Here is a 57,671-nt window from a genome sequence, read left to right as displayed (position 1 = left end):
GGTATTGACCCAGCAGCCGTAAGTATCGCCGGTTCATCCCCAGAAGGGAGGTACGGCACCGTCGTACTTCCCTTTTCCTTCGTCAAGGCCCTGTATGAAACGCCACTTCACTGCACTCTCCATCTCCCTGACCTGGGCGCTGGCCGATGCCGTATCGGCCGCGTCCACCGATCTGCCCCAGGTGCCGGCCGGTTTCGAGGCGCTGGTTGAAGGTCAGGTGGAACAACTCGAACTTCAATTGCTCAATCGCAACCTCGGCCTGCACCCGGTAATGGTGCGACCCGGCCGTATCGAATTCCAACAGCCCGAGCGAATCGCGGCGCTGCTGGTCGAGGCCGGTGCCTCGGCCTCCGCCCAGGAACTGCAACCCTTGCTGTCCGAACCGTTGCCCAGCAACAGCCAGTTGGCCTGCTCCTATGGCCTGGCCAGCGAAGCGAGCTGCGGCTACCTGGAAACCGACGCGGTGGCGGTGATTCTCGACGAGGCCGGCGCACGCCTGCAAATCCTCATGCGCAAGGACTGGCTGCCGGCCAACGATGCGGCGGCGCTGCGCTTGCATACGCCCACCGAGGCCCAGAACGCCCTGGTCCATCGGCAGAACATCAACATCGCCCAGGCCGACAGCTACCGCGCCCTGGGTGCCAGCGGCCTCGGTGCCCTTGGCCTGGGCGAAACCAGCCACCTGGGCTTCACCTGGAACTACCAGGCCTACCAGAACAAGCGCGGCAGCGAGAGCAACCTGGAGTTCAACAACGCCTATTACCGGCAGGACTTCGATCGCGAACACTACGCCCAGGCCGGGCGCATGGACATGAGCAACCTGTCCAGCGCCGAAGGCGGCAACTTCAGCTTCAGCCTGTTGCCCCTGGGCCGGATCGACGGCGCCCGCGTCGGCACCACCCTGGCCTACCTCAACCGCGAAGTCGTTGGGCAAGGTACGCCGATTTCCCTGATCCTGACCCAACGCTCGCGGGTCGATGCGTTCCGTGGCGAAGAACTGCTGTCCACGTCCTACCTCGACGCCGGGGTGCAGAACGTCGACACCCGGACCTTTCCCAACGGCAGCTATCCGGTGACCCTGCGGGTGATCGAAAACGGCCAGGTGACCCGTACTGAAACCGTGCCTTTCAGCCGCACCGACGGCAACGGCCTGGGGGACGACACCGTGCAATGGTTCCTGCAAGGCGGGCGCACGGCGGAACATTCGCTGTACGAACAGGATCCCTCCGCCGTGGCCCAGACTGGCCTGCGCATTCCGTTGCGCGATGACCTGGCGCTCACCAGCGCGGTGACGTGGCTGGACTCGGCGTTCTACAACGAAAGCCGCCTGGATTGGGCCGGCACGCTGGGGGCCAGCAGTTGGTCGGTATCCGGCGCCGTCCTGGCCGGCAACGATGGCGCGACCGGCAACAGCCAGCAATTGACCTTTGCCCACGGGATCTCCTGGAACCTGTATCGCTATTCGTTGCGCAGCCCGTCCTGCGAACACAACACCCGCGCCTACCAGCAAAGCGGCTGCAATGAATCGTTGATGGCCAGCGCCTCCCTGCCGCTGGCCGGTGGCACCTTCAGCGCCGGCTATACGTACAATCGCTATGCCCAGGTGAACCCCTATTCCTATTGGAACGATTTTCTCGACGAAGACGACCCGACCCGCGACCTGACCACCTCCACCTGGGCCCGGACCCTGCAAGTGGGCTTCTCCCGCAGCCATGTCCTGGGGCCGTTCCATCTCATCAATCGGGTGGGCGCCTTCCGCAATGCCAGCGGCAACCGCGACACCGACCACGGCGTGTACCTGAGCCTGAGCCTGTCCCACAACGAGCGCTCGAACACCGGCGGCTACCGCCAAAGCAATATCGGCGTGGACATGCGCCGCGAACAGCAGGCCCGTGACAGCCTGCGCACCGGCCTGGGCCATACCCGCGCCTGGGACAACGAACAGGGCCGGAACGAAGTGAACACCGGCGTCGGCTACGATGACCTGGGCCGCTGGGACGCGGAACTCGCCGGGCGGATCGAACGCAACTGGGGCGAAACCAGCCTGGCCGTGGCCCAACGCGGCGGCGACCAGCAGGACTCGCGGCCCAGCTTCAGCGGCAACCATGCGTCTTCCCTGGCGCTGGGACGCGAAGGCTTTTTCTGGGGCCAGGGCCAGGGTGGCACGGGCCCAGGTGCGGCGGTGGGCATCGTCGCCGCGCCGCTGGAAAACGCCAGCGGTGCGGCCGCCAAGATCAGCGGCGGCTACGGCGCCCAGACCAGCATCGGCTTCGGCGAAAAGCGCCTGATTCCGGTCAATGGCTTCGAAGCCACCCAGACCCGCATTAGCGACGCCGATGCCTCGCGCCAGAACCTCAGCTCGGTGAACGTCGGCAACGGCAGCCGCGAGTGGTTCCTGCCACCGGGCAAACTGGCGGTGCAACGGATCGAGTCCAGCGTCAGCTACACCTACGTCGGACGCTTGGTGAATCCGCAAGGTGAACCGCTGGCACAGGCAGCCATTCTCAATGCGGCGATGCTCGAAACCGGCGAGGACGGCAGCTTCGTCGTCGACCTCAACCATCACCCCGAGCCCTTGTTCGCCCTGGACCTCAACGGTGTGCACGCCTGCGCGATCCAAACCCGCGCGGCCCGCAGCAGCCTGCGCCGGGTCGGCACACTGACCTGCGAAAGCACCACTCTGGACGCTTTGCCCAAGGACCTCAACGACCCGGATCGCCTGGGACGCTGGACCGCACGGCGCAGTGCCGCGTTATCGTCGGACAAGAGGAATCAGCCATGAGCAGAACCTTGAACCATTGGGCCCTTCACCTGGTTGTACTCGTTTACTCGGGCGCCGTGCTGCCGGCGCTAGCGGATGTCCATCCCGTCGACCACTACCAGATGGTGACGCTCAATTACGACCGGGCGGCGCCACCTGGGGATCATTACCTCTGGAATAAGATGCTGCATGGCTGGCACGAAGCCCCACAAACGCAAACCGGCTATAGAACCATGCATTTTGTTTGCCTTTCCAATACCGATCCCGCGACCGGCCAGTGCCGCACATCCAGCTATGGGGAAACCGGTATCACCAACGTAGCGCTGCGTTTCACCGAGAGACGCAGCCGCCTGTCCGTGGTACTGCAGGTCAGAGGCTATCTGTCGCGCAAACGCCATCTTGGCAACGGTTGCGGAACCTGGGTGCCGCTTGACTTCTTGCTGAGTTCAACGGCAAGGCTCAGTACCTGCGGGGAGGAGGAGCCCACGGGCACGGCCTCTACCCTTTGGATTCCTCAATCGGAGCTCGCCAAGCTACCCTCCGGTGGCGTCTGGACCGCGCAACTGATCATGAAACTCAAAACGTATCACTCGCAACCCATTGGAAACGCCAAGACCTTCACCGTGGATTTCAAGCTGGACGTCACCGACCACAACAGCATGCAAATCTACCTCCCCGACTACGGCATCAGCACTCCACAGGTAGACCTCAACCTGCGAACCCGCCCGTTGAGCACCGCACCCGGTGGCATCGTCTCCGGCCAGGCGGTGGTGGATGCCTGCCTCTACGACGGCTACAACGCCAACAGCCAGCGCTACGAGATTCGCGTGACCGGCATGAACTCCGTGCCGGGCATGGACGGACGCTTCTTCGTCCACCATGTCTCCGGCGGCACCGGCGAGCGTAACCGCATCGAATACAAGGTGCGCACCCGCACCGCCAATCTAGGGGAGACGCAACATCAGTCCGGGCAACCGGTGAGTTTCAGCGGCATCAACAACGCCGAGATCCGCGCCGTGAAACTGCCCAATGTGCCTTTCCCGGTGGTATGCACACCGTGGCCGATCACCTTGGACACGCCGGCGTTCAACCAGATCGACAAGAACACTGGGCAGTATCGGGGCGAGTTGAAGCTGGAGTTCACGCCTTCGACGTCTTCGCCCTGAGTTTTTTGGCGCCCAGGGTGGCGCCATCGCGAGCAGGCTCGCTCCCACAAGGATTATGTGTACACAGGTCCAAATGTGGGAGCGAGCCTGCTCGCGATGAGGCCAGCAGCGCCGTCAAATTTCCCCTTCCAAAAATGCAGTCATAAGAACCCGCAATGAACAGACTCTTTCCCCGATGGGCTCGCCGATTAGGCGCGCTCATCGCTGCAGCCACCGCATTACCCGCCTTCGCAGGCGTCGTACCCAGCGACCACTACCAATCCGTGGTCCTCAATTTCGACCGCTCGGCCCCACCCGCCGATCATTACCTTTGGACCCGGATGACGCATGGCTGGAGCGAACAACACATACCGGGCGCCGGATATACGAACCTGCACTTTGTCTGCCTGTCCAGCACGGATCCGGCCACGGGCCAATGTTCCACGACGACTGCCGGACGGTTGGGCACCACCAACATCCCGCTGCGCTTCACCGAGCGGCGCAGCGGTCTGAGCTATGTACTCGTCCTCAAGGGCCAACTCCACCGCAGGTTTCCGCTCAATCTTTGCAACGGGTCTTGGGACGGCAAGATATTTGTCTTGACCACCAACGCACCGGCTTATTGCGGCCAGGAAGATGAGGAAGTTTCCCTGCGATCGGAGGGGACAGGCTCAACCGTCTGGCTCCCCCAATCAGAACTCGCCAAACTGCCCACCGGCGGCATCTGGACGGCGAAGATGATCTTGAAACTCAAGCGGTATTACTCGCAACCGATCAGCGCGGCCAACACCTACACCGTAGACTTCAAGCTCGACGTCACCGACCACAACAACATGCAAATCTACCTGCCCGCCTACGGCATCAGCACTCCACAGGTAGACCTCAACCTGCGCACCCGCCCGTTGAGCACCGCCCCTGGCGGCGTCGTCTCCGGCCAGGCGGTGGTGGATGCCTGCCTCTACGACGGCTACAACGCCAACAGCCAGCGCTACGAGATTCGCGTGACCGGCATGAATCCCGTGCCGGGCATGGACGGGCGCTTCTTTGCCCATCATGTCTCAGGCGGCACGGGTGAGCACAACCGCATCGAGTACAAGGTACGCACCCGCACCGCCAATCTAGGGGAGACGCAACATCAGTCCGGGCAACCGGTGAGTTTCACCGGCATCAACAACGCCGAGATCCGCGCCGTGAAACTGCCCAATGTGCCGTTCCCGGTGGTATGCACACCGTGGCCGATCACCTTGGACACGCCGGCGTTCAACCAGATCGACAAGAACACCGGGCAGTATCGGGGCGAGTTGAAGCTGGAGTTCACGCCTTCGACGTCTTCGCCCTGAGGTTTTTGGGCGCCTGGAGTGGCCTCATCGCGAGCAGGCTCGCTCCCACAAGGATTATGTGTCCACAGGTCCAAATGTGGGAGCGAGCCTGCTCGCGATGAGGGCACTAGAGCCACCGAATTCTCCCATTTAGCCGTGGGGGCCAAGTTGACATCGCGGCGATGAAAAACAGATCGGCCATGTATGAAAAATCTGTCATTCAACTGCGATTAATCCCGCGTTAATGCCCGTGCCCCACCCTGGGTTCACTGAATCGATGTCCTGCGCAAGGTTCGCTGCGAATGCCAAAGCGAGTGAATGCGCCCGCCTTAACATCGATTTAATAGATTGTTATTAGCATTTATTTGCGCTTTTCAATCAATTTTATTGGCGTAGCATTCAACCCATGCAAGACACATCGCCAACGAACCAGGAGTAATCACCATGAAAACCAAACTGATCATCGCCCTGACCCTGTCTGTACTGGCCGCCAACACCTTCGCCGCCGATGGCTTCGACCGCACCGTCGCCGCTGACGGTTACGACCGCACTGGCGCCGCCACTGTTGCTGCCGATGGTTTCGACCGCACCAATGGCGCCATCGCTGAAGACGGCTTCGACCGCACCAACGGCGCCCTCGCTGAAGACGGCTTCGACCGCACCAGCGGCGCTCTCGCTGAAGACGGCTTCGACCGCACCAGCGGCGCTCTCGCTGAAGATGGCTTCGACCGCACCAACGGCGCTGCCATCAGCTAATCCGATAACCCTCCCTCACAGCCCGGCTTCGGCCGGGCTTAGTTGTTTTTGGGGTCAGTGAAACCCGCACAGCGATAACAGCAGCGCACAGGTGTCGGATTTCAAAGATCCGATGTGTGGGCGCCCGCTCGCGAAAGGGCCGGCTCGCACCGCCACATAAGCGGATTCCCGCCCACACCCCCAGCTTCAATAAGCGGATTTCCGCTCACCGAATCACCACACCCCCTCTAGACCGGCCTTCTCCCACCTGGCACAGCTCCTGCTATAGCCCTGTCAGGCTGCGTTCCCACGCGCTCCACAAAAACAATTAAACGAAGGATCCTTCAATGGATAACTCAAACACCCTGCCCATCGGGTCGGCTGCCGTGCCCGCCCGTGAAAGAACCACCGCCAGCCGGATCAAGTCGATCTTCAGTGGCTCGGTCGGCAACATGGTCGAGTGGTACGACTGGTACGTCTACGCCGCGTTCTCCTTGTACTTCGCCAAAGCCTTCTTCCCCAAGGGCGACACCACCGCCCAATTGCTCAACACCGCCGCGATCTTCGCCGTCGGCTTCCTGATGCGTCCGATCGGTGGCTGGCTGATGGGCCTGTACGCTGACCGCGCCGGGCGCAAACGCGCATTGATGGCCTCGGTGTACCTGATGTGCTTTGGCTCGCTGATCATCGCCCTGAGCCCCGGCTACGAAACCATCGGCGTCGGTGCGCCGATCCTGCTGGTGTTCGCCCGCTTGCTCCAAGGCCTGTCGGTGGGTGGCGAATACGGCACCTCGGCGACTTACCTGAGCGAAATGGCGACCAAGGAACGTCGCGGCTTCTTCTCCAGCTTCCAGTATGTGACGCTGATCTCTGGCCAGCTCATCGCCCTCGGCGTACTGATCGTGCTGCAACAATTGCTGACCACCGAGCAGCTGTACGCCTGGGGCTGGCGCATCCCGTTCGCCATCGGCGCGCTGTGTGCGGTCGTTGCGCTGTACCTGCGTCGCGGCATGGAGGAAACCGAGTCGTTCACCAAGAAGGAAAAAGCCAAGGAAAGCGCCATGCGCACCTTGATGCGGCATCCCAAGGAATTGTTGACCGTGGTCGGCCTGACCATGGGCGGCACCCTGGCCTTCTACACCTACACCACTTACATGCAGAAATACCTGGTGAACACGGTGGGCATGAGCATTTCCGACTCCACCACCATTTCCGCCGCCACGCTGTTCCTGTTCATGTGCCTGCAACCGGTCATTGGCGGGCTCTCGGACAAGATCGGTCGCCGGCCGATCCTGATTGCCTTCGGCATCCTGGGGACGCTGTTCACCGTGCCGATCCTCACCACCCTGCACACCATCGAGACCTGGTGGGGCGCGTTCTTCCTGATCATGGCCGCGCTGATCATCGTCAGCGGCTACACCTCGATCAACGCCGTGGTGAAAGCCGAACTGTTCCCCACCGAAATCCGCGCCCTGGGCGTCGGCCTGCCCTATGCACTGACCGTGTCGATCTTCGGCGGCACCGCTGAATACATCGCACTGTGGTTCAAGAGCATCGGCATGGAAACCGGCTACTACTGGTACGTGACGGCGTGCATCGCGGTTTCGCTGCTGGTGTACATCACCATGAAAGACACCCGCAAGCACTCGCGCATCACCACTGACTGATCGCCGAGTCGTATAAACAGAAGGGGCGAACCTGAACGGGTTCGCCCCTTTCGTCGTTCCAGGACGTAGTCATTTCCTACATTAATTTCCACTTAATGGCCCCACTCCATCCTCCCCCCATCAACTATCGATGCTTGGAGTATGACCATGAAAACCAAACTGATCTTCGCCCTGACCCTCACTGCACTGGCCAGCAGCGCCTTCGCCGATGACGGCTTCGACCGCACCGGCACCGCCGCTTTTATCGCCAGCGGTCACGAGCGCGCCGGTTCCGCCGTTGTTGCCAAGAAAGATGAAAACCACGCCATCGAGCCTGCCGTCGCCGCGGATGGCGCCGACCGCGCGGATGCGGCGTCTACCAACTAACCTCAGCCATCACTAAATCCTGTGGGAGCGCGAAGGCAGGGTGTCAGTCGATACTATACTGACTGACACTGCGCCTTCGCGAGCAAGCCCGCTCCCACAAGGTCTTACGGTGCTGACAAAACGGGCTGATCGCTGCACTATCGTCGGATCCCTCCAAATAGCAGCGGATTTACGCATTCTCATGCCCGACGATATTCATTACTACGAACCCGCCCAAGGCCATGGCCTGCCCCACGACCCGTTCAATGCCATCGTCGGTCCGCGGCCCATTGGCTGGATTTCTTCCCAGGATGGCGAAGGCCGCCTGAACCTGGCGCCCTACAGCTTCTTCAACGCCTTCAACTACGTCCCGCCGATCATTGGCTTCTCCAGCGTCGGGCGCAAAGACAGCCTCAACAACATCGAACAGACTGGTGAGTTTGCCTGGAACCTGGCCACTCGCCCGCTGGCCGAGCAGATGAACCAGAGCTGCGCGATGGTCGCGCCCGAGGTCAATGAGTTCGAACTGGCGGGTCTGACGGCGGCTCCGTCACGGGTGATCCAGGTACCGCGTGTCGCCGAAAGCCCGGTGTCCTTCGAATGCAAGGTCACGCAGATCATTCAACTGCAGCGGGCGGACAAGGGGCTGGTGCCGAGCTGGCTGATCCTCGGTGAAGTGGTCGCCGTGCATATCGCCCAGTGGCTGTTGAAGGATGGGGTGTACGACACCGCCGCCGCCGAGCCGATCTTGCGCGGTGGCGGGCCGGCGGATTATTTCCAGCTGGGGCCTGAGGCGTTGTTCAAGATGCATCGCCCGAAGTAAGCGATAAAATCCTGCAAACAACACCGTTCACTTGAAATGAAGGCCTGGGGGGCGAGGGCGCTAGCCCCCGCTTGGGCGCGCCCCCCCCACCAAAAAAGGGGCCGCTGCGCAGCCCAGCGGGAGCAAGCTCCCTCGCCACAAAAGCAATCACCAAAAGACTGATTACCAGACCAACCCGCCCTCATCGTCGACGCCCTTGAGATGAGTCAACTGCACGGCGGCGGCTTCATCGGCCTTGGTAGCGGTCTCGAACGTCTGCTCTTCAAGCACCTTGTTGAAACGCGGCGCACCTGAGCCGCCGATGGCCTTGGTGGCTATGGCGGCGTGGTAACCACCGCCCTCCTTGGGAACAACAGCAGAAACAGCTTCAAAGGTTTCAAAGGCTTTACGTGCCATATTGCGCATCCTGGCGATGAAAAATGACGCTCATTAAACCTTCAACCGGCCAGTTTGTGTACCTGCGCCCGGCACCCTTCGGTCGCCTGGGCGGCAGAGACTTCGCGGAAGGTGTGGAAATCCAGGCTGCTCACCACCAGGTCCTGCACCAGCTCGGCAAAAATCGCCATGGCCGGTGAATTGAAGTAGGCGTCCATCGACGGCTGATTGACCCAGAGCCCGGACACCAGCCACAAATCAGCGTCGCATTGCGATTGCTGCAAGGCAAAGTGCAAGCAACCGGGCGCCTGGCGCGAAGGTGCGATCAGCGTGCTCAGGCGCGCACCCAATTGCTTGGAGCAACCGCCGCGGGCCCGGACAAAAGCCATGTGGCTGACGGGGATGTGTGTAGTCATGTTCAACCCTCCCAGGTAATCCGTTGTGCAGCCGGGGACAGGCTGCGACAGGATCAAAGGTTAAGCGCCGCGCCGCCAGCTTCGTTAGTCGATTCCTGCCGACCCATTGCACAATCCTGCGCATCGGCCGCTCGAATTTCGCCATCGATCCGGTTACAAGCCGGGAAGTTGAAACAAAAGGTTTCAAGCAAGTTTTGGCAGCGTTGCACCGTCATGGCCCATTGCGCCGTGCAGGATCAGGCAAGCTTTCAACAGGATGTGACTACCGTTGCGCCTTGCACAAACATAAGCTTTGTTCATCGCTTTCTATTGCCTGAGGATTCCGGCATGTCGCCACTCGATCACGCCCACGTCCCGCTGGACACGTACCTGGAACAACAGCGCGCCGAACTGGCGTCGATCATTGACCGCAACACCAGCGAAGACGGCAGCTATGCCACGGCGATCGGCTCGCTGAACCTGTCGCGACACAGCCAGCCGCACAAATTCGCCCCGGTGCTGGCGCAACCGGCGCTGTGCATCATGGCCCAGGGCAGCAAGCAGGTGCGTCTGGCGGATGAGTTCTTCAACTACGATCCACTCCATTACCTGGTGGTCTCGGTCTCGATGCCGCTCAGTGGTTGCATCGCCGACGTGTCGCCCGAGCAGCCGATCCTGGCCTTGCGCCTGGACATCGACCCGACGGAAATCACCGCGTTGATCGCCGACGCCGGCCCCTTGGGCGTGCCGACCCGCCCCGCCGGGCGCGGGCTGTATGTCGAACGCCTGGACACGCCAATGCTCGACGCCGTCCTGCGCCTGGCACGGCTGCTCGACACGCCAAAAGACATCGCCATGCTCGCGCCCCTGGTGCGCCGGGAAATCCTCTATCGCCTGTTGCGCAGCCCGCAGGGCTATCGGCTGTATGAAATTGCCATCGCCAACAGTCAGAGCCACCGCATCAGCCAGGCGATCAAATGGCTCAACGGTCATTTCGAACAGCCGTTGCGCATCGATGACCTGGCCCGGGAAGTGAACCTCAGCGTCTCGACCCTGCATCACCGCTTCAAGGCCATGACCGCCATGAGCCCGCTGCAATACCAGAAGCAACTGCGCTTGCAGGAAGCCCGCCGGCTGATGCTGGCCGAAGGGCTGGAAGCTTCGGCGGCGGGGTATCGGGTGGGTTACGAAAGCCCTTCGCAGTTCAGCCGCGAGTACAGCCGGTTGTTCGGCGCGCCGCCGCTAAGGGATCTGGCGCGGTTGCGGATGACTGTTTGAGCTGAGGGTTGTGTTGGCAGGGCTGGCCTCATCGCGAGCAAGCTCGCTCCCACAGGGGATGTTCAGTGAACACAAATTGTTTGTTCACCGCAGTCCAATGTGGGAGCGAGCTTGCTCGCGATGGGGCCAGTCGTCACACCTCAGTTAATCCAATTTCCAGCGCGCCTGATTGATCTCAATCAACGTCGGCCCCTGCCGCTCACGCGCCGCCAGCAACGCAGCCCGAAGCGACGGCACATCATCGATGGCCTCGGCAAAACAGCCCAAGGCCTTGGCGACGCCGATGAAGTCCGGGGTATGGATGTCCACGCCCACCGGTTCGATGGCGCGGTTGAGCATGTATTTCTTGATCTCTTCGTAGCCCTGGTTATTCCACAACAGCACGATTACGGGCGTGAGCGCTTCCACGGCGCTGGCCAGTTCCGGCAGGGTGAACTGCAACCCGCCGTCGCCGATCAGGCACACCACCGCCGGGCGGCCGTGGCCCAGGTCCTTGCCGCCGAGCCAGGCGCCGATGGCCGCCGGCAATGCGTAGCCGAGGGTGCCGTAGCCGGTGGAGGAGTTGAACCAGCGGCGCGGTTGTTCCAGGTTGAAGGTCAGGTTGCCGGAGTACACCGGTTGTGTGGAATCGCCGACGAACACCGCCTCCGGTAGCGTCTGCAAGACCGTGTCGAGAAACACCGTCTGGGCCCGGGTCGCGGCGTCCCAAGTGCCTTGAAGCTCGGCGCGCAACCGGGCGGCACGCGCCGGTCCCCAATCGGCGTGGCGTTCAGCCAAGGGTTGCCGGCCCAATTCGTCGAGCACGGCCCGGGCCGCGATGCGGGCGTCGGCCACCAAGGCCAGGTGCGGCGGGTAGTTGCGCACGGTCTGGTCCGGGTCGATGTCGATACGCAGCAGCGCACCGGGAATTTCGAAGCCGCCGGCGAAGGTAATGTCGTAGTCGGTCTCGGCCAATTCGGTGCCGATGGCCAGCACCACGTCCGCCTCGGCCACCAAGGCACGGGTGGCCACCAGGCTCTGGGTGGAGCCGATCAACAACGGATGGCGCGCCGGCAGCAGGCCTTTGGCATTGATGGTCAACGCCACGGGCGCGCCGAGGCGTTCGGCCAACTCGGTCAATTCGGCCGCGGCGTCGATGGCCCCGCCACCGGCCAGGATCAAAGGCCGCCGAGCGGTCCCCAGCAGGCCAGCCATTTGTTTGACCGCATGGGGTGCGGCACCGGCTCGGCTGATATTCACTGGCACGCTGGCCAGCCAGGCATCGGCGTCTTCGACCAGCACGTCCAGCGGGATTTCAATGTGCACTGGCCGTGGGCGCCCGGCCTGGAACACCGCGAACGCCCGGGCCAGCACGCCGGGCAACTCGGCGGCGGACATCAGCGTGTGGGAAAACGCCGCGACACCGCCCACCAACGCAGACTGGTTCGGCAGTTCATGCAGCTTGCCGCGGCCGCCGCCCAACTGGCTGCGCGACTGCACGCTGGAGATCACCAGCATCGGGATCGAATCGGCATAGGCCTGGCCCATGGCAGTGGTGATATTGGTCATGCCCGGGCCGGTGATGATGAAACACACGCCGGGCTTGCCGCTGACGCGGGCGTAACCGTCGGCCATGAAGCCTGCGCCCTGCTCATGTCGCGGCGTCACATGGCGGATGCTCGAACGGGCCAGCCCGCGGTACAACTCGACGGTGTGCACGCCGGGAATGCCGAACACCTGCTCCACGCCATAACCTTCGAGTAACTTGACCAATACTTCGCCACACGTCGCCATTGCCATTGCCTTTTTTCGGGTCGGGTAAAGGGCCGCGCAGCGCGGGCGGCGCGCCCTTTTTTGTCTTGGGAATGGCGTTATTGGAACGGGCCGGGCATGGCGGCAACAATGGATAAAAAGTCATACTCGCCATGTCTCCACGTCATGGCTTGGATCGAAATGAAACGACTTCCCCCGCTGCCGGCGCTGCACACCTTTCTGATCACGGCCCAATGCTGCAACTTCACCCGGGCCGCCGAACAGCTGCACATCACCCAGGGCGCGGTGAGCCGGCAGATCGCCGGGCTGGAAGATCATTTGGGTTATGCGCTGTTCCGGCGCCAGGCCCGCGGCCTGAGCCTGACCGCCGAGGGCCAGGCCTGGCTGCCACGGGTGCAGCAGGTGTTCAGCCTGATCGACGAAGCGGTCGAGCAGATCGGCGAGAAGCGCCAGGTCCTGCGACTCAAGGCCCCGACCTGCGTGATGCGCTGGTTGCTGCCGCGTCTGTTGCAGTGGCAAAAGGAACGACCGGACGTGCCGGTGGAACTGACCACCACCGTCAGGCACGGCGTGGATTTCCAGCGCGAAGCCTTCGACGCCGCGGTGGTCTATGGCCCGCCGCCGGACACCTCGCTGGCGTGCCTGCACCTGTTCGATGAGCAACTGACGCCCGTGTGCTCGCGCCCGGTCCTGGAAGGCCTGGTGCCGTTGCATGAACCCGCCGACCTGCAGCACTACCTGCTGTTGCACCCGGCCCTTGACCAGCGCGACTGGAACGCCTGGCTGGCGGCGGCCGATGTGCATTTAAGCAATGTCAGCAAGGGCCAGCACTTCGAAACCCTGGACCTGGCGATGTCCATGGCCTCCCAGGGCACCGGCGTGGCGATTGGCGACTGGTCGCTGATCGGCGACGACCTGAGCGCCGGCCGACTGGTGATGCCGTTCGAGCTGAAGGTCAAGACCGGCCTGGGCTATCACCTGGTGCACCCGCGCAAGCCCCAGGCCTCGGGGCCGTTGCAGGCTTTGATGGGGTGGTTGGTGGAGCAGGCACGGGCGCGTTGAATGCTCGCAAGGTGCTTTTGTGGCGAGGGAGCTTGCTCCCGCTGGGCTGCGCAGCAGCCCCCAAAAACTTCAGTCTGATCCTATCCCACAGTCGAGCTTTTTGGGACCGCTTCGCGCTCCAGCGGGAGCAAGCTCCCTCGCCACAAAAAGCAGGACAGATCTCAAGCAACCGGGTTTTTCAGAGCAGGTTGGGCGCCTGCGCCGGCTCGATCTGCGCCCAGTGCGAAGTGTCTTCACGGTGCTGCTGCAGGTACGGCAACACTGCCCCCAGCAAGGGCGCCTTGAACGCGTCCTGGAAACGATGGGCCAGGCCCGGGATCAGTTTCAGTTGGCTGCCTTGGATGTGCGCCGCCAAGTGCACGCCGTGCATCACCGGCAGCAAAGGGTCGGCGGTGCCGTGGACGACCAGGGTCGGCACCCGCAGTTGATTGAGCAGGGCCACCCGGCTCGGCTCGGCCATGATCGCCATGATCTGGCGCTTCACGCCTTCAGGATTGAAGGCCCGGTCATAAGCCACGGCGGCCTGATGCAGCAAGGCCTGGCGATCGTCCATCACCACCGGGCTGCCCAACGCGGCCAGCAGATCGGCTTGCTGTTCAAGGGCCATTTCGCGATTCGGCGCACCGCGCCGGGACAACAGTTGCACCAGTCTTTCGCTGGGCGCGGGCAAGCCGGCGGCACTGGAACTGGTCATGATCAGGGTCAGGCTTTCAACCCGCTCAGGCGCCATGGCGGCCATGTGCTGGGCGATCATCCCGCCCATGCTCGCGCCCAGTACGTGAAAGCTTTGCACATGCAGCGCGTCCATCAGCCCCAGCCCGTCGTCGGCCATGTCGGTCAAGGTATACGGCGCGGCCACGGGCAAGCCGAGTTTGTAGCGCAGGGCTTCAAAGGTCAGGTTGGCGCTGCCGGGCGCCTGGCGCCAGGTGGACAGGCCAACATCGCGGTTGTCGTAGCGAATCACCCGGAAACCTTGTTCACACAGGGCAACCACCACTTCGTCCGGCCAATGGATCAGTTGCCCGCCCAGGCCCATCACCAACAGCAAGGCAGGATCCGAAGCACGGCCAATGCTTTGGTAAGCCAGGCTGACCTGATCCAGGTCGACATGTTGAGTTGCAACATTGACATCACAACGAGACGCCGCGATCGACGGCAGGCCGAAAAACAGCACGGCCAGGAAGATGAATACACGCATGAAGAAACACCAAAACGCAGAACCCCAGTAGAGCGCGAGTCTGATGAAGTTTGTTCAAGCGCGCTGCCACAGTTGCGTGACAGTTTGATGAAGATTGCCGAATGGTGATCTGAAGCCAGGTGCGCACCCTGTGGCGAGGGAGCTTGCTCCCGCTGGGCTGCGTAGCGGCCCCAACATTTCATGCCTTGATCCAGGTTGAAGCCTTTTGGGACCGCTTCGCGGTCCAGCGGGAGCAAGCTCCCTCGCCACAAAAACGCTTCTTGCCAAACACCGTGCTCGCCACAACATCCAGGCTTCAGGCCAGTTGGCCACGCAACTGCCGCGCCGCCGCCACCATGTTCACCAGCGCCGCTTCCGTTTCTGGCCAGCCCCGGGTCTTCAGCCCGCAATCGGGGTTGATCCACAGCCGCTCGGCGGCGATTCGTTTCACTGCCTTGCTCATCAGCGCAACCATCTCGGCGGTGTCCGGCACCCGTGGCGAGTGGATGTCGTAGACCCCCGGGCCGATGTCGTTCGGGTAGTCGAACGCCTCGAACGCATCCAGCAACTCCATGTCCGAGCGCGAGGTCTCGATGGTGATCACATCGGCGTCCATGTCGGCGATGGCCTTGATCACATCATTGAACTCGCTGTAGCACATGTGGGTATGGATCTGGGTGTCATCCGCCACGCCCGAGGCGCACAAGCGGAACGCCTCCACGGCCCAGTCCAGGTAGGCCTGCCATTCCCCGCGACGCAACGGCAATCCCTCGCGGAACGCCGCTTCGTCGATCTGCACGATCTTGATCCCGGCTTTTTCCAGGTCCAGCACTTCGTCCCGCAGGACCAGGGCCAGTTGCCGGGCCTGGACCTGGCGCGACACGTCTTCGCGGGGGAACGACCACATCAGCATGGTCACGGGACCGGTGAGCATGCCTTTCATGACTTTGTCGGTCAGGCTTTGCGCGTAACGGATCCAGTCGACGGTCATGGCTTTCGGGCGGCTGATATCGCCGTAGATGATCGCCGGCTTCACACACCGCGAGCCATAACTCTGCACCCAGCCGAAACGGGTGAAGGCATAGCCATCCAGTTGCTCGGCGAAGTATTCCACCATGTCGTTGCGTTCGGCTTCACCGTGCACCAGCACGTCCAGGCCCAGGCGCTCCTGGATCTGCACGGCATGACGGATCTCGGTGTGCATGGCGTCCTGATAGTCGTTGGCCGACAATTTGCCTTGTTTGTAGGCCTGGCGCGCCAGGCGGATGGCCGGGGTCTGCGGGAAGGAGCCGATGGTGGTGGTAGGAAAGGTCGGCAGCGCCAGGCGTGCGCGCTGGCGTTCGATGCGCTGGGCAAACGGCGAACGCCGCTGGCTGTCCTGTGGCCCGACCGCCGCCAGGCGCGCCTGGACCTCGGCTTTGTGAATACGCGCCGAGCCCGCGCGACGGGCCTGCACCGCGCGGCTGTCGCTCAAGGCCTGTCGCACGGCGGGGGCCTGAGGATCGTTCAGCGCATCGCGCAGCACCGCGACTTCACCGCACTTCTGCACGGCAAAGGCGAGCCAGCTTTTGAGTTCCGGATCGAGCCGGTCTTCACGTTCCAGGTCCACCGGGCTGTGCAGCAGCGAGCACGAGGTGCTGACCCAGAGGTTGTCGCCAAAGCGTTCCTGGGCCGGTTGCAAGTGCGCCAGCGCCTGTTCCAGTTCGCAGCGCCAGACGTTGCGACCGTTGACCAGGCCCACCGAGAGAATCTTGTACGTGGGCAGGCGGTCCAGCACCTGGCCCAGTTGTTCCGGGTCACGTACCGCGTCGATGTGCAAGCCGTCCACCGGCAGGCTCACCGCCAGGCCGAGGTTGTCTTGCAGGCCACTGAAATAGGTGGCCACGAGTTTTTTCAACGGCGAGTACTGGAGGATGTGGTAAGCGCGCTCGAAGGCGCTCTTCCAGGCCTGGGGCAGGTCGAGGGTGAGGATCGGTTCGTCGATCTGCACCCATTCCACGCCCTGGGCCTTGAGGCGGTTGAGGATTTCACCATAGACCGGCAGCAGGCGCTCCAGCAGGTCGAGTTTGTCGAACGCCTCGCCCTTGGCCTTGCCCAGCCACAAGTAGGTCAACGGGCCGATAAGCACCGGCTTGACCCGGTGACCCAAGGCATGGGCCTCGTCCACTTCGTCAAACAGCTGTTCCCAGCTGAGGGCGAAGGTCTGGTCGGCGGAAAACTCCGGGACCAGGTAGTGGTAGTTGGTGTCGAACCACTTGGTCAGCTCCTGGGCGTATTGCGCCTGGCCGTGGTCAGCACCGCAGCAACTGGCCGTGGCGCCACGGGCCATGGCGAACAAGGTATCGAGGGTCGGTCGGCCCTGGGCATTCAAGGTGCTGTGGAAACGCTGCGGGACGGCGCCCAGGGTCAACGTGTGGCTGAGCACTTGGTCGTACCAGGCGAAGTCGCCGACGGGCAGCAGGTCGATGCCGGCGTCTTTTTGCAGTTGCCAGTGCCGGGCCCGCAGTTCACGGCCTACGGCCTGCAACGCTACCGGGGCCAGGTCGCCCTTCCAGTAGGCTTCAAGGGCTTTTTTCAATTCGCGGTCGGCGCCGATGCGGGGGAAACCGAGGGTGTGGGCCAGGGCCATGATGTGCGTCCTCCTGTAAAAGATGGCGCCATTGTCGACAACCCGACCTGCATGAGACAAACTCAACCTTTTCGTGTTGATCACAAGTTTTACTCATGGAGCTACTCCGGTGCTTGAACTCCGTCACCTCAAGACCCTGCACGCCCTGCGCGAAGCCGACAGCCTGGTCGAAGCCGCCGAACGCCTGCACCTGACCCAATCCGCCCTCTCCCATCAGTTCAAGGAATTGGAAGAGCGCCTGGGCATGCAATTGTTCGTGCGCAAGACCAAGCCAGTACGCTTCACCAGCGCTGGCCTGCGCCTGTTGCAACTGGCCGATGCCGCCCTGCCGTTACTGCGCAGTGCTGAACGGGACATCGCGCGGCTGGCGGGCGGCACCGCCGGGCGCCTGCACATGGCTATCGAGTGCCACAGCTGCTTCCAGTGGCTGATGCCGACCATCGACCAGTTCCGCGATGCCTGGCCGGAAGTCGAGTTGGACCTGGCCTCGGGCTTCGCTTTCGCGCCGTTGCCGGCCCTGGCCCGGGGCGACCTTGACCTGGTGGTGACCTCCGACCCGCTGGAACTGGCCGGGATCACGTACGTGCCGCTGTTCACCTACGAAGCGATGCTCGCCGTCGCCAACCAGCATCGGTTGGCGGGCAAGCCCTACATCGTGCCTGAGGACTTGGTCAGCGAGACCCTGATCACTTATCCCGTGGAGCGAGACCGGTTGGACATCTTCACCCGCTTCCTGGAACCGGCCGACATCGAACCGGCTCAGGTGCGCACGTCCGAGCTGACGGTGATGATGATGCAACTGGTGGCCAGCGGCCGTGGCGTCTGTGGCATGCCGCACTGGGCGCTGCATGAATACAGCTCACGGGGCTATGTGAAAGCCAAGCGGCTGGGGGAGAAAGGCTTGTTCGCCACGCTGTACGCGGCGGTGCGCACCGACATGCTCGACGCGCCGTACATGCGCGATTTTTTGCTGACGGCCAAGGACACGTCGTTTTCGACATTGGATGGGGTCAGTGCCGTGCGCTGACAGCTTTTTGTGGCGAGGGAGCTTGCTCCCGCTGGGCCGGTCCGACGCTTCGGGCGCAGCAGACCCGTTTTATGGCCGCTTCGCGCCCAAGCGGGAGCAAGCTCCCTCGCCACAAAAGCTCCATCACTCAAATCAGTGGTTCGCTCAAAGTTCTAGCCACATATGGATTTTGTCGAGGTACTCATCGTCCACCCGGATCGCCATCGGTTCGAGGCCGTAGAGGACGAAACCGCAGCGTTGGTAGAGCTTGAGCGCCGGGTCGTTGCCGGCGGTGACGGTCAGTTGCACCAGGCGCAGGAAGGTGTGGCGCCGGGCTTCGTCGAGGGCGGCCTGCACCAGTTGGTGGCCGAGCCCGCGATGGCGATGTTCGTCGGCGACGTACATGCCGAACAGCAGCGCCTTGTGTCGGGCTTTTTCCCGGGGCTCCAGGGCCAGGCCAACGATGCCGACCAGTTCTTGTTCGACAAACGCCCCCAACAGTACATCGAGCCGACTGCCCAGGCGTGACTCCCACCAGTTGATGGGCAACTTCGCCCGCTCGCTGACGCTGGAGGTGAAGGCCTGGGGGTGCAAGGCATACGCCTGGAGCATCAGCTCGCGATAGGCCTCGGCATCGCCAGCCCGCAGGCGTCGAATGCTCACGCCGAACGCCGCTGCTCAAGCATCAGGCGCAGGGCCAGGGCACCGAGGACAAACCCCATGAAATAGCGCTGCACCGCCAGCCAGCTCGGGTTATGGACGAACCACGAGGCGATGCCGGCGGCGAACAGGGCGATCAGCAGGTTGACGCTGAAACTGACGCTGATCTGGGTCAGCCCGAGGATGAGGCTCTGGGTGAACAGCGAACCGTGTTCCGGGCTGATGAACTGCGGGAACACCGACAGATAGAACACCGCGATCTTGGGATTCAGCGCGCTGGTGAGAAAGCCCATGGTGATCAGCTTGCGCGTCGAGTCCGCCGGCAGTTGCTGGGCCTCGAAAGGCGAACGCGCCCCCGGTTTCACGGCCTGCCAGGCCAGCCACAACAGGTACAGCGCACCGGCCCATTTCAATACTTCGTAGGCCATGGGCACCGCCAGGAACACCGCCGTCAGCCCCGCCGCGGCAGCGAACATGTGCACGAAGAAACCCGCCACCACGCCCAACAAGGACGTGACGCCGGCCTTGCGACCCTGGCAGATCGAACGGGAGATCAGGTAGATCATGTTCGGACCGGGCGTCAGCACCATCAGCAACGCGGCGGCGGCGAAAATAAGCAGATCCGGCAATGGAATCATGGGCATCCGTCCTTGAAATGTGAATCAGCAGGTGGCGAGCAGTGTCGCTCGATAAAACGGCAGGATCACCTCGCCTGTCAACGGTGCCAGCACCAGATCGCTGTCGCCGGCCGGATCGATCCAGCACACCTCTTCGATTTCGGCCGCTGGCGAAACCGCAGCGTCGATGCTCAGCAGAAACACCTCGGCCTGCACGGTAAACCCCGGCTCGTTGGCCGCCGGCGCGCTGAACACGCCCAGGTGGCGGGCCTGGGCCGGGTCGATCCGCAGGCCAAGTTCTTCTTCCAGCTCACGGGCCAGCGCTTGCACCGGTTGTTCATGGGCTTCGATCTTGCCGCCCGGCTGCATGAAGGCTTGGGTGCCGCGCTTGCGCACCAGCAGGGTTCGCCCGTCCGGCCCGAGCAGCAGGGCGGCGGCGATGCGGATGAGGGGGGTGGTCATGAGGAGTCAAAGCCTTGGTCGAGAAAATGCCAGGGAGATTACAGACCGCAGCGGCGGGAGCAAAGCCTGGCCCAACCTCTAAACCAACACAATCTCCTGTGGGAGCGAGCTTGCTCGCGATAGCGGTGTGTCAGTCGAAAAATATCTGACTGTTATTCCGTTATCGCGAGCAAGCTCGCTCCCACAGGGGACCCCAGTCGCCTGTCAGGTTTTCTTCACCCCAAAATCGGCTTCGGCGCCGAAGGGTCGGCCGCCTCTTCGGGAATCTTGACGAATACGCTGTACCGCGCGCCTTCCATCGCTTCGAAGGCAATGAGTTTTTCGATCAACGGGCCGCTCAGGACCTTGCCGGCGTTGAGCAGCAACATGCCGTTGTCGGCATTGAGGTTGCGCGCCAGGATCATCCCCGGAGTCAACTCGCGAGTGGTGGAGACTTGCACCGTCGGATCCGACAAGGTCACGTCTTCCAGGTATTCGGCACAGGCCTTGATGAAATCCTCGATCATGTCCGGGTCGTACAGCTTGCCGGCGTATTTGCGGATGTAGACCAGCGCTTCGTCGCTGTTCATCTGCCGTTCCAGGATCAACCCACGCTGCAGCTCGATGAAATCCACCGCCAGCTTCAACAGCCGCGAACCGAACGGAATCGCTTCGCCTTTCAGATGCTCGGGGAAACCGCTGCCGTCCCAACGCTCCTGGTGATGGCGGATGATCCGCGCCGCGTCCTTCATCGGGTCCAGGGTCATCAGCAGCGATTCGCTCTGCTTCGGATAGGCGCGGTACAGCTCCAGTTCGGTGTGATGCAGCATGTCGGCGGGCGTGACCATCATGTTGTCGGTCCAGCTCAGCTTGCCGATGTTGTAGAGCGCCGCCGCCATGGTCAGGTCGCGGTCGGTGGACTCATCGAGAAAATTGAGCCGGCTATAGACCCGGATCAACTCGATGATCTGCCGGTTGGTCTGCTTGGCCTTGGGCAGGCGCAGGTTGGCGATCAGCGAAAACACCTCGGTGCTGGTCACATAGCTGCGCTTGAGCTCGTCATAAGCCAAGTCAAGCATGTCGGCGGTCTGCTGCAGCTCGGAGGTGCGCGACGCCACGCGTTTTTCCAGGGTGGCGTTCAGGGTCTTGAGTTGCTGGTTCTGCTCGCGGTTCAGCGCTTCGAGGCGCTGGCGCTCGCTTTCGGAATGCTGGTGGGCCAGGGCCTGGCGCAAGGCCTGCACCAACTCCTCATCGTTCCACGGCTTGCTGAGGTAGCGATAAAGCTGCCCCTCGTTGATGGCCTTGGTCATCATGTCCACATCGGCATAACCGGTGAGCAGGATGCGCAAGGTCGATGGATACAACTTGCGGATTTCGGCCAGCAGCGTGGCGCCATCCATGTTCGGCATGCGCGCGTCAGTCATTACCAGGTCGACCGGGCGCTCTTTGAGAATTTCCAGCGCCTTGGCGCCACTGTCTGCCAGCAGGATCTCGTACGGCTGGCTGCGCAATAGCCGACGCAAGCTGTTGAGGATCGACTCTTCGTCATCGACCAGCAGCACCGTCGGCTTCTTTACCGGAACATCCGGCGATTGACCTTCCATTTGCAACCCCCTCCTGATTCACGACAACCGTTCTACCTTAGCCCCAAAAAACAGGCTAGTAGATTGCGAAGATTTAGACACATTTGCCCTCGGTGGCCGAGCGCATCCCGATCAGACGACTATGCTGTACCCCATGAAGGGCCATGTATAGGCCGAATACTCATGCCAGCGAAAGGGATAGCAGATGTTCCCAAGGTTCTATAGTCCGCATCAAAACGGTGCACGGCCATGAGCCTGCCTTTGGATAAAACCAATCGGCGGATCCTGATCGTCGACGACACCCCGACCATCCATGAGGATTTCCGCAAGATCCTCAGCCCGCAGATGAGCGCCGAAGACAACCTGAGCAGCGCCGAAGAGGCCCTGTTCGGCGCGCCGGTGGCGGTCGCCGGCACGAGTTTCGTGCTCGACTCGGCGTTCCAGGGCATGGAGGCCTTGAACAAGGTCGAAGCGGCGCTGGCCCAAGGGCAACCCTACGCCATGGCGTTCATCGACATGCGCATGCCACCGGGCTGGGACGGCCTGGAAACCATCGAACGGCTATGGCGCGCCGACCCCAAGCTGCAGGTGGCGTTGTGCACCGCATACTCGGATTATTCCTGGGAAGATATTTCCGAGCGCCTCGAACTGGGCGACCGCCTGCTTATCCTGAAAAAACCTTTCGACGCCATCGAGATCCGCCAGATGGCCAGCGCCTTGACCGTCAAATGGCAGATGACCGAAGACGCGGCGCTGAAAATGGACATGCTCGAACGAGCGGTCGAGGAACGCACCCGTGAGTTGGCCGACGCCAATATCATCGTGCAGAACAGCCCGACCATCCTCTATCGCCTGCGGGGCGAACCGCCGTTCGCGTTGATGTACATCTCCCATAACATCACCAAGTTCGGTCATTCCGCGGCGCAACTGATCAACTCGCCGGACTGGGCAGAAACCCTGATCCATGCCGATGACCAGGCCAAAGTCCAGGAGGCCATGGTGCGCGTCCTCGACCGTGACACCGTGGGGGCGTCCATCGAGTTTCGCATGCGCACCGGCGACGACACGTTCCGCTGGGTGGAGAACCGCTACATCCCGGTGCGCAACGACCAGGGGCTGTTGCTGGAAGTGGAAGGCATCATCCTCGACATCACCGAACGCAAGCTGGCCGAAGAAAAGATAGCCCTGCTCGCCCGCACCGACGGCCTGACCGGGCTGGCCAACCGCGCCACCATGATCGAGCGCTTGCACCAGGCCTTCGCCGCCGCGCGTCGCGGGGCGGCGCCGTTTGCCATGTTCTACCTGGACCTGGACCACTTCAAACGCATCAACGACACCCTGGGCCATCCCATCGGCGACCTGCTGTTGCAGGAAGTCGCCACGCGCATCAAGGCCTGTACACGGGAAAACGACGTGGTGGCGCGCCTGGGCGGCGACGAGTTCGCCCTGCTGCAACTGGACGTGCATGAAGCGACCCATTGCGCCGCGCTGGCGGGCAAGATCCGCGACGCCCTCGTGGCGCCGTACTCCCTGGACGGCAACGACGTGCGGATCTCGGTGAGCATCGGCATCGCCCTGTACACCCCGCAGAGCCTGAGTGCCGACAGCCTGATGGCGCAATCCGACATGGCCCTGTACCGCTCCAAGGAAAAGGGCCGCAACCAGTACCACTTCCACAACGAGGAGATCAACCAGGAAGTCACCGACCGGGTCGCCCTCGCCAACGACCTGCGCCAAGCCATCGAAAACCACGAGCTGCACCTGCACTACCTGCCGGAAGTCGACCTCGGCACCGGCAAGATCCTCGGCATGGGCGTGCAGGTGCGCTGGAACCACCCCGAACGAGGCTGGCTGGAACCGGCGGCCTTCATGCCCGCCGCCGAGAAGACCGGGATCATCATTGGCCTGGGGCATTGGGTGCTGGACCAGGCCTGCCAGCAAATGCGCCAGTGGCGCGACCAGGGCATGGCGCCCCCGGTGATCGCCATCGACCTGTCCCTGACCCAGCTCAAGACCGGCCCGGAACTGATCTACGACGTGCTGCGCACCACCGCGCGCTGGGAACTGGCGCCCTGGGACCTGCGCTTCGACGTCACCGAAGCCACCCTGGCCCAGACCAAGTGGACCCACAACGACGTGCTGCCGCGCCTTTGCGAATTGGGTGTGCAGATCGCCATCGATGACTTCGGCACCGAATATTCCTCGTTCGACTACCTCAAGACCTACCGGGTCAATCACCTCAAGCTCGCCCAGCGGTTCCTGGACAGTGCCAGTGACAATCCCGAAAACGCCACGACCTTGCGGGCGATCATCAACTTTGCCCGGGACGTGGGCATCGGGATCATTGCCGAGGGCGTCGAGACCCAGGAGCAACGCACCACGCTGATGTCCAGCGGCGGGGCGATGCAGGCCCAGGGGCATTACTTCAGCACCGTGGTCGACAGCGGCCAGGCCGCCGAACTGCTCAAGGCCGGCACCATCATTCCCGCGACAGACCACTGGACCCGACCAGCGAGCCAGCTATCGGAGAGCAATCCATGAACCCCATGTCGGTACCTGCCAACCGGCGAATCCTGGTGGTGGACGATACGCCGGCGATCCACCAGGACTTTCGCAAGATCCTCAGCCCCAGCGCCGGCCTCGATGACTCGCTGGACGACACCGAGAGCCTGCTGTTCGGCACCCCGCAGGTCAGCCGGCTGCAATTCCAGATCGACTCGGCCTACCAGGGCGAGGAGGCGCTGGAACTGGTCAAGCGCGCCCAGGCCGAAGGCCAGCCCTACGCGTTGGTGTTCGCCGACATGCGCATGCCGCCGGGCTGGGATGGCCTGCAAACCATCGAGCGGCTGTGGGAGGCCGACCCACGGCTGCAAATCGCCCTGTGCACGGCGTTCTCGGATTACTCCTGGGAAACCATGTCCGAACGGATCGAGTTCGACGATCAGTTGCTGATCCTCAAGAAGCCCTTCGACACCCTGGAAATCCGCCAGATGGCCAGCGCCATGACCTGGAAATGGCAACTGGCCCAGGATGCGGCGAGGAAAATGCGCAGCCTGGAACGCACGATCGAAGAGCGCGTCCAGGAATTGCTCAAGGTTTCCCACCTGCTGCAATACGACGTGCTCACCGAACTGCCCAACAGCATGTTGCTCGGCGATCGCCTGACCCAGGCCATGGCCCAGTGCCGTCGGCACGACCGGCAACTGGCGGTGATGTTCCTCGGCCTGGACCGCTTCAAGCGTATTAACAATGCCCTGGGCCATCCGGTGGGCGATGAGATGCTCAAGCGCGTGGCGCGGACGTTGGCAACCGTGGTGCGCGAGTCCGACTCGGTGTTTCGCTACGGCTCCGATGAATTCGTCGTGGTGCTGGGGGACATTGTCGATCCGCAGCAGATCAAAGGCGTGGCCGACAAACTGCTGGCGGCCATCAGTTCCCCGCAACCGATCGACGGCCATGACCTGAGCGTCACCGCGAGCCTGGGCATCAGCGTCTACCCGAGCGACGGTTTCGACGCCGTGGCGCTGATCAAGAAAGCCGAGACGGCGATGCGCAACGTCAAGGAGACCGGCCCCAACGACTACCGTTTTTTCACCGAGGATATGAACCGCCGGGCACGGCAGCAGCAGACCATCGAATCGGGCCTGCGCCTGGGCCTGCAACGCAAGGAATTCGTGCTGCATTACCAGCCCAAGCTCGACCTCAAGAGCGGCAAGGTGGTCGGCGTCGAGGCGCTGGTGCGCTGGGACAGGCCGGGGCACGGCATGGTCTACCCGTCGGATTTCATTCCGGTGGCCGAGGACAGCGGCCTGATCGTCCCACTGAGCCAATGGGTGCTCCAGGAAGCCTGCCAGCAGGCCTGTCGCTGGCAAGCCGAGGGCATGCGCCCGCTGTACCTGTCGGTGAACGTCTCGGCCATCGACTTTCGCCAGCGCGGCTTCGTCGAAGGCATCGCCCGCACCCTCAAGGAAACCGGCCTGGAACCGACACAGTTAGAACTGGAGATCACCGAAAGCGTACTGATGCAGAACGTCGACACCACGGTCGCCATCCTCAAGGCCATCAAGCAGTTGGGGATACGCCTGGCCATCGATGACTTCGGCACCGGCTATTCGAGCCTGAGCTACTTGCAGAAATTTCCGGTGGATGTGCTGAAGATCGACCAGTCGTTCGTCGGTGACCTGAGCATCGACAGCAACGATGCCAAGCTGGTGAGCACCATCATCAGCCTGGGCAAGAGCCTGAATCTGCACATCATCGCCGAAGGGGTGGAAACCCTTGAGCAGCTTGAATTTCTCAAGCAGCACCAATGCGAGGAAGTCCAAGGTTATTACTTCAGCAAGGCCGTCGAACCACAGGCCTTTGCCGACTGGATGACCGAATGGGAAAAACGCCAGAACCCGTTTTCGTGAACACCGGAGTGTCCTCAACCAACGTTTCAAGGAAAACATCCCATGGCGTTACATGGACTGACTCTGGCGCTCGGCCTGCTCGTGGGAATGAGCGTGATCGCGCACGCCGCCCCACTGGACGAACCCCTCAAGCCCCTGCCACCGATCCCGACCCTGGACCCCAAGCGCGTCCAGCTGGGGCTGCGGCTGTTCAATGACCCGCGGCTGTCGGTCAACAACACGCTGTCCTGCGCCAGTTGCCATCGCCTGGAAAAGGGCGGTGCCGACGACAAACCGTTTTCCCTGGGCTTCGACGGCAAGCCGGTAGAGGTCAATACGCCGACCGTGTTCAACGCCGGCCTGAACTTTCACCAGTTCTGGGATGGCCGCGTCGATACGCTGGAAGAACAGGTGCATATCGTGGTCCTCAGCCCCACGGAAATGGGCAGCACCTGGGAAACCGTGGTCAAGCGCATCGCCGATGACCCAGGTTATGCCAAGGACTTCAAGGACGCCTACCCCGACGGCGTGACCAAGCCCAATATCCAAAGCGCCCTGGCCGATTACGAACGCACCCTGCAGACACCCAATTCGCGCTTCGACCAGTACCTACTGGGCAATACCGATGCCCTCACGCCCCGGGAAAAATTCGGTTACCAGCGGTTCAAGGAATACGGCTGCATCGCTTGTCACCAGGGCGTGAATATCGGGGGCAACATGTTCCAGAAATTCGGCATCATGGGTGACTACTTCGTTGACCGCGGCAACCCCACCCGGGCCGACGAAGGACGCTTCAACATCACCGGTGATGAAAATGATCACCAGGTTTTCAAAGTACCGAGCCTGCGCAACGTGGCCGTTACCGCGCCCTATTTCCATGACGGGTCGGCGCCAACCCTGGAGCGCGCGGTAGAGGTCATGTTCAAGTACCAACTGGGTCGTGAGCCCCTCAAGAACGATACGACGTTGATCGTCGAGTTCCTCAAGACCCTGACCGGTGAATGGGAGGGCAAGCCCCTATGACAGTCCTCCGTCGCCTCGGCCTGGCCTTCATTGGCGTCTTGCTGGCGGGCATCCTGTTATTCATGTACGTCAACTCGGGCGCCCAACAGGCCGCCTCGTACATTGAATCCCGGGACCTGATTCGCCTGCTCAAGCAACAGGACGCCATCTGGGACAACGAAATCCTCAAGTCGCGGATCGCCCTGACCCACAACTACGACCCGCTGGTCTCCCCGTTGCACGAGATGGCACGCCTGTGGCAGCGCCTGGACGCCATCGAGGCGGAGCCGGGCCGGCATGGGCCGTCACTCTGGGAGGCCCAGCGCGACGAATACCTCAAGCTGGTCAAGGAAAAGACCCGCTTGGTGGAGCAGTTCAAATCCCATAACGCGGTGTTGCGCAACTCCCTGGCCTTCCTGCCCACCGGCGAGGACGATATCCAGGGCCAGTTCGCCCGGCTGCCCGACACGTATCGGCTGGAGTTGCAGAACGTTGCCATCGACACCTACGACCTGTTGCTCAGCAGCATGGAGTTCGCCCAGCTCAGCTCCCCTGATATCGCGGCTGAGGTCCTGCTGGGGTTGAACCAGTTGGAGGTCAACAAGGAGCGCCTGCCTGAGGGACTGCTCAACTCCGTCGAAGTCCTGCGCAGACACATCGGGGTGATCCTGCGGGAACAGCCAAAGGTCAATGAATTATTAATGGGCATCGAAATGGTCCCCTTGGCCGGCCGCCTGGACACCATTACCAACCTACTCGAGAAAGACCAGGCAAAAGCCGCGGCCAAATACGAGCGCAACCACGTTTACCTGCTGGTGTTCGCCACGCTCCTGGTGTTGATCCTGATCTGGCTGGGGATCCGGCTGATCCGCAGCTTCGCCGAGATCAAGCGGGTCAACAACGCCCTGCAAACCGCCAACGACGAGCTGGAACAACGGGTCGAAGAGCGTACCCGCCAACTCAAGGACACCCAGAGCGAGCTGATGGACACCGCCCGCCAGGCCGGCATGGCGGAAATCGCCACCAACGTGCTGCACAACGTCGGCAACGTGCTCAACAGCGTGAACATCTCTGCCGACCTGGTCAGCCGCAAACTGCGCAGCAGCAAGGCGCTGGGGCTGGGCAAGGCGATGCAATTGATCAACGAACACACTGACGACCTCGGGCACTTCCTCACCGAAGACGCCAAGGGCAAGCTGCTGCCCGGCTACCTCAACCAACTGGTGGAGGCCATCGCGTCGGAGCAGCAGAGCCTGACCGATGAGCTGGCCCAGTTGAGCAAGAGCGTGGACCACATCAAGGACATCGTCGCCACACAGCAATCCTATGCCGGGGCCAACAGCCTGCTCGAACCCCTGGTGGTCAGCGAGCTGCTCGAAGACGCCCTGCGCATGAACTCCGGCGCCCTGACCCGTCACCATGTTACGGTGATCAAGGAATACGGCGACGTGCCGCGGATCATGGGCGACAAGCACCGTCTACTGTTGATTCTGATCAACCTGATCAGCAACGCCAAATACGCCATGGCCGGGGTGTCCAACCATGCGCGGAACATGACGCTCAAGGCGGACGTCGTCGATGGCGAGACCCTGCAAATCAGCGTCAAGGACGAAGGCGAAGGCATTGCGGAGGAAAATATGACGCGCATCTTCGCCCACGGCTTTACCACGCGTAAGGAAGGCCACGGCTTCGGCCTGCACAGCTGCGCATTGGCGGCCATTGAAATGAACGGCCACCTCACCGCCCACAGTGAGGGGCCAGGCAAAGGGGCGACGTTCCAATTGCAGGTGCCCCTGAAACTTGCAGAAGGTGAACCATGAACAGCCTGAGTAACCGCCGCATCTTGTTGATCGACGACACACCCGCCATTCATGAAGATTTCCGCAAGATCCTCACCCCCGAGGATGACAGCAGCACGGACTTGCAGGACATGGAAAGCGCCCTGTTCGGCGAAGCGCCGAAACCTGCCGCCACCGTGTTCGAACTCGACTCGGCTTATGGCGGGCAGGAAGGCCTGAACAAATTGCTGGCGGCAGCGGCCAAGGAACGACCCTATGCCCTGGCCTTTGTCGACATGCGCATGCCCGAAGGCTGGGATGGCGCCAAGACCATCGAAGAACTCTGGAAACGCGACCCGCAGCTGCAAGTGGTGGTGTGCACCGCCTATTCGGATTACTCCTGGGATGAACTGCTCGATCGCCTGAACGGCCACGACCGCTTGTTGATCCTGAAGAAGCCGTTCGACAACATCGAAGTCCAGCAGATGGCCAACACCCTGACCACCAAATGGGAAATGACCTCCCGTGCGCAGTTGAAAATGAACAAGCTCGAAGACCTGGTGGAGCAACGTACCCAGGCGTTCAAACAGGCCAGCGAGCTGCTGCAAATGGAGATCGACGAACGCAAGATGCTGGAAACCCAGTTGGTGCAATCGGAAAAACTCGCCTCGCTGGGGCAGTTGGCAGCTGGCGTGGCCCACGAAATCAACAACCCGATCGGCTTCATTTCTTCGAACCTGGGGGCGCTGGACGGCTACTTCGGCAAGCTCCAGGAAATGCTCAGCGCCTACGGCAGCGCCGAGGAGGCCATCGCCTCGCCGGAGCTGGTGGTGAACTTGAGGAAGCTGCGCGAACAGGTGGAGCTGGATTTCCTTGTGGAGGACATCCCCCTACTGATCAAGGAATCCAAGGATGGCATCGGACGGGTCGGGCAGATCGTCAAGGACCTGAAGGACTTCTCCCGCGTCGACTCCAGCCAGGAATGGCAGATGGCCAATTTGCAGCAAGGCATGGATTCGACGTTGAACATCGTCGCCAATGAGATCAAGTACAAGGCCGACGTGGTCAAGGAGTACACGCCGTTGCCGGAGGTGGAATGCCTGCCGTCGCAGATCAACCAGGTGATCATGAACCTGATCGTCAATGCCGCCCAGGCCATCGGCCCCGAACGCGGCACCATCACCCTGCGCAACGGGGTCGGTGACGAAACCGTGTGGATCGAAGTGGCGGACAACGGCTCGGGCATTCCCCCCGAGACCCTGCAGAAAATCTTCGACCCGTTCTTCACCACCAAACCCATCGGCCAAGGCACCGGGCTGGGGCTGTCGTTGTCCTACGGCATCGTGAAAAAACACCACGGCGAGATCACCGTCCGCAGCGAAGTCGGCGTCGGCACCACCTTCCGCGTGGAATTGCCGGTGCGGCAGATGAAGCAGGCAGGCTGAGCCCCCCGGCAGTTCAAATTGTGGGGGCGAGCTTGCTCGCGATAGCGGTGGGACAGTCAATGCAGGGGTTGAATGTGCGGCCGCTATCGCGAGCAAGCTCGCTCCCACAGGTTTATCGGCGATTCCAGCCAACACACACAACCTGTGGCGAGGGAGCTTGCTCCCGCTCGGCGGCGCAGCCGTCGTAAAACCTGCTGACGCGGTCTGTCTGAATGGTCGCAATGACCCCATGGGGCCGCTGCGCAGCCCAGCGGGAGCAAGCTCCCTCGCCACGGACTTCATTCCAAGCTAATGTCTCGCCAATCGCGCGCCCCAAGGAATCCGCATGAGCCTGTCGCTGCTGAGCCGTTACGCCTTCTTTGCTGGCTGCGTGATCTTCACCCTCGCCAGCCTGCCGTTCCTGCAACACGACTGGCTCTGGCCCATTGCGCTGGTGACCGGGCTGTTGAGCCTGCTGGGGTTGTTCGATCTGCTGCAGAGCCGCCACGCCGTGCGGCGCAACTATCCAATCCTGGGCAATATCCGCTACCTGGTCGAAGGCATCCGCCCAGAGATCCGCCAGTACCTGCTCGAATCCGACAGCGATGCCCTGCCCTTCTCCCGCGCCCAGCGCTCGCTGGTGTACTCCCGGGCCAAAAACGAAAGCGCCGACAAACCCTTCGGCACCTTGATCGACGTCTACCAGACCGGTTTCGAATTCATCGGCCACTCCATGCGCCCGGCGCCGTTGAGCGACCCCAGCGGTTTTCGCGTGACGGTCGGCGGCCCGCAATGCACCCAGCCCTACTCGGCCTCGGTGTTCAACATCTCGGCCATGAGCTTCGGCTCCCTGAGCGCCAACGCCATCCGGGCATTGAATCAAGGCGCCAAGCTCGGCAACTTCGCCCACGACACCGGTGAAGGCAGCATCAGCCCCTACCATCGCGAACACGGTGGCGACCTGACCTGGGAACTGGGCAGCGGCTATTTCGGCTGTCGCACCAGCGACGGACGCTTCGACCCGGAGCGTTTCGCCGCCCAGGCCCGGAACCCGCAGGTGCGGATGATCGAAATCAAGATGAGCCAGGGCGCAAAGCCCGGCCATGGCGGGATCCTGCCCAAGCACAAGGTCACCCGGGAAATCGCCGAGACCCGTGGCATCCTCATGGGCGAGGATTGTATTTCGCCATCATGCCACAGCGCGTTCTCCACGCCGATCGAACTGATGCAGTTCGTCCAGCAACTGCGTGAACTGTCCGGCGGCAAACCGGTGGGTTTCAAGTTCTGCCTGGGGCATCCGTGGGAGTTCATGGGCATCGCCAAGGCCATGCTGGAAACCGGGATCCTGCCCGACTTCATCGTCGTTGATGGCAAGGAAGGCGGCACCGGCGCGGCGCCCGTGGAATTCACCGACCACATCGGCGTGCCGCTGCGCGAAGGCCTGCTGTTCGTGCACAACACCCTGGTGGGCCTGAACCTGCGGGACAAGATCAAGCTCGGCGCCAGCGGCAAGATCGTCAGCGCCTTCGACATCGCCAGCGTCCTGGCCATCGGCGCCGACTGGGCCAACGCCGCGCGCGGCTTCATGTTCGCCATCGGCTGCATCCAGTCGCAAAGCTGCCACACCAACAAATGCCCCACTGGCGTCGCCACCCAGGACACCCTGCGCCAACGCGCCCTGGTCGTCCCGGACAAGGCCCAGCGGGTCTACAACTTCCACCGCAACACCCTCAAGGCCCTGGCCGAAATGCTCGCCGCCGCCGGGCTTGACCATCCTTCGCAATTGCAGCCCAAGCATTTGGTGCGGCGCATGTCGGCCACCGAGGTGAAGTTGTTCTCGCAGTTGCATGTGTTTTTGAAGCCGGGGGAATTGCTCACGGGCGAGGTCAATGGGGCGTTTTATTCGCGGATGTGGCAGATGGCGCGGGCGGATAGTTTTGAGCCGCGGGAGGTGGTGGCTGCGTAAGGGGCTTGATTGCCTGCCTCGGTTGAGGCAAGTGCAATCTATCAATTGCAGCCCTGGCTCTCATTGCATGTTCAATGCTTGCGGAATATCACAACCCGTGAAAACAGAAAATCTAGACGGTTCCTTCATGACGATGAAGCCATAATCGCCGAGCAGATAGATCCGGTAATATTGATTGTCCACGAGGGGTGTATATCCCTGGTAACCGACACGGGTCGCGTTGCGCCGCTCGCGTTCGATCACCACATTGGTGATACCCATGAATAACGGGCTTTCCGGAAGGATGAAGTAGTCGATATTAAGCAGATAATGCAGAACCGGCAGCTGTTCGAACGAACCGCAAGCACTGACCAGCCAGTGGGAGGAGTAGGTAAGCGACATATAGATCCGCTTCGCTTCGTACAACTCCCGGCGTGAAGTAATGTCGTAGCTCAAACTGTAGAGCGCACCATTGGCAAAGGTTTTTTCCAAGGTCAGGACTCGGCCGTAAGCAAAGGACAACGAAAGCGTCGCCAAAAGCGGAATGACTAGCAGCACCGGTAGTTGGCGATGGATCGGAATAAGGGCTTGGTACGCAAGATAAAACAGCAACATCAACAGTACCCCGAAACCCATCAAGGTGCGGGCGCCTTCATTGAAGTCGCGGAAAAACACGGTGATACCAGGCACCAGAAAAACTAACAAACAAAGTGCCAGTAAACAGATCAGACTCAAGACGATTGTCTTCCACCGCGGCTCTCCACGGGCCCCTATCCGGCGTCCCAGACGTAAGGTACCCATCAGGGGACACAACGCCAGCATGGCAAATACCCAGGCATATCCACCGTGGAACAACAACGCAATTTTTTCCAGCACCGTGCCGATATTGAAAGCAATCTGTCCGAGTGGATCAGTTTTCCAGTTCAGTAATGCAGTCCGCGTCGTCTCTATGGACGAGAACGTCATGACGAAGTAAATCAGGATGGCCAAGCCAAGCTGAGCGAGCCTGCCCCCCAACATTGCCCACCACTGTCGCCATGACAGCGGTTTGCATGCAGCCCTGAACAGGTCCAGGCAAACCAATCCCAAGAACACGTTGAAACTGATCTGATAGAGCCCGAACGCCAATACCAACAAGGCCACCGGCACCCACCACTGGCGCATGGGCGAGGCGCTGCGAAAAGTCGTTGCGTAAATAACCGCCACCAGACTCAGCGCCATACCGGGCCCGTCGTATTGATACGACAGGTTCTGCAATAGGAAGGGGTTGTACCAGAGGGGCAAGGGCACGAAACAGCAGACTAGCGTCGGCGTGGGGAAATAGTGATAGGTCAGACGAGTCAGGGCCAGGGACATCGCCAATACTGCCAGCAACAAAGGCAGCGGGAAAATATCCGGCGCGGCGCCGGTGAAAGAGAGCGCCTGGTACAACAGGTCGGTAAACCAGCGCCCTTGGCTGGCCCAGGCGTTGCCGGCTTCCAGTGTCCGCCAGCTATCGTCGATATAACGAAAATCAGCCAGGATCAACGGCAGAACATACAGTAGGGTCGCCACCAGAAAAAAGGACACGACCTGGCGCCGGTTGAGTTTGCGGTACGAAATCAGCGAAACGCTCATACGCAATGCCCTCGAAGTACTACGAACCGGGGCAACAGAAAATCAGGGATCGGCCAATGAATATTTTATTGACCAGCCCAACCATTAATTAGTTGAGAACGCACCTACAAAAAAGCCCCAGTCATCGGACCAGGGCTTCCTCATACATCGCAGTGAACCTACGAAGCCGAACGCACCGACCCCGTTACATCTCCGGTCGGTTGCAACTTGAAGGTGTAGAACAACAACGTCAGCAACACCAGGAACGCCGGGCCGATATACAGCGCCACGCGGGTGTCAGGGAAGTACGCCATCAAGCCCACCACCAACACCAGGAATGCCAGCGCCAGGTACGAGCTGACCGGGTACAGCCACATGCGGTACTTCAACGCCGCACGCTCGGAAGCGCTCAGGCCTTTGCGGAACTTGAGCTGGGCCAGCAGGATCATCACCCAAGTCCAGATCGCGCCGAAGGTGGCAATGGACGTCACCCAGACGAAGACTTTCTCCGGCACCAGGTAGTTGAGCAGCACGCCCAGCAGCAAGGCGGCGATGGACAGCAGCAGTGCGCGGCGTGGTACGCCATTGCTGGAGGTCTTGGCGAAACCAGCCGGGGCCTGGCCGTTCTGCGCCAGGCTGTAGAGCATCCGTCCGGTGCTGAAGATCCCGCCGTTGCAGGAGGACAGCGCGGCGGTGATCACCACGAAGTTGATGATGCCGGCGGCGGTCTTGATGCCCAGGCGCTCGAAGGTCATCACGAACGGGCTGCCCTGGGTGCCGATTTCGTTCCAGGGGTAGATCGACAGGATCACGAACAGCGCGCCGACGTAGAACAGCAGGATCCGCCAGAACACCGAGCCGATGGCGTTGGGGATGGTTTTCTGTGGGTTCTTCGCCTCACCGGCGGTCAGGCCGATCATCTCCACGCCCAGGTAGGCGAACATCACCATTTGCAGGGACATCAACACGCCCGACACACCGTTGGGCATGAATCCGCCGTGGGTCCAGAGGTTGGAGATTCCCAAGGCCACGCCGTCGTTGCCGAAGCCGAAGGCAATGATGCCGACGCCGCCGATGACCATGGCGATGATGGTGACGATCTTGATCAGGGCGAACCAGAACTCGAACTCGCCGAAAGCCTTGACCGCGATCAGGTTGATCGAGCCCATGCTGACCAGCGCGGCCAGGGCCCAGATCCAGCGGGGCACGTCGGGGAACCAGACGCCCATGTACACCGCCACGGCGGTGATTTCCGCCACGCAGGTCACCAGCCACAGGAACCAGTAGTTCCAACCGGTCAGGAAGCCTGCCAGTGGGCCGAGGTAGTCCTGGGCATAGCGGCTGAACGAACCGGCCACCGGGTTGTGCACGGCCATTTCACCGAGGGCGCGCATGATCACCAGGATCGCCAGGCCACCGATGATGTAGGACAGCATGATCGCCGGCCCGGCCATTTCGATGGCCTTGGCCGAACCGAGGAACAGCCCGACACCGATGCAGGCGCCGAGCGCCATCAGGCGGATATGCCGCTCACCGAGTTCACGTTTGAGCGGACCACCCTGGGCGGTCTCGCCATGGGGCAGATGATTGCCGACAGGCATAGGGATAAACCTCGTCTTGTTATTGGATTAGCCACCGAGTGTCCAAGGCTGCGGGCGGGTGGGCCTGCGAGCATTGCCGAAACCGGGCCTGCCTTGTGGGCAGACCGTCCTGTAGGAAAATTCCTCAAGATCAGCGGGCCGTGCAGTATAAAAAGCCGGGAACAGAAAGTTTCACCATAAAAGCAGGTTAATTCAGGGAATGCGCCAGCCGAGGACGGCGTTATGAAGAGGGATTGCCTGAGCTAATGGCCTTTTAGAAGCAGCGCCGAGTATTGCACAGTGAGGGTGCAACGTCATGTCTTTGCAGGCGGCGAAGGCTCTAGCGCGAGGTTTTCAGGACACCACCGCCCCCGTGGCGAGGGAGCTTGCTCCCGCTCGGCTGCGCAGCAGCCGCCTGCATTCAAAAGCCGCAAAGTGAGGGCGGCTTCGCCCCCCAGCGGGAGCAAGCTCCCTCGCCACAAAAAGCGACTAAAGCCACACCGTGTCCCACAGTGGGTAATCGCCGACTCGATCTACTAACCCTGCACGAAGCGGATTGGCAATGATGTAGCGGGCGGTAGGTCGCAGGTCCTCGTTGTCGCGGATCGCGCGGTCATGGAAGCCGCTTTGCCAGAAGGCACGCTTTCTGTTCATTGCTCGATTGATTGTTAGGGTGCTGCGGGATTTAACTGTCTGCATCACTTGGGTGAGCTGAGCTTGCTCTAGCTGCACCAGCCAATGCAGATGGTCCGGCATCACAACCCATGCCAGCGAATTGATCTGACCTCGCTCATGAGCCAGGCGCATTTCTGCAATCAATAAGCGGCCCAGTCGCCAGTCCTTGAAAATCGGTATGCGTCGGTGAACGACCGTAGTGATGAGATAACCTCGCCCCGGTTCCGAAGAGCGTCCGCGACGTAAGCGATGAGAGTTTGGGTGTGGAGGATGCATTCCTTGGCTTCCTGTGGTTGGGTGTCTACTTACGGTAGCCTCACCCGCAACGATCCGACGCGATGATAGTTGAGCGACTTTTCCGAAGACGGCGTAGTACCTGTGGCGAGGGAGCTTGCTCCCGCTGGGTGGCGCAGCCGCCCCGCTTTTTCAACTCCGAAAACGCTTAAGCCATGCCACCGTCGCGTCTGCTGCGCAGCCGAGCGGGAGCAAGCTCCCTCGCCACAAAAGCTCATCAGCCAATGACCTCTGACAAGCGTTCGCATGTCGGCTGTCCACAATTTCCCCTCCCCCCACGCCAACCACCGTCTAAGCTTCAAGCAAGTCCGATCAATCTGCTTAATGGATCAGTCGACTATGGGCGCTTTGTGGCAAACCGATTCGAATGAACCTGTGGTCCCGACTGAACGTATGGAAGAAGCGCCTTTACCTCAAGAAAAACGCCGCGCACGGCATGGCTGGCGGGCGTTCTGGTTGTTGTTGCTGATTATCGTCGTGGTGGTCGGCCTGGCGGCGGCCAAGGAAATGCGCACGTCGCGGTTTCAGGCCCGGGAGATCAGCAAGTACGCCGAATCCCTGAGCTATTCGGTGCAGCCGGGGCCCAGCGATGCCATTGCCTATCCGGGTGCAGGCCCGTTCGACCGGCGCTTGGGCTACAGCGCGCTGGGGGAGTTCCTGCCGCGGCTGCTCAAGCGCGACTACGTGATCCAGGCCCAGGCGAGGTTCTCGCCGGCCTTGATGGACTACGTCGAGAAAGGCCTGTTCGTGCCATATGTGGAAAAGATCCAGGCCGGGCTGACCATCACCGATTGCCGCGCCGCGCCGGTCTATCAGTTCAAGTACCCGCAGCAACTGTATGCAAGCTTCGAAGCGATCCCGCCCGTGGTGGTGCAGAGCCTGTTGTTCATCGAGAACCGTTTTCTGCTCGACCCCAAGCAACCCTTGGCCAACCCGGCCGTGGACTGGCCGCGCTTCGGCATGGCGGCCTGGTCGCAAGTCGCCAAGCTGTTGAGCCTGCCAGGGCAGTCCGCCGGCGGCAGCACCTTGGCGACACAACTGGAGAAGTACCGCCACTCGCCTGAAGGGCTGACCGTGTCCGGCGCGGAGAAGATCCGCCAGATGATTTCCGCCAGTGTGCGCGCCTACCAGGCCGGCCCGCAGACCCTCGAGGCGCGGCAGCGGATCATCCGCGACTACCTCAACAGCGTGCCGCTTTCTGCCGTGCCGGGGCATGGCGAGGTCCATGGCATGGCGGAAGGGCTGCGGGTCTGGTATGGCGCGGATTTCAAACGGGCCAACGAACGCTTGTTCAGCACCGCCACCGACCCCAAGAGCCTGGCGGAAAAAGGCCTGGCCCTGCGGGAAATGCTGTCGTTGATGATCGCCCAGCGGCGCCCGTCCCATTATCTTTCGAAGGGTCATGATGAACTGGCGCGCCTCACCGACAGCCACATCCGCCTGCTGGCCCAAAACGGCGTGATCGACGCCGCGTTGTCCGAGGCGGCCCTGGCCAGCAAGGTCAGCTACCGCGACTGGGTCCAGGACCCGACCGTCCAGCCCATCGAAACCAACAAGGGCATCAGTGCCGCCCGCAGTCGTATCGCCGCGCTGCTCAACCGCCCGCTGTACGACCTCGATCGCCTCGACCTCTCCGCCACCAGTACCTTGCAAAGCGATTTGCAGGCCCAGGCCACCGAGTACCTCAAGCGTTTGGCCGACCCGGCCTTCGCGACCGAGATCGGCCTGATGGGAGAACGCCTGCTGACCCCCACCAGCACCACGCAGGTGCGCTACAGCTTCACCTTGCTGGAACTGACCCCGGACGGCTCCCGGGTGCGGGTGCAGACCGACAGCACCGACCAACCCTTCGACATCAATGAAGGCAGCAAGCTGGAACTGGGCTCCACCGCCAAGTTGCGAGTGCTGACTACGTACTTGCAGATCATCGCCGAACTCCACGAGCGTTATGCCCAACAGACGCCGGCAGCCTTGAAGAAAACCGAGATCGCCGAGCAGGATCGCCTGTCCCGCTGGGCCGTGGACTACCTGATCGAAAACACCGACCGCAGCCTGCCGAAGATGCTCGAAGCGGCACTGGACCGCACCTATTCAGCCAGCCCCGGCGAGGCGTTTTTTACCGGCGGCGGGCTGCACACTTTTCATAATTTCCGCAAGGAAGACGACGGTCGCATCCCCACGCTGCGCGACTCCCTGCGCGAATCCATCAACCTGCCGTTCATTCGCCTGATGCGCGACCTGGTGCGCTACGCCACCTACGCCGGCCCCAACAACAGTTCCGAACTGCTCAAGGACGACAAGGATCCGCGCCGCCAGGAATACCTGGCCCAATTCGCCGATCGCGAAGGCACTTCGTTCCTGCTCAGGTTCTGGAAGAAATACCAGAAAAAGGACACCGGCCAGCGCCTCGAAACCTTCCTCGACGGCATGCGCCCTACCGCCATCCGCCTGGCCGCCGTGCACCGTTATTTCTTTCCCAACGACAGCCAGGAAAACTTCAATCGCTTCGTGCGTGCGCACTTGAAGTCAGCCAAGAGCGCCGAAAAGCTCACCGATGAGCGTCTCGAACGGCTCTACCAAAGCTATGGTCCCGGCGCCTATGACCTGCCGGATCAAGGCTTCATCGCCAAGGTCCATCCCTTGGATCTGTGGCTGATGGGCTACTTGTTGAACAACCCCGAGGCCAAGTTCAGCCAGATCGTCAAGGCCAGCCAGTTCGAGCGTCAGGAAGTCTACAGCTGGCTGTTCAAGAGCCGGCACAAGAGCGCCCGGGACAGTCGCATCCGTACCATGCTGGAGATCGAAGCCTTCCTGGATATCCACCAGCGCTGGCAGCAAGTCGGTTACCCCTTTGACCACCTCGTGCCTTCGTTGGCCACCGCGATCGGCAGCAGCGGCGACCGCCCCGCCGCACTCGCCGAGCTGGTGGGCACCATTCTCAACGACGGCGTCCGCCAGCCGGCGCTGCGCGTCGACAGCTTGCAGTTCGCCGTCGACACGCCCTATGAAACGCGACTGGTCAACAACCCGGACAGCGGCAAGCGCGTGATGCCGGTCGAGGTTGCGCGGGCGTTACGCGGTGCATTGTCGCAAGTGGTGGATGCCGGCACCGCGAAACGGGTGGCCGGCAGCTTCAAATTGGCCGATGGCACGCCACTGGCCATGGGCGGCAAGACGGGCACCGGCGACAACCGCATCGAAGCCGTGGGTTCCGGTGGCCGGGTGATCAGCTCCAAATCCATCAACCGCACCGCGACGTTCGTGTTCTATATCGGCGACAACCATTTCGGCACGCTCACCGCTTACGTACCCGGCGTGTCGGCGCAGAACTTCAAGTTCACCTCGGCCTTGCCGGTGCAGGTGCTCAAGGGCATGGCGCCGTTTCTCTCGCCCTACCTGCAACCGGGCACGCATACCCAGTGCCAGCCGTTGGTGACGAGCCGTTAGGCCAGGCCTCCGCCATTGAGCCACGGCCTACGGCGCAATAGCATCGAAAACCATGTGCACAGTGCCGTGGTACTGGCCGGACGGATAACCGCCGGCCGGCTTGATGGCGGCGATTTCCAGATCCACGATCTTGCCAATAGTACCCGCGTCGGCGGCTGACACCACTTCCCTGGACTCGAGGTTCAACTCCACATTGTTGAACTTTACCCGTAGGTCGATGCGCTCGCGACCGTCGGACAGGTAGGCCAGCTCCCCAAGGCGGGCGCCAATGGCACCGTTGGCATTCTTTACACGATAAGGAGCCCGCAACGGTCCTAACGCTCCGGTGTTTGAATTGTAGGGTAGCCTCTGTTCCACGAAGGTCAGGCTCGGATCGACCGGCCACACATGGAATCGATCCGACGGGGGGACGAAGGAAACTTCAAAGGTTTCCCGTTCAACCGCGCCCCAAGCCATGAAACTCGAGATCATCAAAAAAATGCAAAGGGTCGGACGTGCCAATGTCTTGGACATAATGATTACCTGTAGCGAACGACGGCGAGCCATTAGCCCTTGAACTCGATTTCTTTCTTTTGCTCACCCTCGACCAAGGTGAAGCGGTATTCACGCCCCGGCTGCTTGTCGATGGAAAAGGTCCGCCCGGCCATGACGTGATGCTTGGTGCTCGGCTCGCAGTCGTTCGCTTTCAGGACCGAACAGTTCTTTAACTCGTCGATCACCACCACACTATTGCCGTTATTACGCAACGAATAGCGACTGTCGGTGCTATCGATGACGGTCTCGAAACGGGTGTCCTTGGGGCGAACGAAAAACACCGTGCCGTAGCCGGCCAAGACCTTGACACCAGCCTCCATGCGTTCTTTCTTGTATGCCTCGCGCTCCTCGGCGCTGACGGCGAACTCGTCCTCGTCCTCGGGCACCACCGGCACGAAGCGCAACCTGAAGTAGCGTTCCTTGCTCCGATCGCCCATGAACAGCAAGCGGGTGCCCTGCACGCCGTTGGCCGGCACGATCAGGCGCGCCGGGCTCGCCATCAGACCATCGCGGGCGATGACACCGGCCTGATTCTCAACGGGCACTTCTTGAAAGCTGCCGTCGTCGTTGTAAATAATCTCCAAGACACTGACCTTGACGAACGCGGTAGAGGTCCCGCCATTGAACACCCGCTTCATGTAGGTGCTCTTGTCACCTTGGAGGTAGTCATACACCACTCCGACACTGATCTGCGGCCCGGCCAGAGCCATGCCGCTAAACATAGACAGCCCGATCCATACCCATAAATGCTTCATCACGTCTTTACCTTATGTATTAAATGCAACTCACGGACACTGCCAGCTGGCGGGCCATTCAAACCTCTGAATTCCAAATCACCGTGACGGTGCCGATATTGGTGCCGTCGTAACGCAAAGATCTATTGGGGGATGCCTCGAAATGTAGGGTTGCGGGTTGGCGATCGATATATTTGAGTGGGCGAAAATCGTTGGTGAAGGCTGTCCCTGGTGCAAGCCAGACGTGATTGGCCGGATACTCAGCTCCATCGTGTACCCACACAGTGCCAGGTAACGTCACATAGAGATCCAACTGAGTCCATGCGTTGTTCACGGTGTTCGATAAACCGCACTCGCCTTGGAGGCCGGTGCATTCAAGGGTTATCGAGAAAGGCGAAGACGTCGAGATATAGAACAGCTGATCCTGGTACAGCTTCGGCGTAGATCCGCCAATCCAGGTTGACCAGCCCCCTCTAGGCGCCAGATCGATCCGGTTTCCTCCCGGCGGCACTTCAATCTTGAGAATATGTTCGACATCCAGCGTGAAATTGAGTGTGAGCACCGGATCATTGGGGATCACAACATCACCGAAATCGAAATCCTGGCCCGGCCCTACGCTAAGCGTCAGCGAACCCTGGTAGCGGCCGCCGGCCATTCCGATGGGTTTGGGCGTGCGCAACTCGTAGGCAAAGCTCATGCCGTCGTAGGACAGACGAGAAATCTGATACTGAGACCGCTTGGTACAGACGCCTTCTGTTGGCGTCCCCCAGAAAAATCCCTGGGGCGACAGGTTGTTATTGCTACCGGTACATGGCGAGGGTGCTTGCCAAAAAGGAGAACCAAAAATCATTGGCCTGGCGGCTGGCTCATCGACGCCGCCACCGACGATTTCGCTCGCACGAGGGGTAAGCCCAATGCTCCCGCCGATCCCGACCACGCGAAACTCAAGCGTCTCGGTACGGCCCGTACCGGTATGGGTGACCTGCACCTTACGCCAACTGGCCGGGGCTTTAAGCATCACACCTTGCCGGACGTCTTCATGATTGGCTTGGACAGGCCCGCCTGCCGCCCCCACGGCCCAACTCAGGCTGGCGATCCCCGCCGACTCGCAGTAGGCGGGAAATTGCGCGCAATACCCGCTGTTTCGCGTGGTATTGACGAATGTGTTCTCGCGGGGTTTCGAGCTATCGGCCTTGAAGCGCGCGGTGATATCCAGCGTGGCGGCATTGACAGCCGGCAAGCCGGCCAACCAGGCCACCGCAGCCGCGCCGCTTGCCAGTCTCCTTAAAAACTTCATCTATACAACCTCATGCATCAAAGCGAATCGTTGCGAGCCATCGCCGGAAAAGCGCAATCCCGGCATTCAAGCGGCTCATGAAGGCCGTTTGGCCGCGCCGGCATCGGTAATCGTGGTATCGGCCAAGGTGTCTGGCGTACAACGCAAGTCACCGATCAACAACACATCCTCCTCGTGGCCGGCGCTGTCCGGATCGAGACGGAACTGGCAGAGCAACTGGTTGCCGTAACGCACTTCCAGCGTTGGCGAGCCGGCATTCATTTCCATGGAGAAGAACCCGTCCACCTCGCTGACCCCGCGACTGGCGTGGTTGATCACGTGATGGCCCTTGAGCGGTTGCCCCTGTTCGTCCAGCAGGCGACCTAGCACGGTCACGGTTTTCATCACGCTGATCCGGCGGTAGTCCACCCCGCCCTTGTTCAGGTGATAACGGGTGCGCGACGGCGCGATGTTCGCCGCCGGTGGATGCACGCCATCGAAGTCGAAGGTGACCATGCTGTTCTGATAGGCGGTGATCGGCACGAAGTTACGGCCCGGATGCAACACGGTGCTGCCACCGGTCAAGTCGTCGGCGCGCAGGACGACATCCTCCAGGTCGGTTTCCACGTCGACGATCATCCCCGCGCCGCGCCCCTGGGGCTCGCCAGTGAACGCGGCCTTGCTGCCGCCGACGGCCACCGTGCTGCTCAGGTTCAAGCCGCCGGCCAGGTTGTCGTTATAGGACGAGCGCTGGACAAAACCGTCGCCATAGAGAGCGTCGGTCTGGAAACTGGCGAGGCCGGACAGGCCCACGCCATAGGTGTCGGCCAGCACCGTGCCGGAGACACTCTGCAAGACGTGGTCCTCCAGGCTGCGCCGATAGGACAGCGAGGCATTGTTGTCCCGCTCGCCATCGCGCGAAGTGCGGGTGCCTACGCTGCCCGACCAATACTCGCCCCGTCCACCCAGCGCAACGCTGACACTCAGGTCCAGACCACGATTACGTTTGTCGCCGGTGCTCGACGTACCGGGGCGGTCGAACACCGACAGGCGCCAGTTGGCGTCGCTGCCGCGCAGCTTGCCGCGCTGGGTCCAGCCCAAGTCCAGGCCCGTGCCCTGGACATTGCCTTCGCTGTAAGCGAGCCGGCCATTGAGGGAGGTCTTGTTGCTCAGGCGATGATTAACCGACAGCGACGAATTGCTGGTCTGGCCGATGAACACATTGCGCTGGCGGATGCGGGTGCCGTCGGGCAAGGTCTCGTAGGTGTTGCGGGTGTCCAGCCAACTGCGGTTGTGGCTGGCGACCACGCTGCCATTGCCGTAACTGTACAAACCCTGCACATCCATCCCGGTGCCGTACTGCTGGGTCTGATAGACATTGGCGTACAGGCTGGTACTGCTGCCCAGCGTCCAATCCACCGAAGTGCCGACTTGCAATTTGTCCTGCACCTGGCGCGTAGAGGCGCCCAGGATCACCCGGGGATGGAGCAGGTAATTGACCCCGAGTCCCGCGGTATTGAAACCCGAGGGCTGGTCTTCCCAGTTGCTCCACAACCGGGTTTCGCGTCCGGCGAACAGGTTGTAGCGCCAGCGATCCTCGACGTTGGTCCAGTTGTTGGGCTTGTAGACCAGCTCCTGGCTGGTGGCGGTGGTTTGCCCGTCCTCGACCAGCCGGACTTCCACTTCATAGATGCCGCCGGGCAACGACCGGGTGTCGAGGCTCTGCAAACCGGCGCTGACCGCTTGGGTGTTGATCAACAGGCCGTTGCGATAAATCTCCACCGCCGCCTGACGACTGGCGGTGACATAAATGGGGTAGACACTGGGCTTGGGATTGTCGATGGCCAGGCTGTCGGAGCTGCCATACATCACGCCCAGCGCGGTGTCGGGGTTGGCGCCGAACGCGCGAATCTGGCGATTCAAGCCATCGGAGCCGGGGGTGAAATACCCCAGGCGAAAAAAACTGCCTTCCAGCTCGCGCTGGGTGTAAAGCTCGTGGACGGCGTGGTACAGCTTGTCGTCCGGGCCGCCAAGGCGAGACAGCTGGAGGTCGAGCGATTGGCTCCAGTTTCCGAGGCTGGAACTGGCGTTGAGACCATAACGCCCGCCGGTGTCCTGTTCCTGGCCGCCATTGATATTGAGTTGGTTATTGAAGATCAGGCCGAAGCTACCGTCTTGCGGTTGATCATGATAACGCTTGGTTTCGCTGGTTCGCTCCACGTCCCGGGTGAGGATCGAGACCAAGGAGTTTTCAAGGCTGTAATGCACGGCGAGCAACCCTGACGCGCAGTTGGCTTCGCATGCGCCCAGCGGCTGCCCTCGCTTGAGCAATTGCTCCCATTGATCACGCTCGACGGGTTTTATCAGGCTGTCCTGGGTGTCGGTGAATTCGAGCAGGGTGACCCGATCATCCCGGGTCAAGACCACCATGGCTTCACCGAGATAGTGTTGATTGAGTTCAACACGAACCGCCAAGGGCACGTCAAAGAAGTGCGATTCGAACTCCGCCGGCAGTCCCTTGGCCTGGGATAACAGACTTGTCGGCGTCGTACCGGGGGCAGTCGGCGCGGCCAATGCGTTCGCGCACAACAATAGCGCGAGCGCACCCGCGATGGGTGTCATCGAAAACATCAACGGACTCTCATAATCAGCGAGTGATCAGGGCGTTTCAGGTACAGGCCGGTCGGTTGGGGAGGACCGGCCGGCCTGCGGTCATGCCATGGAATGGATGAGTTCCATCAGGCAATCGATGGCATCACGGGCGAGGTACCGCGTCGAAGATGACCGTCATGTCAGCGACATACCGGCCAGTCTGGTTGGCCAAGGGCTTGGCCGCGGTGATCACCATGTCAGCGGTGGTACCCGGGGTCGACGATGCGTCGTCCACCACTTCTTGAGACGTGGCGGTCAACGTGACGCCGTTGAAGGTGGTGGTCAGGCCAATGCTGTCGCTGCCATTGGAGAGCGACTTCGGACCGCCGTCGATGTAGGCATTGACCGAACCGTCGGTGTTCTTCACGTCGAAAACCTGTCGCAACGGAGTCAAGGTGCTGCTAGTCGGGTTGTAGCCCATGTATTCGTCCCTACCGAAGTCCGGGTTGCGCGGCAGGACGCGGAACGAATCGGTCGGGATGTCCGCAGTGATATGGATGGACGAGCGTGCATCATCAGCAGCGAATGCCCACGACGAACTCAGCGCGGCGGCGGTCAGGGAGGCAGCGGTTACGAATTGCTTAAGCATGTTGTTAACACCTGTTCTTAGCGTAAATAGAAGGTTGGGCTTGCAGACCAAGAGCAACTTGGCCCGCCTCTCCAACGCCGAGCATGATCGGCTTTCTTCCGCTAAAAAAAAGCAGGCAACTTCCTATAGCCTTGTAGTAACTCCAGCATACGCAAGAGCGAAAAATACGCCGTTATTTATAAAACTTAAGTTCCGCTGTCAGAAACTGCCCACATTTTAAGTTTTCACCATTTTCATCATTGGAAATCCATGCCGCCGCCCCGCAAACATTGAGCTTTGATGTAAGGTCCGCTCCCGCCGCCCAACTAACCTCCGACGAAAACAAGATATATCTCAGCTCGCAAAAACCTCAAGCAAAAAGATATATCTTTTATTGGAGATATATCTGGGTGCTTTTTCTATATGCAGAACGGAGACAGCATATGAACGTCCTTTATTCCCAACCCGACTCTTGCTCCAAACGTGAACACGACGGTTTCGAACGACGCCCTACTGGTTCGCGAGGCAGCAAGGCCCCCCGGGTGTTCGCCCCTGGCGATTTAAAAGTATTATTGCTCGCGCTGATTGCCGAACAGCCCTGCCATGGCTATGACCTGATCCGCCGGATCGAGAACCTGTTCGATGGCGCCTACAGCCCCAGCCCGGGCGTGATCTACCCGACCCTGACGTTTCTGGAAATGAACGCCTTGGTCAGCTGCAGCGTCGAAAATGGAAAAAAAAGCTACAGCGTGACCGATGCCGGACGTCTATCACTGAAGAACCAGGCCGAAGCGCTGGATGAAGTGCACTCGCGCATCGAAATCAGCAAGCGCACATTGCGCGGCCATGACCGCCCCCCGGAAATCCATGAAGCGGTGTATAACCTGCGGCATGCATTGCAAATGCACCATGGCCGTTGGAGCCCTGACGAAATCCTGCGGGTGCGCGACCTGCTCAACGACACCGCCAAAGCCATTGTCGACGGCCCTGGCCGTCCAACCGTTTCGGAGTAGAAGCATGACTGGAGTCGATCCAAACACCATCCACCGCGTCAACCACGAGATCAAACGTCGCCGCCTGCAAGTGCTGCGGGTGGTCGACCTGACACCGCGTATGCGCCGCATCACCGTCGGCGGTCCGGAACTGGCCGGGTTCGCCAGCCTGGGCACGGACGACCATGTGAAACTGCTGTTCCCGCAGAACGCCGAGGAACAGGCCGCCCTGGATAATTTCAACCCCAGCGCGGGCAAGGCCCAAGGCCCGATGCCCGAGATGCGCGACTACACGCCGCGCCGCTATGACCTGGACACCTTGGAGCTGGACATCGACTTCGTGCTCCACGGCGACGGCCCTGCTTCGACTTGGGCCGCCCAGGCCACGCCCGGTCAATACCTCAACATTGCCGGGCCACGGGGATCGATGATCGTGCCGGACATTTTCGACAGCTACCTGCTGGTCGGCGACGAAACCGCCCTGCCGGCCATCGCCCGCCGCCTCGAAGGGCTGGCGCCCAACCGGCGTGCGCTGGTGGTGGTGGAGGTGGAAAACGGCGCCGAGCAGCAAATCCTCCAGAGCCCGGCGCAGGTGCACGTGATCTGGGTACTGCGCGAGGGCCGCCAGGACAACCTGCTGCGCACCGTGCAACAGTTGGACATGCCTGGCGGCAAGCTGTACGCCTGGGTCGCGACCGAGAGCAAGGTGTCGCGGCAGATTCGCAAGGTGTTGCTGGAAGAGAAAGGGTTGGATCAGGATTTTGTGAAGGCGGTGGGGTATTGGAAGCTGGATGACAGTGAGGAAGATTGAGGGACTGGCGGTACCTGAAGTACCCTCCCTACACTGACGCCGCCAACACCTGTGGCGAGGGAGCTTGCTCCCGCTGGGCTGCGCAGCAGCCCCCAAAGCAGTCATCTCGACTATCTGATCCACCGAGTTGTCAGGTTTTGGGGCTGCTTCGCAGCCCAGCGGGAGCAAGCTCCCTCGCCACAGGGGGCTTCGTTGCCCTTGAGGGTTTCACCGACATTCCATCCCCACCAGGTACCCCGCCCCATGCTTTTCCTGCTCGCCTACATCAGCAGCGTCGTGCTGATCAACTTCGCGTTTTCCGCCGCGCCGCACCTGGACATCATCTGGTCGGCCTGGGGCGGACTGGTGTTTATCCTGCGGGACATGGTGCAGACCCGTTTCGGCCATGGCGCCATCGTGGCGATGCTGGCGGCGCTGGTGTTGTCCTATGTGACATCGGACCCGACCATCGCCCTGGCCAGCGCCACGGCGTTCGCGGTGTCCGAGTGCATCGACTGGCTGGTGTTCACGATCACCAAGCGCCCGCTCCATGACCGGTTGTGGATCAGTTCAGCCCTGAGCATTCCCCTGGATACATTCATTTTCTTCGGCCTGATCGATGCCCTGACGCCCGCCGTGGTGATCACCGCCCTGCTCTCGAAATTCGCCGGGGTCACCGCCGTCTGGCTGATCATGGCCTGGCGTCTGCGCAAACAGGCCGTCGCCGGCTGACGCGGTTCATGTAAAATGCCGCGCTTTCTCCCCATGGGAAGCTCGCCCGGCGCGTGCCCCCGATGATCCGCTCCTGTTTGAGGACCTTCAGATGACCCGTATCGGAACCCCATTGTCGCCCACCGCGACCCGCGTTTTGTTGTGTGGCAGCGGTGAGCTGGGTAAGGAAGTGGTGATCGAACTGCAGCGCCTGGGCGTCGAAGTGATTGCCGTGGATCGCTACGCCAACGCGCCGGCCATGCAAGTGGCCCACCGCAGCCATGTGATCAACATGCTCGACGGCGCGGCCCTGCGTGCGGTCATCGAAGCCGAGAAGCCGCATTTCATCGTGCCGGAAATCGAAGCCATCGCCACCGCCACCCTGGTGGAGCTGGAAGCGGAAGGTTTCACGGTGATTCCTACGGCTCGCGCCGCGCAACTGACCATGAACCGCGAGGGCATCCGTCGCCTGGCCGCCGAAGAGCTGGGCCTGCCCACCTCGCCGTATTTTTTCGCCGACACCGTGGAGGACTACCGCAAGGCCGTCGAGACCCTGGGTTTCCCGTGTGTGGTCAAGCCGGTGATGAGTTCCTCGGGCAAGGGCCAGAGCCTGCTGCGCAGCACTGATGACGTGCAGAAAGCCTGGGACTATGCCCAGGAAGGCGGCCGTGCCGGCAAGGGCCGGGTGATCATCGAAGGTTTTATTGACTTCGACTACGAAATCACCTTGCTCACCGTGCGTCACGTCGGCGGTACCACGTTCTGTGCACCGGTCGGCCACCGTCAGGAAAAAGGCGACTATCAGGAATCCTGGCAGCCCCAGGCCATGAGCCCGGTGGCCCTGGCCGAATCCGAGCGCGTCGCCAAGGCGGTGACCGAAGCCCTGGGTGGTCGCGGCCTGTTTGGCGTCGAGCTGTTCATCAAGGGTGACCAGGTGTGGTTCAGCGAAGTCTCGCCACGCCCGCACGACACCGGCCTGGTGACGCTGATTTCCCAAGACCTGTCGCAGTTCGCCTTGCATGCCCGCGCCATTCTCGGTTTGCCGATTCCGCTGATCCGCCAGTTCGGCCCGTCGGCGTCGTCGGTGATCCTGGTGGAAGGTCAATCGACCCAGACCGCCTTCGCCAACCTGGGCGTGGCCCTGAGCGAACCGGACACCGCCCTGCGCTTGTTCGGCAAGCCGGAAGTCAACGGCCAGCGCCGCCTGGGCGTGGCCCTGGCCCGCGATGAATCCATCGAAGCCGCCCGCGCCAAGGCGACCCGGGCTTCCCAGGCCGTGAAAATCGAACTGTAAAGCCCAGGGCTGAGTTCAAGTCCTAGGCTGAGCACGATCCCCTGTGGCGAGGGAGCTTGCTCCCGCTGGATGCGTCAGCATCCCCTGCGGTGGGATGGCTGGCAAAGCAGGGGGCCGCTTCGCAGCCCAGCGGGAGCAAGCTCCCTCGCCACAAAAGCTCAGAAGCTCAGAAGCTCGGAGGCCTGGGTTCACAGAGACTCCGCGCTGCTAAAAAAAGGCGACACCCGCAAGGGTGTCGCCTTTTTCATGAGCGCTGCTTGGGCTTAATCCGGCAGCTTGTAGGCAATCACATGATCACCCTGCTTGGTGCCCAGGGAACCGTGGCCGCCGGCAACGACCAGCACGTATTGCTTGCCGTCCTTGCCGGTGTAGGTCATCGGCGTGGTCTGGGCGCCAGCGGGCAGGCGGCCTTCCCACAACTGCTTGCCGTTTTTCACGTCGTAGGCACGCAGGTACTGGTCCAGCGTACCGCTGAGGAACGCCAGGCCGCTGGCGGTGGTGAACGTGCCACCCAGGCTCGGGACGCCCATGCTCAGCGGGATCGGAACCGGCGAGCTGTCGCGCACGGTGCCGTTCTTGTGCTTCCACAGGGTCTTGTTGTTGGTCAGGTCCACGGCCGCGACATAACCCCACGCAGGCGCCTGGCACGGCAGGCCCATGGGCGAGAGCAGCGCTTCGAGGATCACGCCATAGGGCGCGCCCTTGTTCGGCTGCACGCCTTCGGTTTCGCTCTTGCGACCCGGGCCACCGGCCACTTCGGCCGCCGGCACCAGTTTCGACTTGAACGCCATGTAGCTCGGGTTGACGAAAGCGATCTGGCGCACCGGGTCGACCGAAATGCCGCCCCAGTCGAACACGCCGAAGTTACCCGGATAGACGATCGAGCCTTGCAGCGACGGCGGCGTGAACATGCCGTCGTAACGCAAGGACTTGAAGTCGATCCGGCACAGCATCTGGTCGAACGGGGTCACGCCCCACATGTCGCGTTCCTGAAGGACCGGCGGCACGAAGTTCAGGTCGGACATCGGCTGGGTCGGCGAGGTGAAGTCGCCTTCCACCGCGCCTTGCGGCACCGGGATCTCCTTGATCGGCACGATCGGCTGGCCGTTGCTGCGGTCCAGCACGTAAATGCTGCCCTGCTTGGTCGACGCCAGGACGGCCGGTTTCACGCCCTCGGCGGTCTTCAGGTCCATCAGGGTCGGTTGACCGCCGACGTCCATGTCCCACAGGTCGTGGTGGGTGAACTGGAAGTACCAGCGCACCTTGCCGGTGGCGATGTCCAGGGCGGTCAGGCCGGCGGCGTATTTCTCCGATTCCGGTGTGCGGAATCCGCCGAACTGGTCGGGGGTCTGGTTGCCCATCGGCAGGTAGAGCATGCCGAGTTTTTCATCGACGCTGAACATGGACCACATATTCGGCGAGTTGCGGGTGTAGGTCTTGCCTTCGGCAATCGGCGTCGTGTCGTCGGGGTTGCCGCTGTCCCAGTTCCACACCAGCTTGCCGGTGTGCACGTCGTAGGCACGGATGACACCGCTTGGTTCGTCGGTGGAAACGTTATCGGTGACGTGACCGCCGATCACCACCAGGTTTTGGGTGACCGCCGGTGGCGACGTGGAGTAGTAACCACCGGCCGTGAAACCGCCGATGTTGGCGGTCAGGTCGACCTGGCCCTTGTCGCCGAAGTCTTCGCACATTTTACCGGTGTCGGCATTGAGGGCGATCAGGCGGGTGTCGGCGGTCGGCAGGAAGATCCGCCGTGGGCACACGGTGCTGGCCGGCGTGGTGCTGGCGGTGCCGGTCGGGCTCTGCTCGGCGGAGGCGTACGCGGCGTCATCGTGGTAGGTCACGCCACGGCAGGTCATGTGGGCCCAACCCTTGAAGTTTTCCGCTTTTTGCGTGGAAAGCTTCGGATCGAAACGCCAGATTTCCTTGCCGGTCTCAGGCTCCAGGGCAATCACCTGGCTGTGAGGCGTGCACACGTAGAGCATGCCGTTGACCTTTAGCGGGGTGTTTTCGGCGGTGGTTTCACCCGGGTCGTTCGGCCCTGGCAGGTCGCCGGTGCGATAGGACCAGGCTTCCTTCAACTTGCCGACGTTCTCAGGGGTGATCTGCGCCAGCGGCGAATAGCGGTCGCCATGGGCACTGCGCCCGTAGGAGTTCCAGTCGCCGTCCGGCATGGCCGGTGCGGTGTTGGCCATGCCCGGCACGCTGTCACGGTCCAGTTGGCCCTTGATCTCCCCCGGGTTGGTGAACTGGCTGGCGAGCGCGGCGATACCGGCGATGACCACGGCGGCACCCAATGCGCGGGTGCCCATGGCCGAGGCATCGGCGGCCAACAGCGGGCGACGGAACCACGGCAGCAACATGACGATGCCCAAGGCAAACAGCATCGCCAGGCGCGGCACCAGTTGCCACCAATCCAGGCCCACTTCCCAGAGTGCCCACACGGTGCTGGCGAACAGCACCAGCGCGTACAGGCCCAGGGCCGCGCGACGGGCCATGATCAGCAACACGCCGGTCAGCGCCAGGCCGATACCAGCCAGCAGGTAATACAGCGAGCCGCCGAGCGTGCTCAGCTTGATTCCTCCGGCCAGCAGGGCCAGGCCCATCAATAGAAGCAGAATGCCGAGCAAGCTCGGTAGCAGACGGCTTCGACTCAAAGCACCCTCAGTGCTCATAGTGTGATTCTCCGTGTCGTTTTGAAGAGTCCCGCGCAAGTAGTCACTTTAGATGACGATCTTGAGGGGCCATGGTTCAGTTGGAAAAAGGCAAATTCGGTTGCCGCGATCCCTGTGGGAGCGAGCTTGCTCGCGATGACGGCGGGTCTGTCGGCTTCAATGTTGAATGTGCAATGGCTATCGCGAGCAAGCTCGCTCCCACAGGAACCCATTGAGACAGCGCTGTCTTTCAGGATCTGAACATTGAGCATTGTTTTGATCTTTCAGCAGGGAATGAGCTGTACCGCAGAGGCTCTGGCACCAGAAGAAGCGTTTCAGCAAGCGGCGCAAGGATAATGTCCAGTTACAAATAGAGAAAGCGCTTTTATTGACATGAATCATTTCGGATTCAGTAACAGTGCGCCTGGCTCGGGAGGTCACGATGAAGGCTATGCTTTCCACCACAAGGGCACCTCGGCTAAGGTGCGCGGCTTTACCCTTTTTCCCGCGAAGGCCCCCGATGACCGAACCCAACAACAACCCGCTGCACGGCGTGACGCTGGAGCAGATCCTCAATGCCCTCGTACAGCATTACGAATGGTCCGGCCTGGCTGAACGCATCGATATCCGCTGCTTCAAGAGCGACCCGAGCATCAAGTCTAGCCTGACCTTCTTGCGCAAGACGCCTTGGGCGCGGGAGAAAGTCGAGCGCCTGTACATCAAGTTGATGCGCACCAAACGGCCGGTCTGAATAGCCGTGGGGCTTGTGAAAGGTCCTCACCTCACCCTGCGACAGCGCTTCGTGTCGGTGGCGGCGCTGCTGGCCTGGGCGGGGTTGAGCATCCAGCTGTATCTGATTCTGCTGGGCCGCTGGGAACTGGGCGCGAGCCTGCTGGGCGGGTTGGTGAGTTTCTTCAGCTTCTTTACAGTGCTGACCAACCTGTTGGTGGCGGTGGTGCTGACCTGGGAGCTGACCCCGCGCCCCTCCCCGGCCCGACGCTGGTTCCTCAGGCCCAGCGTACGCAGCGGCATCGCCGTGAGCATCGCCCTGGTCAGCCTGGCCTACAACCTGTTGCTGCGCCATCTCTGGCAACCCGAAGGCTGGCAATTCGTGGCCGATGAATTACTGCATGACGTGGTGCCGTTGCTGTACATCGCCTATTGGTGGCGGTGCGTGCCCAAAGGCAGCTTGCGCCTGGGCCACATCGGGCTATGGATGATCTACCCCCTGGTCTATTTCGCTTATGTCCTGCTGCGCGGGGATTTGCTGGCGGCCTACCCCTACCCTTTCATCGACGTGGCGAGCCTGGGTTATCCACAGGTGTTCATCAATGCCGGGGGGATATTGGCGGGGTTTGTCGGGATTGCGCTGGGGGTGGTGGGGGTGGATCGGTGGTTAGGCATCAAGGAAAAACCCTCACCCCCTGTGGGAGCGTGCTTGCTCGCGATAGCGGTGGATCAGCTTGAGGCATTGTTGAATGTGCCGCCGCCATCGCGAGCAAGCTCGCTCCCACAGGGGTTTGTGTTCACAAGTGGATATCACCGCCTCGCCGGCAACATCCACACCAACCCACTGGCCTTGGCCCGTTCATGACACAACGCCAAAACCGCGCGCCGCTCCTCGTTGTCCATCCGGCTCCAACGGGTAATCTCGGCCACGGTGCGCTGGCAGCCGGTGCAGATGTCGTCATCGTCCAGCGCGCAGATATTCACGCAGGGCGACGGCACCGGGCGCTCAATGGCGCTCATGGTTCCTGCTCGACCAGGTCGCGGGCGTAGCGCTGGGCGTTGTGCACATAGTGCGCCGCGCTGGCCACGAGCATGTTCTTCTGGGCCTCGGTCAATTCGCGCACCACTTTGCCGGGCGAGCCCATCACCAGCGAGCCGTCGGGAATCTCCTTGTTCTCGCCGATCAGCGCGTTGGCGCCGATGATGCAGTGCTTGCCGATCTTCGCGCCGTTGAGGATCACCGCGTTGATGCCGATAAGGCTGTAGTCGCCTACCGTACAGCCATGGAGCATGGCGTTGTGGCCAATGGTCACGCCGGTGCCGATGGTCAGTGGATAACCCATGTCGGTGTGCATCACCGTGCCGTCCTGCACATTGCTGTCCTTGCCGATCAGGATCAGTTCGTTGTCACCGCGCAGCACGGCGTTGAACCAGACATTGGCGCCCTCTTCGAGGCGGACCTTGCCCACCAGCGTGGCGTTGGGCGCGACCCAGCTCTGTGGATGGGTTTCGACACGGGCATCGCCCAGGCGGTATTTCATGGGAATCCTCGGGGGCATCAGGTATTGATGAAACTCTTTGGCGGGGTATGCAGGTCGATATCGGCGTCGTACAGCAGGTTGACCAACTCGACGATCATGATCGCTGTCAGCCCCCAGATCTTGTAACCCTCGAAACGATAGCTGGGCACGTACCAGCTGCGGCCCTGGTAGTCGATGCGGTGGGTGTGCTCGCGCGGATCCTTGCGGAAAAACTCCAGCGGCACGCTGAACACTGCGGCGATCTCGGCGTCGTTGGCTTGGTATTCGACGTAATCCGGGATCACGCCGACGTAAGGCGTGACCTTGATTCCGTGCAACGAAATCAGTGGACTGAGGGGGCCGATCACCTCCACCAGGCCGGGGGGCAGGCCGATTTCCTCTTCCGCTTCGCGCAGGGCGGTGAAAATCAGGTCGGGGTCTTCCGGGTCTCGACGTCCGCCGGGGAACGCCACTTCGCCGCCGTGGGTCGACAGACCGCTGGCGCGCAGGGTCAGTACCAGCTCCGGCTCATCACTGCGAGTGATCGGCACCAGCACCGCCGCTTCAGGGAAACGCCGATCGGTCTCCAGATCGCGCGGCGTGTGGTTGGTTACTCGATGCAGTAGCTCGTCCAGCATGAGACTTCTCGATTTATTCGCTGCCTAGCATCATGCACCAATCACGCAAGCGGCCCAAGCCCCGGACCGCGTCATGTCGCGAAACGACAACTTGCCGATACCGCCCCGTACACGCCAAGATAGGCGCAGCCTCCAGGAATCCAAGCATGAAATTCTGCAGCCAGTGCGGTAACCCGGTGACCCAGCGCATACCCGAGGGCGACTCGCGACTGCGCTTTGTCTGTGACACTTGCCATACCATCCATTATCAGAACCCCAATATCGTTGCCGGATGTGTACCGACTTGGGGCAGCAAGGTCCTGTTGTGCCGACGCGCCATCGAGCCACGGCGCGGTTATTGGACACTGCCAGCGGGCTTCATGGAGAACGGCGAAACTGTCGAGCAGGCCGCGGTGCGCGAAACCGCCGAGGAAGCCTGCGCCCGGGTGCGTAACCTGAGCATCTATACGCTGATCGACGTCCCGCATATCAGCCAAGTCCATGTATTCTTCCGGGCCGAGCTGGTGGACGAGGATTTCGCCGCCGGGCCCGAAAGCCTGGAAGTGAAGCTGTTCGAAGAGGCCGACATTCCCTGGGACGAGCTGGCTTTCCGCACAGTGGGCCGTACCCTAGAATACTTCTACGCTGATCGGCGAGCCGAAGACTATCCGGTGCGATCCGAGTCGATACCGCCGCTGGCCCAGCCTGCCAATACTTGAAAATCCAATATAGCCGCGACACCTCTAGGGATATCGTTTCAATGCGCTGGTTGCTTGTCCTGTTCTGCTTGTCGTTTACCGCTGTGTCCCAAGCCGCTGCCGTGGGAACCTACAATGGCAAGGTCATCGAGAAAGTGCTGGTGCTAAAGTCCGCCCATCAATTGCAATTGATCAACGACGGCAAGCCCCTCAAGACCTATCGCATCTCCCTGGGCAAGGGCGCCAAGAAAGGCCCCAAGTTGATCGAGGGCGACAAGCGTACCCCCGAGGGTTTCTACTGGATCGACTGGCGCAAGATCAGTGACCGGTTCTATTTGTCGATGCACATCTCCTACCCCAACATCAGCGACGCCGCCCGCGCCCGTCGCGAGGGCGTTGAACCGGGCGGCATGATCATGATTCATGGCACCCCGGATTCGGAAGAGAACCCCGAGCAGTTGTTCCACACCCTGGACTGGACCGACGGCTGCATCGCCATGCGCAATGTGGACATGCGTGAGGTGTGGAACCTGGTGCCGGATGGGACGATGATCGAGATTCGCCCGTAGCCCCCACTTTCTTTTGGTGAGAAGCTTCTGTGGATAGGGCGTTTCTGTGGCGAGGGAGCTTGCTCCCGCTGGGTTGCGAAGCAACCCCAAAGCAGTCAACTCGATCTGCCTGACACACCGCGCTGTCAGGTTTCAGGGCCGCTTCGCAGCCCAGCGGGAGCAAGCTCCCTCGCCACAGGGTTCGATGTCGATTGGCATATTTGTCAACGACACGAAACCACTGTGGGAGCGAGTCTGCTCCGAGCGGCGATCAGACGATGAGGCCGGCAACTACGGCATCAAGTCCGAAGCTCAACCCGGTCCAAGGCCTTGTTCGCCAGCAACGTCCCCAGTTCGATCATTTGCGCCACCCCCGACGCCACATGCCGCCGTGAACCGTCCAAATCAAACATGAGGTCGCTAAGCACTGCATTGGCCGAGGCCAGGGTTTCGCTGAGGTTGGCTAGCAGGGTTTCGGTGTCAACGCTGTCCGATACGGTGAACAACTGCACCGAGGGTTGGGGTTCTGGTTCGCTGTCGTCGGGTTTGAGGTAATGATCCATCGCGCGGTCGGCGGCTTCTTTCAGCTTGTCGGGAGCGTAGTCGCCGTAGGGGAAGGTGGAGGCGGGTTTTGGCATGTCAGAATTATTTTTCAATTGAAGCTCCTTAAATTAATGGAGCCCAGGACAAAACGTCCGGGCCTGTTGCCCCTTGATTTCTTCGGACGGTCAAACCCGGTCGCTGAATTGGCAGCGACACCCAGAGGCTAGAGCCCTCGCTTCCGAGGGACAACCTTAAAAACATGTCGGAAACTTCGGGGCGTCTGACAGACCGTCCACTTGATCATGGATGTTTCAGACAAAATTCCAGATAGGCTTTTTTGGATTGAATTGGGTACATATCCATTGCTGCGGTAACGGCCACTTAGGGTTCCGCCCTGACGGCGGGTCACTTTTGAGAAGCGCAAAAGTAACCAAAACGCTCCTGCCCCACCACTTGGCACCTCGCCTAGGCTCGGTGTGCCCTCACTCCGGCATTGCTCCGTGGGCCGCCGCGAAGGGCCATCCATGGCCCAGCGCGGCTAACCCGGCATCCATGCCGGGTTGCCCACTGCGCAATACCTGCGTTCGGCCAGCGTGGTTAACGGGGCGTCCGAGATCAACGTCCTCCCGAGGCGGCCTGATAGCCGACCTGGCTCTGGGTGGGACCGCGTTTATCCTGTGGGAGCCGGCGAGCTTGCTCGCGATGACGGTAGCCAATCCAAATCTGTGTGACTGAAGTACCGCTATCGCGAGCAAGCTCGCTCCCACACTGGATCGTCAGCAGACACAAAATTCATGTGCACCCAGTCCCCCCTGTGGGAGCGAGCCTGCTCGCGATGAGGCCGGCACATCCAACATCTTCATTGACAGAGCCACCGCTATCGCGAGCAGGCTCGCTCCCACAGTG

48 protein-coding genes and 1 pseudogene (1 of these 49 running past the window's edge) are annotated in these 57,671 nt (G+C 61.5%); 26 read left to right on the top strand and 23 right to left on the bottom strand.

From position 1 onward, the window contains the following. From ACIPQ1_RS13615 to ACIPQ1_RS13580, 8 genes are all read left to right on the top strand, one after another. On the top strand, window positions 1–22 hold the end of the coding sequence (locus ACIPQ1_RS13615; RefSeq protein ID WP_250962515.1) for a CS1 type fimbrial major subunit. 476 nt of this gene lie to the left of the window's left edge; only the last 22 of its 498 coding nucleotides appear in the window; the start codon falls outside the window, past its left edge; it ends in the stop codon at window positions 20–22. Window positions 23–94: 72 nt separating this feature from the next. Beyond that, a complete protein-coding gene (locus ACIPQ1_RS13610; protein ID WP_446534295.1) occupies window positions 95–2,782 on the top strand; it encodes a TcfC E-set like domain-containing protein in 2,688 nt (895 codons plus the stop codon). After that, window positions 2,779–3,927, top strand: a complete 1,149-nt coding sequence (locus tag ACIPQ1_RS13605; protein ID WP_250962513.1) for a CfaE/CblD family pilus tip adhesin — start codon at window positions 2,779–2,781, stop codon at window positions 3,925–3,927. Before ACIPQ1_RS13610 ends, ACIPQ1_RS13605 begins: the two co-directional genes overlap by 4 nt. Before the next feature lie 155 nt (window positions 3,928–4,082). Further along, window positions 4,083–5,246: a CfaE/CblD family pilus tip adhesin gene (locus ACIPQ1_RS13600; protein WP_446534294.1), complete on the top strand. Its 1,164-nt coding sequence runs from the start codon at window positions 4,083–4,085 to the stop codon at window positions 5,244–5,246. 423 nt (window positions 5,247–5,669) lie between these two features. Beyond that, the gene (locus ACIPQ1_RS13595) at window positions 5,670–5,981 is read left to right on the top strand and encodes a hypothetical protein (RefSeq protein WP_446534293.1); all 312 of its coding nucleotides are present in this window, start codon (window positions 5,670–5,672) and stop codon (window positions 5,979–5,981) included. Between the two features lie 326 nt (window positions 5,982–6,307). Next, window positions 6,308–7,627: an MFS transporter gene (locus ACIPQ1_RS13590; RefSeq protein ID WP_446534292.1), complete on the top strand. Its 1,320-nt coding sequence runs from the start codon at window positions 6,308–6,310 to the stop codon at window positions 7,625–7,627. 147 nt (window positions 7,628–7,774) lie between these two features. Further along, on the top strand, window positions 7,775–7,993 hold the full coding sequence (locus tag ACIPQ1_RS13585) for a hypothetical protein (protein ID WP_411385506.1): 219 nt from the start codon (window positions 7,775–7,777) through the stop codon (window positions 7,991–7,993). A gap of 181 nt (window positions 7,994–8,174) precedes the next feature. Beyond that, entirely contained in the window at window positions 8,175–8,795 is a 621-nt protein-coding gene (locus ACIPQ1_RS13580; protein WP_446534291.1) for a flavin reductase family protein, read from the top strand. A gap of 162 nt (window positions 8,796–8,957) precedes the next feature. On the opposite strand, the gene ACIPQ1_RS13575 is transcribed toward ACIPQ1_RS13580, so the two are convergent. Genes ACIPQ1_RS13575 through ACIPQ1_RS13565 form a run of 3 tightly spaced genes read right to left on the bottom strand, consistent with a single transcriptional unit; the run spans window position 8,958 to window position 9,801 of the window. Beyond that, a complete protein-coding gene (locus tag ACIPQ1_RS13575) occupies window positions 8,958–9,191 on the bottom strand; it encodes a hypothetical protein (RefSeq protein ID WP_250962507.1) in 234 nt (77 codons plus the stop codon). Between the two features lie 41 nt (window positions 9,192–9,232). Then, window positions 9,233–9,586, bottom strand: coding sequence for a putative quinol monooxygenase (locus ACIPQ1_RS13570; protein ID WP_053124710.1), 354 nt, complete (start codon window positions 9,584–9,586; stop codon window positions 9,233–9,235). Between the two features lie 53 nt (window positions 9,587–9,639). Continuing rightward, on the bottom strand, window positions 9,640–9,801 hold the full coding sequence (locus ACIPQ1_RS13565) for a hypothetical protein (protein WP_411385509.1): 162 nt from the start codon (window positions 9,799–9,801) through the stop codon (window positions 9,640–9,642). A 112-nt stretch (window positions 9,802–9,913) separates the two neighbouring features. Here ACIPQ1_RS13565 and ACIPQ1_RS13560 point away from each other — a divergent pair, with 112 nt between their 5' ends. Continuing rightward, window positions 9,914–10,843: an AraC family transcriptional regulator gene (locus ACIPQ1_RS13560; protein WP_053124712.1), complete on the top strand. Its 930-nt coding sequence runs from the start codon at window positions 9,914–9,916 to the stop codon at window positions 10,841–10,843. 144 nt (window positions 10,844–10,987) lie between these two features. Here the strand turns inward: ACIPQ1_RS13560 and ACIPQ1_RS13555 are convergent, their stop codons facing one another. Then, window positions 10,988–12,616 (bottom strand): 5-guanidino-2-oxopentanoate decarboxylase, encoded by a 1,629-nt coding sequence (locus ACIPQ1_RS13555; RefSeq protein WP_446534290.1) that lies wholly within the window; start codon window positions 12,614–12,616, stop codon window positions 10,988–10,990. Between the two features lie 159 nt (window positions 12,617–12,775). Between ACIPQ1_RS13555 and ACIPQ1_RS13550 the strand changes: the two genes are divergently transcribed. Then, complete coding sequence (locus ACIPQ1_RS13550) at window positions 12,776–13,657, top strand: LysR substrate-binding domain-containing protein (protein WP_446534289.1); 882 nt, start codon at window positions 12,776–12,778, stop codon at window positions 13,655–13,657. A 178-nt stretch (window positions 13,658–13,835) separates the two neighbouring features. Here ACIPQ1_RS13550 and ACIPQ1_RS13545 read toward each other — a convergent pair whose 3' ends face one another. Then, window positions 13,836–14,855: an alpha/beta fold hydrolase gene (locus tag ACIPQ1_RS13545; RefSeq protein ID WP_446534288.1), complete on the bottom strand. Its 1,020-nt coding sequence runs from the start codon at window positions 14,853–14,855 to the stop codon at window positions 13,836–13,838. A 295-nt stretch (window positions 14,856–15,150) separates the two neighbouring features. Further along, window positions 15,151–17,463, bottom strand: coding sequence for a 5-methyltetrahydropteroyltriglutamate--homocysteine S-methyltransferase (gene metE / locus ACIPQ1_RS13540; RefSeq protein WP_446534287.1), 2,313 nt, complete (start codon window positions 17,461–17,463; stop codon window positions 15,151–15,153). A 109-nt stretch (window positions 17,464–17,572) separates the two neighbouring features. On the opposite strand from metE, the gene metR reads away from it, so the two are divergent. Beyond that, window positions 17,573–18,490 carry a transcriptional regulator MetR gene (metR, locus tag ACIPQ1_RS13535; RefSeq protein WP_053124730.1) on the top strand — a complete coding sequence of 306 codons (918 nt, stop codon included), beginning with the start codon at window positions 17,573–17,575 and terminating at the stop codon, window positions 18,488–18,490. A gap of 144 nt (window positions 18,491–18,634) precedes the next feature. On the opposite strand, the gene ACIPQ1_RS13530 is transcribed toward metR, so the two are convergent. The 4 genes from ACIPQ1_RS13530 to ACIPQ1_RS13515 form a co-directional block, all read right to left on the bottom strand. Continuing rightward, on the bottom strand, window positions 18,635–19,132 hold the full coding sequence (locus ACIPQ1_RS13530) for a GNAT family N-acetyltransferase (RefSeq protein ID WP_434703692.1): 498 nt from the start codon (window positions 19,130–19,132) through the stop codon (window positions 18,635–18,637). After that, on the bottom strand, window positions 19,129–19,767 hold the full coding sequence (locus tag ACIPQ1_RS13525) for a LysE family translocator (RefSeq protein WP_411385514.1): 639 nt from the start codon (window positions 19,765–19,767) through the stop codon (window positions 19,129–19,131). The genes ACIPQ1_RS13530 and ACIPQ1_RS13525 overlap by 4 nt, the downstream gene beginning before the upstream one ends. 24 nt (window positions 19,768–19,791) lie before the next feature. Continuing rightward, on the bottom strand, window positions 19,792–20,208 hold the full coding sequence (locus ACIPQ1_RS13520; protein WP_250962499.1) for an NUDIX hydrolase: 417 nt from the start codon (window positions 20,206–20,208) through the stop codon (window positions 19,792–19,794). 215 nt (window positions 20,209–20,423) lie between these two features. Continuing rightward, entirely contained in the window at window positions 20,424–21,791 is a 1,368-nt protein-coding gene (locus ACIPQ1_RS13515; RefSeq protein ID WP_411385515.1) for an HD domain-containing phosphohydrolase, read from the bottom strand. 228 nt (window positions 21,792–22,019) lie between these two features. On the opposite strand from ACIPQ1_RS13515, the gene ACIPQ1_RS13510 reads away from it, so the two are divergent. The 6 genes from ACIPQ1_RS13510 (at window position 22,020) to ACIPQ1_RS13485 (ending at window position 32,331) form a co-directional block, all read left to right on the top strand. Further along, entirely contained in the window at window positions 22,020–24,311 is a 2,292-nt protein-coding gene (locus ACIPQ1_RS13510) for a GGDEF/EAL domain-containing response regulator (protein WP_446534286.1), read from the top strand. Then, window positions 24,308–26,182, top strand: coding sequence for a putative bifunctional diguanylate cyclase/phosphodiesterase (locus tag ACIPQ1_RS13505; protein ID WP_207966756.1), 1,875 nt, complete (start codon window positions 24,308–24,310; stop codon window positions 26,180–26,182). The genes ACIPQ1_RS13510 and ACIPQ1_RS13505 overlap by 4 nt, the downstream gene beginning before the upstream one ends. Window positions 26,183–26,224: 42 nt before the next feature. Beyond that, window positions 26,225–27,184: a cytochrome-c peroxidase gene (locus tag ACIPQ1_RS13500; protein WP_411385517.1), complete on the top strand. Its 960-nt coding sequence runs from the start codon at window positions 26,225–26,227 to the stop codon at window positions 27,182–27,184. Next, on the top strand, window positions 27,181–28,983 hold the full coding sequence (locus ACIPQ1_RS13495; RefSeq protein ID WP_446534285.1) for a DAHL domain-containing protein: 1,803 nt from the start codon (window positions 27,181–27,183) through the stop codon (window positions 28,981–28,983). Before ACIPQ1_RS13500 ends, ACIPQ1_RS13495 begins: the two co-directional genes overlap by 4 nt. Beyond that, window positions 28,980–30,386 (top strand): ATP-binding protein, encoded by a 1,407-nt coding sequence (locus tag ACIPQ1_RS13490; RefSeq protein WP_446534284.1) that lies wholly within the window; start codon window positions 28,980–28,982, stop codon window positions 30,384–30,386. The genes ACIPQ1_RS13495 and ACIPQ1_RS13490 overlap by 4 nt, the downstream gene beginning before the upstream one ends. Before the next feature lie 325 nt (window positions 30,387–30,711). Continuing rightward, the gene (locus tag ACIPQ1_RS13485; protein WP_446534283.1) at window positions 30,712–32,331 is read left to right on the top strand and encodes an FMN-binding glutamate synthase family protein; all 1,620 of its coding nucleotides are present in this window, start codon (window positions 30,712–30,714) and stop codon (window positions 32,329–32,331) included. A 60-nt stretch (window positions 32,332–32,391) separates the two neighbouring features. Here ACIPQ1_RS13485 and ACIPQ1_RS13480 read toward each other — a convergent pair whose 3' ends face one another. The 3 genes from ACIPQ1_RS13480 to ACIPQ1_RS13470 form a co-directional block, all read right to left on the bottom strand. Beyond that, window positions 32,392–33,927 (bottom strand): glucosyltransferase domain-containing protein, encoded by a 1,536-nt coding sequence (locus ACIPQ1_RS13480; protein WP_446534282.1) that lies wholly within the window; start codon window positions 33,925–33,927, stop codon window positions 32,392–32,394. Between the two features lie 158 nt (window positions 33,928–34,085). Further along, window positions 34,086–35,507, bottom strand: coding sequence for an amino acid permease (locus ACIPQ1_RS13475; RefSeq protein WP_446534281.1), 1,422 nt, complete (start codon window positions 35,505–35,507; stop codon window positions 34,086–34,088). Between the two features lie 468 nt (window positions 35,508–35,975). Continuing rightward, window positions 35,976–36,437, bottom strand: coding sequence for an REP-associated tyrosine transposase (locus ACIPQ1_RS13470; protein WP_250962453.1), 462 nt, complete (start codon window positions 36,435–36,437; stop codon window positions 35,976–35,978). A 357-nt stretch (window positions 36,438–36,794) separates the two neighbouring features. Between ACIPQ1_RS13470 and ACIPQ1_RS13465 the strand changes: the two genes are divergently transcribed. Next, window positions 36,795–39,902: a transglycosylase domain-containing protein gene (locus ACIPQ1_RS13465; protein ID WP_446534280.1), complete on the top strand. Its 3,108-nt coding sequence runs from the start codon at window positions 36,795–36,797 to the stop codon at window positions 39,900–39,902. Between the two features lie 27 nt (window positions 39,903–39,929). Here ACIPQ1_RS13465 and ACIPQ1_RS13460 read toward each other — a convergent pair whose 3' ends face one another. From ACIPQ1_RS13460 to ACIPQ1_RS13440, 5 genes are all read right to left on the bottom strand, one after another. After that, window positions 39,930–40,415 (bottom strand): CS1 type fimbrial major subunit, encoded by a 486-nt coding sequence (locus ACIPQ1_RS13460; protein WP_411385525.1) that lies wholly within the window; start codon window positions 40,413–40,415, stop codon window positions 39,930–39,932. 32 nt (window positions 40,416–40,447) lie between these two features. Beyond that, a complete protein-coding gene (locus tag ACIPQ1_RS13455) occupies window positions 40,448–41,191 on the bottom strand; it encodes a molecular chaperone (RefSeq protein WP_411385526.1) in 744 nt (247 codons plus the stop codon). 58 nt (window positions 41,192–41,249) lie between these two features. Further along, window positions 41,250–42,467: a hypothetical protein gene (locus ACIPQ1_RS13450; protein WP_250962449.1), complete on the bottom strand. Its 1,218-nt coding sequence runs from the start codon at window positions 42,465–42,467 to the stop codon at window positions 41,250–41,252. A 75-nt stretch (window positions 42,468–42,542) separates the two neighbouring features. Continuing rightward, window positions 42,543–45,077, bottom strand: a complete 2,535-nt coding sequence (locus ACIPQ1_RS13445; protein ID WP_446534279.1) for a CS1-pili formation C-terminal domain-containing protein — start codon at window positions 45,075–45,077, stop codon at window positions 42,543–42,545. A gap of 124 nt (window positions 45,078–45,201) precedes the next feature. Then, a complete protein-coding gene (locus tag ACIPQ1_RS13440) occupies window positions 45,202–45,687 on the bottom strand; it encodes a CS1 type fimbrial major subunit (RefSeq protein WP_446534278.1) in 486 nt (161 codons plus the stop codon). 422 nt (window positions 45,688–46,109) lie between these two features. Here ACIPQ1_RS13440 and ACIPQ1_RS13435 point away from each other — a divergent pair, with 422 nt between their 5' ends. From ACIPQ1_RS13435 to purT, 4 genes are all read left to right on the top strand, one after another. After that, window positions 46,110–46,679, top strand: coding sequence for a PadR family transcriptional regulator (locus ACIPQ1_RS13435; protein ID WP_250962446.1), 570 nt, complete (start codon window positions 46,110–46,112; stop codon window positions 46,677–46,679). Window positions 46,680–46,683: 4 nt separating this feature from the next. Next, window positions 46,684–47,469 (top strand): siderophore-interacting protein, encoded by a 786-nt coding sequence (locus ACIPQ1_RS13430; protein ID WP_250962445.1) that lies wholly within the window; start codon window positions 46,684–46,686, stop codon window positions 47,467–47,469. A 243-nt stretch (window positions 47,470–47,712) separates the two neighbouring features. After that, complete coding sequence (locus ACIPQ1_RS13425) at window positions 47,713–48,180, top strand: preQ0 transporter (RefSeq protein WP_186709959.1); 468 nt, start codon at window positions 47,713–47,715, stop codon at window positions 48,178–48,180. 91 nt (window positions 48,181–48,271) lie between these two features. After that, a complete protein-coding gene (purT, locus tag ACIPQ1_RS13420) occupies window positions 48,272–49,453 on the top strand; it encodes a formate-dependent phosphoribosylglycinamide formyltransferase (protein ID WP_103308456.1) in 1,182 nt (393 codons plus the stop codon). A gap of 263 nt (window positions 49,454–49,716) precedes the next feature. Here purT and ACIPQ1_RS13415 read toward each other — a convergent pair whose 3' ends face one another. Then, on the bottom strand, window positions 49,717–52,131 hold the full coding sequence (locus ACIPQ1_RS13415) for a glucose/quinate/shikimate family membrane-bound PQQ-dependent dehydrogenase (protein ID WP_446534277.1): 2,415 nt from the start codon (window positions 52,129–52,131) through the stop codon (window positions 49,717–49,719). Window positions 52,132–52,630: 499 nt separating this feature from the next. On the opposite strand from ACIPQ1_RS13415, the gene ACIPQ1_RS13410 reads away from it, so the two are divergent. Together ACIPQ1_RS13410 and ACIPQ1_RS13405 are read left to right on the top strand one after the other, a co-directional pair. Next, window positions 52,631–52,861 carry a VF530 family protein gene (locus tag ACIPQ1_RS13410; RefSeq protein WP_003205228.1) on the top strand — a complete coding sequence of 77 codons (231 nt, stop codon included), beginning with the start codon at window positions 52,631–52,633 and terminating at the stop codon, window positions 52,859–52,861. A 15-nt stretch (window positions 52,862–52,876) separates the two neighbouring features. Beyond that, a pseudogene (locus ACIPQ1_RS13405) lies at window positions 52,877–53,512 on the top strand (Pr6Pr family membrane protein); the annotation flags it as partial. Window positions 53,513–53,649: 137 nt separating this feature from the next. On the opposite strand, the gene ACIPQ1_RS13400 reads toward ACIPQ1_RS13405, so the two are convergent. The 3 genes from ACIPQ1_RS13400 to ACIPQ1_RS13390 are packed head-to-tail and all read right to left on the bottom strand — an operon-like array spanning window position 53,650 to window position 54,997. Further along, window positions 53,650–53,859 carry a DUF1289 domain-containing protein gene (locus tag ACIPQ1_RS13400; RefSeq protein ID WP_411385531.1) on the bottom strand — a complete coding sequence of 70 codons (210 nt, stop codon included), beginning with the start codon at window positions 53,857–53,859 and terminating at the stop codon, window positions 53,650–53,652. Beyond that, window positions 53,856–54,380: a gamma carbonic anhydrase family protein gene (locus tag ACIPQ1_RS13395; RefSeq protein ID WP_250966038.1), complete on the bottom strand. Its 525-nt coding sequence runs from the start codon at window positions 54,378–54,380 to the stop codon at window positions 53,856–53,858. Before ACIPQ1_RS13395 ends, ACIPQ1_RS13400 begins: the two co-directional genes overlap by 4 nt. Before the next feature lie 17 nt (window positions 54,381–54,397). Continuing rightward, entirely contained in the window at window positions 54,398–54,997 is a 600-nt protein-coding gene (locus ACIPQ1_RS13390; protein ID WP_250966037.1) for a CoA pyrophosphatase, read from the bottom strand. A 146-nt stretch (window positions 54,998–55,143) separates the two neighbouring features. Between ACIPQ1_RS13390 and ACIPQ1_RS13385 the strand changes: the two genes are divergently transcribed. Together ACIPQ1_RS13385 and ACIPQ1_RS13380 are read left to right on the top strand one after the other, a co-directional pair. Next, entirely contained in the window at window positions 55,144–55,695 is a 552-nt protein-coding gene (locus ACIPQ1_RS13385; protein ID WP_092205380.1) for an NUDIX hydrolase, read from the top strand. 41 nt (window positions 55,696–55,736) lie between these two features. Next, window positions 55,737–56,243, top strand: a complete 507-nt coding sequence (locus ACIPQ1_RS13380; protein WP_250966036.1) for a L,D-transpeptidase family protein — start codon at window positions 55,737–55,739, stop codon at window positions 56,241–56,243. 278 nt (window positions 56,244–56,521) lie between these two features. Here the strand turns inward: ACIPQ1_RS13380 and ACIPQ1_RS13375 are convergent, their stop codons facing one another. After that, window positions 56,522–56,860: a DUF6124 family protein gene (locus ACIPQ1_RS13375; RefSeq protein ID WP_446534368.1), complete on the bottom strand. Its 339-nt coding sequence runs from the start codon at window positions 56,858–56,860 to the stop codon at window positions 56,522–56,524. Between the last annotated feature and the right edge of the window lie 811 nt (window positions 56,861–57,671).

The organism is Pseudomonas sp. LARHCG127 (assembly GCF_052871455.1).
The sequence above is the reverse complement of the archived record's forward strand: the minus strand, read 5'-3'. Positions and strand labels throughout refer to the sequence as shown.

Coding starts and splice junctions, on each gene's coding strand:
- ACIPQ1_RS13430 (WP_250962445.1), top strand. CDS start 46,684: ATGACTGGAGTCGATCCAAACACCATCCACCGCGTCAACCACGAGATC.
- ACIPQ1_RS13390 (WP_250966037.1), bottom strand. CDS start 54,997: ATGCTGGACGAGCTACTGCATCGAGTAACCAACCACACGCCGCGCGAT.
- ACIPQ1_RS13375 (WP_446534368.1), bottom strand. CDS start 56,860: ATGCCAAAACCCGCCTCCACCTTCCCCTACGGCGACTACGCTCCCGAC.
- metE (WP_446534287.1), bottom strand. CDS start 17,463: ATGGCCCTGGCCCACACCCTCGGTTTCCCCCGCATCGGCGCCGACCGC.
- ACIPQ1_RS13575 (WP_250962507.1), bottom strand. CDS start 9,191: ATGGCACGTAAAGCCTTTGAAACCTTTGAAGCTGTTTCTGCTGTTGTT.
- ACIPQ1_RS13435 (WP_250962446.1), top strand. CDS start 46,110: ATGAACGTCCTTTATTCCCAACCCGACTCTTGCTCCAAACGTGAACAC.
- ACIPQ1_RS13600 (WP_446534294.1), top strand. CDS start 4,083: ATGAACAGACTCTTTCCCCGATGGGCTCGCCGATTAGGCGCGCTCATC.
- ACIPQ1_RS13400 (WP_411385531.1), bottom strand. CDS start 53,859: ATGAGCGCCATTGAGCGCCCGGTGCCGTCGCCCTGCGTGAATATCTGC.
- ACIPQ1_RS13565 (WP_411385509.1), bottom strand. CDS start 9,801: ATGACGGTGCAACGCTGCCAAAACTTGCTTGAAACCTTTTGTTTCAAC.
- ACIPQ1_RS13475 (WP_446534281.1), bottom strand. CDS start 35,507: ATGCCTGTCGGCAATCATCTGCCCCATGGCGAGACCGCCCAGGGTGGT.
- ACIPQ1_RS13385 (WP_092205380.1), top strand. CDS start 55,144: ATGAAATTCTGCAGCCAGTGCGGTAACCCGGTGACCCAGCGCATACCC.
- ACIPQ1_RS13525 (WP_411385514.1), bottom strand. CDS start 19,767: ATGATTCCATTGCCGGATCTGCTTATTTTCGCCGCCGCCGCGTTGCTG.
- ACIPQ1_RS13495 (WP_446534285.1), top strand. CDS start 27,181: ATGACAGTCCTCCGTCGCCTCGGCCTGGCCTTCATTGGCGTCTTGCTG.
- ACIPQ1_RS13605 (WP_250962513.1), top strand. CDS start 2,779: ATGAGCAGAACCTTGAACCATTGGGCCCTTCACCTGGTTGTACTCGTT.
- ACIPQ1_RS13490 (WP_446534284.1), top strand. CDS start 28,980: ATGAACAGCCTGAGTAACCGCCGCATCTTGTTGATCGACGACACACCC.
- ACIPQ1_RS13425 (WP_186709959.1), top strand. CDS start 47,713: ATGCTTTTCCTGCTCGCCTACATCAGCAGCGTCGTGCTGATCAACTTC.
- ACIPQ1_RS13465 (WP_446534280.1), top strand. CDS start 36,795: ATGGGCGCTTTGTGGCAAACCGATTCGAATGAACCTGTGGTCCCGACT.
- ACIPQ1_RS13445 (WP_446534279.1), bottom strand. CDS start 45,077: ATGTTTTCGATGACACCCATCGCGGGTGCGCTCGCGCTATTGTTGTGC.
- ACIPQ1_RS13380 (WP_250966036.1), top strand. CDS start 55,737: ATGCGCTGGTTGCTTGTCCTGTTCTGCTTGTCGTTTACCGCTGTGTCC.
- ACIPQ1_RS13470 (WP_250962453.1), bottom strand. CDS start 36,437: ATGCATCCTCCACACCCAAACTCTCATCGCTTACGTCGCGGACGCTCT.
- ACIPQ1_RS13590 (WP_446534292.1), top strand. CDS start 6,308: ATGGATAACTCAAACACCCTGCCCATCGGGTCGGCTGCCGTGCCCGCC.
- ACIPQ1_RS13555 (WP_446534290.1), bottom strand. CDS start 12,616: ATGGCGACGTGTGGCGAAGTATTGGTCAAGTTACTCGAAGGTTATGGC.
- ACIPQ1_RS13410 (WP_003205228.1), top strand. CDS start 52,631: ATGACCGAACCCAACAACAACCCGCTGCACGGCGTGACGCTGGAGCAG.
- ACIPQ1_RS13415 (WP_446534277.1), bottom strand. CDS start 52,131: ATGAGCACTGAGGGTGCTTTGAGTCGAAGCCGTCTGCTACCGAGCTTG.
- ACIPQ1_RS13485 (WP_446534283.1), top strand. CDS start 30,712: ATGAGCCTGTCGCTGCTGAGCCGTTACGCCTTCTTTGCTGGCTGCGTG.
- ACIPQ1_RS13455 (WP_411385526.1), bottom strand. CDS start 41,191: ATGAAGCATTTATGGGTATGGATCGGGCTGTCTATGTTTAGCGGCATG.
- ACIPQ1_RS13450 (WP_250962449.1), bottom strand. CDS start 42,467: ATGAAGTTTTTAAGGAGACTGGCAAGCGGCGCGGCTGCGGTGGCCTGG.
- ACIPQ1_RS13560 (WP_053124712.1), top strand. CDS start 9,914: ATGTCGCCACTCGATCACGCCCACGTCCCGCTGGACACGTACCTGGAA.
- ACIPQ1_RS13460 (WP_411385525.1), bottom strand. CDS start 40,415: ATGTCCAAGACATTGGCACGTCCGACCCTTTGCATTTTTTTGATGATC.
- ACIPQ1_RS13505 (WP_207966756.1), top strand. CDS start 24,308: ATGAACCCCATGTCGGTACCTGCCAACCGGCGAATCCTGGTGGTGGAC.
- ACIPQ1_RS13580 (WP_446534291.1), top strand. CDS start 8,175: ATGCCCGACGATATTCATTACTACGAACCCGCCCAAGGCCATGGCCTG.
- ACIPQ1_RS13570 (WP_053124710.1), bottom strand. CDS start 9,586: ATGACTACACACATCCCCGTCAGCCACATGGCTTTTGTCCGGGCCCGC.
- ACIPQ1_RS13500 (WP_411385517.1), top strand. CDS start 26,225: ATGGCGTTACATGGACTGACTCTGGCGCTCGGCCTGCTCGTGGGAATG.
- ACIPQ1_RS13610 (WP_446534295.1), top strand. CDS start 95: ATGAAACGCCACTTCACTGCACTCTCCATCTCCCTGACCTGGGCGCTG.
- ACIPQ1_RS13545 (WP_446534288.1), bottom strand. CDS start 14,855: ATGCGTGTATTCATCTTCCTGGCCGTGCTGTTTTTCGGCCTGCCGTCG.
- ACIPQ1_RS13510 (WP_446534286.1), top strand. CDS start 22,020: ATGAGCCTGCCTTTGGATAAAACCAATCGGCGGATCCTGATCGTCGAC.
- ACIPQ1_RS13395 (WP_250966038.1), bottom strand. CDS start 54,380: ATGAAATACCGCCTGGGCGATGCCCGTGTCGAAACCCATCCACAGAGC.
- ACIPQ1_RS13480 (WP_446534282.1), bottom strand. CDS start 33,927: ATGAGCGTTTCGCTGATTTCGTACCGCAAACTCAACCGGCGCCAGGTC.
- purT (WP_103308456.1), top strand. CDS start 48,272: ATGACCCGTATCGGAACCCCATTGTCGCCCACCGCGACCCGCGTTTTG.
- ACIPQ1_RS13585 (WP_411385506.1), top strand. CDS start 7,775: ATGAAAACCAAACTGATCTTCGCCCTGACCCTCACTGCACTGGCCAGC.
- ACIPQ1_RS13440 (WP_446534278.1), bottom strand. CDS start 45,687: ATGCTTAAGCAATTCGTAACCGCTGCCTCCCTGACCGCCGCCGCGCTG.
- ACIPQ1_RS13520 (WP_250962499.1), bottom strand. CDS start 20,208: ATGACCACCCCCCTCATCCGCATCGCCGCCGCCCTGCTGCTCGGGCCG.
- ACIPQ1_RS13595 (WP_446534293.1), top strand. CDS start 5,670: ATGAAAACCAAACTGATCATCGCCCTGACCCTGTCTGTACTGGCCGCC.
- ACIPQ1_RS13515 (WP_411385515.1), bottom strand. CDS start 21,791: ATGGAAGGTCAATCGCCGGATGTTCCGGTAAAGAAGCCGACGGTGCTG.
- ACIPQ1_RS13550 (WP_446534289.1), top strand. CDS start 12,776: ATGAAACGACTTCCCCCGCTGCCGGCGCTGCACACCTTTCTGATCACG.